At 47.0% G+C, this 57,671-nt stretch carries 21 protein-coding genes and 1 tRNA gene (1 of these 22 running past the window's edge); 18 read left to right on the forward strand and 4 right to left on the reverse strand.

Annotated elements, in window-relative coordinates; genetic code table 11:
• Window positions 1-22: 22 nt before the first annotated feature.
• Entirely contained in the window at window positions 23-79 is a 57-nt protein-coding gene (locus WA407_RS26790) for a hypothetical protein (protein ID WP_442952046.1), read from the forward strand.
• A 136-nt stretch (window positions 80-215) separates the two neighbouring features.
• A complete protein-coding gene (locus WA407_RS21650; RefSeq protein WP_336078342.1) occupies window positions 216-428 on the forward strand; it encodes a hypothetical protein in 213 nt (70 codons plus the stop codon).
• A gap of 72 nt (window positions 429-500) precedes the next feature.
• Here the strand turns inward: WA407_RS21650 and WA407_RS21655 are convergent, their stop codons facing one another.
• Complete coding sequence (locus tag WA407_RS21655) at window positions 501-1,532, reverse strand: glycosyl hydrolase (RefSeq protein WP_235309433.1); 1,032 nt, start codon at window positions 1,530-1,532, stop codon at window positions 501-503.
• 31 nt (window positions 1,533-1,563) lie between these two features.
• Window positions 1,564-1,842 (reverse strand): hypothetical protein, encoded by a 279-nt coding sequence (locus WA407_RS21660; RefSeq protein ID WP_235309435.1) that lies wholly within the window; start codon window positions 1,840-1,842, stop codon window positions 1,564-1,566.
• A 353-nt stretch (window positions 1,843-2,195) separates the two neighbouring features.
• Between WA407_RS21660 and WA407_RS21665 the strand changes: the two genes are divergently transcribed.
• The 3 genes from WA407_RS21665 (at window position 2,196) to WA407_RS21675 (ending at window position 3,006) form a co-directional block, all read left to right on the forward strand.
• Complete coding sequence (locus WA407_RS21665; protein WP_235309438.1) at window positions 2,196-2,378, forward strand: hypothetical protein; 183 nt, start codon at window positions 2,196-2,198, stop codon at window positions 2,376-2,378.
• A gap of 53 nt (window positions 2,379-2,431) precedes the next feature.
• Window positions 2,432-2,758, forward strand: a complete 327-nt coding sequence (locus WA407_RS21670; protein ID WP_023989398.1) for a YnfA family protein — start codon at window positions 2,432-2,434, stop codon at window positions 2,756-2,758.
• Between the two features lie 95 nt (window positions 2,759-2,853).
• Complete coding sequence (locus tag WA407_RS21675) at window positions 2,854-3,006, forward strand: hypothetical protein (protein WP_165149143.1); 153 nt, start codon at window positions 2,854-2,856, stop codon at window positions 3,004-3,006.
• Window positions 3,007-3,083: 77 nt separating this feature from the next.
• On the opposite strand, the gene WA407_RS21680 is transcribed toward WA407_RS21675, so the two are convergent.
• Window positions 3,084-3,272 carry a hypothetical protein gene (locus WA407_RS21680; RefSeq protein ID WP_023989396.1) on the reverse strand — a complete coding sequence of 63 codons (189 nt, stop codon included), beginning with the start codon at window positions 3,270-3,272 and terminating at the stop codon, window positions 3,084-3,086.
• Between the two features lie 130 nt (window positions 3,273-3,402).
• A complete protein-coding gene (locus tag WA407_RS21685) occupies window positions 3,403-3,561 on the reverse strand; it encodes a hypothetical protein (RefSeq protein ID WP_013311032.1) in 159 nt (52 codons plus the stop codon).
• 246 nt (window positions 3,562-3,807) lie between these two features.
• On the opposite strand from WA407_RS21685, the gene WA407_RS21690 reads away from it, so the two are divergent.
• The 13 genes from WA407_RS21690 to WA407_RS21750 all read left to right on the forward strand — a co-directional run.
• A tRNA-Leu gene (locus WA407_RS21690) sits at window positions 3,808-3,893 on the forward strand.
• A 336-nt stretch (window positions 3,894-4,229) separates the two neighbouring features.
• Window positions 4,230-4,907, forward strand: coding sequence for an MBL fold metallo-hydrolase (locus tag WA407_RS21695; RefSeq protein WP_336078343.1), 678 nt, complete (start codon window positions 4,230-4,232; stop codon window positions 4,905-4,907).
• Window positions 4,908-5,402: 495 nt separating this feature from the next.
• Entirely contained in the window at window positions 5,403-5,924 is a 522-nt protein-coding gene (loaP, locus tag WA407_RS21700; protein ID WP_254329810.1) for an antiterminator LoaP, read from the forward strand.
• A 144-nt stretch (window positions 5,925-6,068) separates the two neighbouring features.
• Window positions 6,069-6,818, forward strand: coding sequence for a 4'-phosphopantetheinyl transferase family protein (locus tag WA407_RS21705; protein ID WP_336078344.1), 750 nt, complete (start codon window positions 6,069-6,071; stop codon window positions 6,816-6,818).
• Window positions 6,819-6,866: 48 nt separating this feature from the next.
• On the forward strand, window positions 6,867-7,106 hold the full coding sequence (locus WA407_RS21710; protein WP_165178358.1) for an acyl carrier protein: 240 nt from the start codon (window positions 6,867-6,869) through the stop codon (window positions 7,104-7,106).
• Window positions 7,103-8,341 carry a beta-ketoacyl synthase N-terminal-like domain-containing protein gene (locus WA407_RS21715; RefSeq protein ID WP_336078345.1) on the forward strand — a complete coding sequence of 413 codons (1,239 nt, stop codon included), beginning with the start codon at window positions 7,103-7,105 and terminating at the stop codon, window positions 8,339-8,341. Before WA407_RS21710 ends, WA407_RS21715 begins: the two co-directional genes overlap by 4 nt.
• A gap of 15 nt (window positions 8,342-8,356) precedes the next feature.
• On the forward strand, window positions 8,357-9,619 hold the full coding sequence (locus WA407_RS21720; protein WP_069289930.1) for a hydroxymethylglutaryl-CoA synthase family protein: 1,263 nt from the start codon (window positions 8,357-8,359) through the stop codon (window positions 9,617-9,619).
• Entirely contained in the window at window positions 9,616-10,377 is a 762-nt protein-coding gene (locus WA407_RS21725; RefSeq protein ID WP_061828470.1) for an enoyl-CoA hydratase/isomerase, read from the forward strand. Before WA407_RS21720 ends, WA407_RS21725 begins: the two co-directional genes overlap by 4 nt.
• Before the next feature lie 45 nt (window positions 10,378-10,422).
• Complete coding sequence (locus tag WA407_RS21730) at window positions 10,423-11,172, forward strand: polyketide synthase (protein WP_013310979.1); 750 nt, start codon at window positions 10,423-10,425, stop codon at window positions 11,170-11,172.
• Window positions 11,173-11,393: 221 nt separating this feature from the next.
• Complete coding sequence (locus WA407_RS21735; RefSeq protein WP_336078346.1) at window positions 11,394-22,532, forward strand: amino acid adenylation domain-containing protein; 11,139 nt, start codon at window positions 11,394-11,396, stop codon at window positions 22,530-22,532.
• Complete coding sequence (locus tag WA407_RS21740; RefSeq protein ID WP_336078347.1) at window positions 22,516-42,216, forward strand: SDR family NAD(P)-dependent oxidoreductase; 19,701 nt, start codon at window positions 22,516-22,518, stop codon at window positions 42,214-42,216. The genes WA407_RS21735 and WA407_RS21740 overlap by 17 nt, the downstream gene beginning before the upstream one ends.
• A gap of 50 nt (window positions 42,217-42,266) precedes the next feature.
• Complete coding sequence (locus tag WA407_RS21745; RefSeq protein WP_336078349.1) at window positions 42,267-55,667, forward strand: SDR family NAD(P)-dependent oxidoreductase; 13,401 nt, start codon at window positions 42,267-42,269, stop codon at window positions 55,665-55,667.
• Between the two features lie 31 nt (window positions 55,668-55,698).
• Window positions 55,699-57,671: the start of a type I polyketide synthase gene (locus WA407_RS21750; protein ID WP_336078350.1), read on the forward strand. It continues 6,907 nt past the right edge of the window; 1,973 of the gene's 8,880 nt are visible here — the first part of the coding sequence; it begins with the start codon at window positions 55,699-55,701; the stop codon falls past the right edge of the window.

Genomic DNA, 57,671 nt, shown 5'->3' on the forward strand with positions numbered 1-57,671 from the left:
CACCTACTATAACTCAATTCGGATTCAAACGAAACTAAATAACCAGTCGCCGGTAGATTACAGGCGACTGGCTGCTTAAACTTGAAAGGTGTTTTGATCCCTGTCTCACAAACGGGGGTCAGTCCCAAGGGTACCAGGGACTTATATCCTATCTTGTTCTAACCGATATACATGTAACAGGGAAATTAGGTTGGTTACCAGCAGGAGGAGATTTGATGTTGGTGCATGGTAGAACACGTAGGGGTAACTTGTACATCCATACCAGCGGTTTTCACAAAATTGGAGATTATCGGGAAGAATATTCTGTAGCACCGGGTGATCGGCTGATGTCTAGACTGTCCAAGCGGATCTACACCATTGTATCCGTACATCTTGGTGAAGAGGCGTATGCCGATATTGATCTAGAAGAGGTTATCAGAAATAGTTAGAGAGCTTTATTTGGATTTAGTATAAAAAAAGCTTCCACTTTGCTCTTAGAGCGAAGTGGAAGCTTTTTTCTTTCAGCGGAGGGACTCATGAAGAAGGTCTCGTGTGATGATATTATTTTGGTTCATAAAATGTCTGATTGCTGCTTGTGAATTGGTTGCAGACAGCTCCTTTCCCCATGTCATGGCATAGGCCCAGGCTGGCTGGTTTTGCAGCACCTTCGCACTCGGCAGAATATCACTTTCTCCGATTCCCATAGGCTTGCCCTGCGCAAGCTTTAGCAATTCAGTGTAATAGGAGGATTTATAATCATTATTATAGATATCAGCTGCAAGAATATCTACCCGGTTAATACCTGGGAAGGACAGATTATAGGGAGTGCTATATGCGTTTGGAGCATTGGGACTCCACACCCACAACAGGTTATCCAGATGATGGACATGAGTGAACCGATCATACATTAGATTCCACAACTTAGCGTAATTTTGCTTGTTCCCCCACCAAAACCAGTTGCCGTTCATCTCATGATAGGGTCTCCATAAAACAGGTACATCCGCGTCTCGTAAAGTCTTAAGGGACAGAGCCACCTCATCCAGATCGGCGATCAGTTGTTTATATTGCGGGGTACCCGGTGTGATGTAACGATTAAATTCAGCTTGAGTTATTTTTGCTTGTACATTTTTCCACGTTTTGGGTGTGCCCGGTAGCGCCTGATGGAAGGTAATAGCTACGATTCCGCCGTCCTGACTCCATTGGATAGCACTATCCACAACATGCTGACGTTGCTCTTGTAGGGCCGTACGGGACTGATTAGCTAATCCTCCAAACTCATAGCCGTGAAGTCCTGCGTATTGTCCGCTGATTTGTTGTAGCTTGTTATTTTGTTCATCCGGTGCCTCTAAGTAATCATGCTGCCCGGAAATTAGCATATCATCCGGTACATTAGATAGGTAGGCGAGTAATTGCTTAGCTTTGGTAGAGGCCTGAACATTAATTGGCGGGGCGGCATCGGCAACAATGAATGATTGCTGAGAGCCGCTGAAGAGTAAAACAAGCATTAGTAGTAGCACCCTCTGTAACCAAAAGCGTGTTGAGTGAGATTTCATGGCGCTCCTCCTTTGATGCATGGTAATGGGATTAGTATTTTTCTTTTTGCTTTCTAAGCTGTATATAGGCGCTAATAATAATCACCAGCAGACTAATCGTGGCCCATCCATTGAATTCCTGTGAGTGTATCCAGTTGTCCCATATAAGGAAGCCTAAAATTACAACGAGCAAACCCATTGCAAGATACATTTTGGTTTGTGCTGGACGTTGGGTGCGTTTTGAAATCCAATGTATGATGCCGAAAACGATGGCTGCCTGAAATAAAAATATGCCCATTATCATTAAACTTGCTATAAAGATTGGGGACATAGGTATCCTCCTCCTGGGTTTACAAACAGAATATGCAGGTTGTAACCGGGATGTGGATTATTGGATGTAAATTTAATTGCAATTGGAATAAACAGTTGAGCGCTGGTTACGATCTTGAACATGTTGACTAAATTATACCATAACTACCGTCCTGCAATGAAAGACGTCTAAATACCCACTCTACCTTGATTCGACATCATACTTTATATTCAGCGAAATATTGACATATGGATATGCACTTCACATATATGAAGTTGCAATCAGAAATATGTGGTAAGTATATGCATAAAAGCACCGCGAAATCGACGGAAAAGTTTGGTAAGATTAAAGTGGATTGAAAAGGAGGTACTCTTATGAATGAAGAAAACAGACCATTCTCTAGATCAGCAGATGCTGAAGGAGCCAAAGCGAACTTTGATGCCAATCAGCGGAAGCTTCACTCCGAGGGAGTGCCTAGCTTATGGCGTCAGGTCAGCAACCTGCTGATTCTAGTTGGCGTGATTGCATTGATTATCATTTTAGCTCGAGTGCACTAATTGAGATATCCAAAAAAAACGAAAAGAATTTGAAGAATTAGGGATGTGAAATGGTGTTAAAGGCAGCTTTACTTTTTATATTGGCTGGCATCGCTGAAATTGGAGGAGGATATTTGATTTGGCAGTGGCTGCGTGAAGGTAAGACATGGTATGTCGGACTTTGCGGCGGAGTAATTTTGGCTGTGTATGGAATCATCGCTACCTTTCAGGTTTTTTCCTCCTTTGGGCGTGTATATGCAGCATACGGAGGTGTCTTTATTGTTCTTTCCATCGCATGGGGCTGGTGGATTGATAAAAAGACACCCGACTTGTACGATTTCATTGGTGGATTGATTTGTTTGGTCGGTATAGCTGTAATCCTGTTTCCGCGATCAGGGTGATAGGACGAAAAACCCTTTTTTATTTTCGAAAACATGACTATAGGTCTAAAAAAATAAGCTTCATATTCCGAAATAGAACTTAAGGAGGGGGTTCTATGAACTGGAATCAAATGAAGCTTAGATTGAAATTTGGCAGTACTATGCCGAAGAATGAAGGTAATTTCTCTTTTGGTATCATGTGTGGACTCTTAATCAGCATCGTGCTGTGGATCTCGATCATTGGCTGGATTATGCTGATCTTTAAGTGATTTTACGAAATCACTGTACATATCAAAGCAAATAAAATTAAGGGCTGCTCACAAACCTGTGCCCTATTACCCATGCTTTATTTTGTGAAATCGTTACGTAACTTGTCTATCCCGCGACCTATGGCTTCATCAATCATATCGGTAGCAGCAGGTGTATCTGCATCGGTGTCAGGAATGCGATTAAATCCTGGCTCGCGCTTGTCGAGGGATTGTTTATGTTCGATTTGATCGTCAGTACGATTTTTTTCAGAGTTATTATCTCTCATAGCACATCACAGCTCCTTTTATTAGGTACATTCAGCTTCTATACTTTACATAAACGCTTGTGCTCCAGACTAAACGTTGATAAAAATAAAACCGGGAGGGACTAAATCCCACCCGGCACTTCCCAAACAACTAGCGATGCTCAATCAGATCAATCGCTCCCAGAACAACATGAGCCAGTCCGAAACCGAGAATGCCTGTAGCTGCAAGTTTGTACTTACTGCTCAGCAACACAGCGCCTGAAGCCGATACTACCGTTCCAAGAACAGCTGGAATCATACCTTCACGCATTCGTAACACCCCTTCTGGTAGTTTGGAAAGACGTTTATTAGTGTAATTCAAATGTGCACAAGTTATACAAAAAGAGAAATTTATTATTTTTTAAAAAAACACTTTACAATTCGATAAAATTATCGTATTATATGTTGGTGCCCAATTGAATGACATTTACATAACGAGAACACTTCTTAATCAGATGCATGTTTCTCAGATACTTGTAAGACAAGTAAGTGTAAAGATTAGCGTTCCTAAATTTATGCCGGGGTGGCGGAATTGGCAGACGCACAGGACTTAAAATCCTGCGGTAGGTGACTACCGTACCGGTTCGATCCCGGTCCTCGGCATCCTTGAATTACCACGGACACATCAAAGTTAAATGAACGAAAATAATGAGAGATCTTGTAGCTGCAGTGGAGCATTCAGCAGGTACGCAGGATCAACAAAAAACGTCTCACCGTTAACATACGGAGAGGCGTTTTTTATTTTGGCAAGATTAAGCGATCTTGTAACAGAGAGTCGGAGCCTTTCTATTGCATCAATGGTTATAATCGTAGGTACCACGAAATGGGGGCTTTATAATTGAGTGTAAATTATCTCCAAAAATGAAGAGGTATAAATCCTTCAAACAGAATGTTGTTGTTTTTAATTAATCATTGGGAAGGTGGTTCAGTGAAGCTGATATGAATCTGACTTATCATATGGAACAGTTAAGAGTTTGTTTTATGAATTTCATTAACTATGTATATTTTGTAATGGATGAGAAAACAAGAGACATAGCTATTGTTGACCCATCATGGGATTTATTGAATGTAGAATCCTATCTTCAACAATTGAATGGCGATCTCAAAGCGATACTATTAACTCACTCACATTGGGATCATATTAATTTGGTAAATCCACTCCTGGAAAAATATAACCCGCAAGTATTCATGTCAATAAACGAAATCGATTTTTATAATTTTAGATGTAGAAATTTACATTCAATTAAAGACAAGGATTCAATCCAGGTTGGTGAAACGGAAATCAAAAGTCTTTTGACCCCCGGACATACCGTGGGAAGTGTATGCTACCTGTTGTCAGATCGCTTATTTACTGGGGATACAATTTTCATTGAAGGTTGTGGCTTTTGTGACCCAAATGGAGGAGATCCGGTAGAATTATATAATAGCGTTCAAAAAATAAAGCGAGAAATTGATGACTCTATTCAAATTTATCCTGCTCATTCATTTGGTAAAGCGCCTGGTTTTACACTCAATCACCTCATGGATGAAAATATTTATTTTCAATTTACGAGTAAGGAATCTTTTATTAAATTTAGAATGCGTCCGAACCAAAAGGGACTGTTTGATTTCAAATGAGTCTGTAATGTGGTCCAGTTCTAATGGTGAGAGAAAATCTTGAATATAAAAAATAGTACATAACGATCTATCGCTTGTGTATGCCTCAGATGACTCAAGTTCACTAGTATAAAACACCCAGATCAGTTTTTTTATGAGCCGCTAGAAACATAAAAGCTGTACTCGAAAGATAATAATGACCTCAAATTGAGCCATTTTCAGAAAGGTTTGCGAATCCAATGATGAACCTGACCGTTCCCAATCAACTGTGAATTGACAGGGTTTGAGTAGAGGATTATAATGGAAAAACATTATTCCAATTATATGATTATATGAAAAATAAAGGAACTTGTCTGTGGTTAATCGCTGGCGGGTCACGTTAACCATTAATGAGGGATATATCGTGAGAGATTGTAGCTTATCAAGTAGGATAAGTGAAAGGGCGAAGCTATGTATATGGGTAGTAGACATTATAGAAGATGATTTGGCAGTACGTTTTTATAGGAGATGAGTTAAGTGAGCTGGTACGTGTTTTTTGTGCGAACGGGTAGGGAAGAACAGGTCAAGCAGCTTATTAATGAGTGGATGGATTCTGAAGTCTACAAACCCTTTATACCTCTCCAAGAGAGACTTTTTAAAGTAGCAGGAATAGTAAAGAAAGAATGGGCTCCTTTGTTCCCAAGCTATGTATTTATTGAGTCGAATTTACCTGACTTGCAGTTCGTAACCAGTACAAATTCAATGATTTGCACTTCTAGTGATATCATTCGTTTATTGAGATACTCGAAGTTTGAAGCTTCAATGAGAGATTCGGAGAAACAAATGTTAGAGAGTCTATGCAATGATAGCTATTGTATAGAATCATCAACTGGAATTATTGAAGGAGACAATATACGTATCCTAGATGGCCCACTCAAAGGAAGGGGGAGTATAGTTAAGAAAATAGATAGACATAAACGACAAGCGGTCATTCAGTTGGAATTTATGGGTGATATTAGGTTAGTAAGAGTAGCTTTGGAAATTATAAGTAAGGTTTAAAGTGGAGAACTTATGACGAGTTCATACTCCATGAGGAAGCTTTCAGAACCCATAAGGGATTTGAAGGTCTTTTTTGATTTGGACTGCTAAGTTAGTAGTTTACTAGGGGGGATATGCGTAGCCTCGTATGCAGAACAACTAATATTGAAGCGGGAAGATGCCGTGATGAAGGCGGCCGTTAGTTTTGTCCATGTAGATTATAACGCAGACGCTCCCCTTGATCGGGAAGTTTTTCATTCGGATGAGTGTAATTACTTCGAGAGTTTGGTATTCCATCGGCGGAAAACCAACTTTGTGCTTGGCAGGCTAAGTGCGAAACAAGCGGTTTCGGTGCTGTTAAGCGAGCCAAACCTGCGCAACGTAAGTGTGGAGACAGGTGTCTTTGGCCAGCCCATGCTTCGAATCAATGGTGTCCACAGTTACCAGGTGAGCATTGCCCATTGCAACTATATCGGAGCGGCTGTTGTTTTTCCCGAAGCGCATCCCATGGGCATTGATATTGAGAGGATTGATTCTAAGCGAAATAAGACAATTGAAAGCCAACTGACGACGGAAGAAATGGAAAGAATCTCTGTCGTGCGGGGAGTAGGGGAGTATTCAGCTTTATTGACGGTTTTTTGGACAGTGAAGGAGGCCCTGTCGAAAATATTGCGCACAGGTTTTACAACATCGCTGCATGTACTTGAAATGAATGAGACCAGATTGGTGGATGGATACTTCCAAAGTACATTTTCACATTTTCCACAATATGCTGCCCAGTCTTACCGGTTAGGTGACTATATCTGCACGATTGTAGCACCAAGGAAGACGGAATGGAGTATGAATACTTCTCGGATTTATGAGAAATTCAATGCAAGTTTTCATCGAAATCCGTTTATAGGTCATGCTTATTGAATACCGGGTTGTTGAGTTTTAAATCATTTATCTTTTAGGAGGATACCCATGCATAAGGAAGAAGTATTCGATATTGTTAAACGTTGTATTCGTGAAGTGCTTCCTGAATTACAAGATCACACGTTCGAGTATAGCGATCGGTTGGTGGATTTGGGTGCAGATTCAGTAGACCGGGCCGAAATTGTAAACAAGACAATGGAAACATTATCTCTTAATATTCCGCGTGTCGAATTGTCTGGCGTGAAAAATATAGGGGAATTGACAGATGCACTTTATGCGAAATTATGAAAAATTATGAAAAGTCTGAGTTATTCGTTACGGGGATTGGCGTGACTTCGGCGATTGGGCAGGGGAAGGCTGCTTTTGCCTCGGCGTTGTTCAAAGGGCAGCATGCATTTGGCTTCATGCAGCGCCCTGGCAGAAGAGGCGAAGCTTCATTTATAGGTGCGGAGCTGCCAACCTTGTCTTATCCGAAGGCATTATCCAAACGAATGTTACGTACAGCATCATTTTCGGGGCAGGTAGCCATGGTAACCCTTCAAGAAGCCTGGGATGATGCCCAATTGGATAACGTTGATCCTAGCCGTATTGGACTGGTGGTTGGAGGCTCCAATTTTCAGCAACGGGAGCTATTTCAGACCTATGAGGCCTATCGGGAAAAAATGTGCTTTGTACCGCCGACCTATGGGGTTTCCTTTATGGATACTGATTTGTGCGGACTATGTACCGAACAGTTCGGCATTCAGGGGTTAGCTTATACCGTCGGTGGTGCATCCGCTAGTGGACAAGTCGCAATCATTCAAGCAATTGAGGCAATTCAAGCAGATCGTGTTGATGTTTGTATTGCAATGGGGGCATTGATGGATATTTCGTATATGGAATGCCAGGCATTGCGGTCCTTGGGAGCGATGGGAAGCGACCGATATGCCGATGAACCTGCAATGGCGTGTCGACCATTTGATCAGTCGCGGGACGGGTTCATCTATGGGGAATCTTGCGGGGTTGTAGTCATAGAACGAGCCGATTCTGCCGTGAGGCGTCGGGAGGAACCTTATGCCAAACTTGCAGGATGGGATATGGGAATGGATCGAAACCGGAATCCCAATCCCTCTTACGAAGGCGAAGCCCGAGTGATTAGAAGAGCTTTGGAGAAAGCAAAGCTGCTACCGGAAGAGATTGATTATATTAATCCCCATGGGACAGGCTCGGTCGTTGGAGACGATATAGAAATAAAGGCATTACAGGATTGTAAATTGTCACATGCCTATATCAATGCAACCAAATCCATTATCGGTCATGGCTTGAGCGCGGCAGGAACGGTTGAAATTGTGGCTACTCTTTTACAAATGAAAGAGTCGAGACTTCACCCTACCCGTAATTTGGAGGAGCCTATCCATTTGGACTGCAATTGGGTGAAGAATGAGTCTGTACCAGCAATTATTCACAATACCATGAATCTGAGCATGGGATTTGGTGGAATCAATACTGCCATTTGTATGCAAAAATGTGAGTCGCGTATTTGAGAGAGGGGGACGATTATGGTTGTCGTGGGAATTGAGGCAATGAACGTTTTTGGTGGCTCTGCCTATCTGGATGTTATGCAATTAGCCCAACACAGGCAATTGGATCCTGCAAGGTTCGAAAATTTATTAATGAAAGAAAAGGCGGTTGCCCTGCCTTATGAAGATCCAGTTACCTTTGGAGTAAATGCGGCAAAACCGCTGGTGGACGCTCTTTCAGAAGCGGAAAAAAACCGAATCGAAATGCTTATCACCTGTACAGAATCAGGTATTGATTTTGGGAAATCAATCAGTACATATATTCACCACTATTTGGGGTTGAATCGGAATTGCAGATTATTTGAGCTCAAGCAAGCCTGCTATTCCGGTACTGCAGGACTCCAAATGGCGGTGAATTTTATTCTTTCTCAGGTCTCGCCAGGAGCAAAAGCGCTTGTAATTGCCAGTGATATTTCACGATTTATTGCTGCTGAAGGCGGGGATGTATTGAGTGAGGATTGGTCTTATGCTGAGCCAAGTGGAGGCGCAGGGGCCGTGGCAATGCTCATTAGTGAAAATCCTCATGTTTTTCAAATCGATGCAGGCGCTAATGGATATTACGGCTATGAGGTGATGGATACTTGCCGGCCGATTCCAGATAGCGAGGCTGGGGATGCAGATTTGTCTTTAATGTCCTATCTGGATTGTTGCGAGCAAGCGTTTTTGGAATATCAAAAACGGGTGAAAGGAGTGGATTATAAAGATACCTTTCAGTATCTTGCCTTTCATACTCCTTTTGGCGGAATGGTAAAAGGGGCGCATCGCACGATGATGCGAAGGTTGACTCAATCCAAACCAAATGAGATTGAGGCAGATTATTTACAACGTGTTAAGCCTGGATTAGCGTATTGCCAACGAGTCGGAAATATTATGGGGGCAACTTTGTACCTCTCCTTGGCAGGTACGATTGATCAAGGTACATTCGATGCTCCAAAGCGAATCGGCTGTTTTTCCTACGGGTCAGGCTGCTGCTCTGAATTTTATAGCGGGGTTGTTATGCCGCAAAGCCAGGAACATCTGCGGCGTTTTGAAATCGAGCGTAATTTGAATGATCGCTATCAGTTATCTATGGATGAATATGAATCCCTGCTAAAAGGCAGTGGCGCCGTACGATTTGGAACCCGCAACGCCAAGCTGGATTTTCAATTGATTCCGGGGGTCATAGCTTCCGGGAAAGGGAGACAGCGGTTGTATTTGGAAGAAATCTATGAATTCCACCGTAAATACAGGTGGGAATCATGAGTTATCAAACGATTCAGGTTCGCTTTCAAGAATCGATTTGTTATATTCGGTTTTACCGACCTGAGGCAAACAATACGATTAATAATACCCTCATCGAGGAGTGCTTGCATGTACTTGCACTGTGTGAGGAGTCGGTTACGATCGTAGTTTTGGAGGGTCTGCCAGAGGTGTTCTGTTTTGGGGCGGATTTTGAGGGAATGCGTGAAAAAGTGGAAAGTGGACAAGAACATGCAATGAGTCCAGAACCTATGTATGATCTGTGGTTAAAACTAGCAACTGGGCCTTATATCACGATTTCTCATGTGCGAGGAAAAGCAAACGCTGGTGGCGTCGGATTTATTGCTGCCAGCGATATTGTGATAGCTGACGAGACGGCACAGTTCAGCTTGTCAGAATTGCTATTCGGACTTTTTCCTGCTTGCGTCCTACCTTTTTTAGTCCGCAGGATTGGATTCCAAAAAGCGCATTATTTAACACTAATGACGCAGCCCGTTTCGGTTCAACAGGCCCATGTATGGGGATTGGTTGATGCGTACGATGCTCAGAGCGAGATGGTGCTACGCAAACATTTATTACGCCTCAGACGATTGACCAAGAAGGGGATCTTACGCTACAAGCGCTTTATGGATGAACTCAACGATTTGCGTCAATGTAAACCACTAGCGTTGGCGTCCAATCAAGAGGTGTTTTCAGATTCTCAAAATCTTAAAGGGATTTTCCGGTACGTTGAAACGGGGCAATTTCCTTGGATGGACTGATGACGTACGCCACAAGATGGGGATGTAGGAGGGAAGAAGATCATAATGTCACAATCCGTGGTTGAATTACTTGAAATCGAACGAGGTATTATTCAAGTGAAAATGCAAGATAGAGTTCATAAAAATACATTTACGCTTGAAATGACCCATGGACTAAGACAAGCGTTCAAGACGATCCAAGAAGATTCAACCTGCAAAGTCGTAATTCTAACAGGATACGATAATTACTTTGCCACGGGTGGGACGCAAGAGGGACTGTTGGCTTTACATGAAGGAATCTCGAAGTTTACTGATGAAAATATTTACTCTCTTGCATTGGGCTGTAAAGTTCCAGTGATAGCTGCCATGCAGGGACATGCGGTGGGCGGTGGCTTTGTAATGGGGCTATTTGCTGATTTTGTAGTCCTAAGCAAGGAAAGTGTGTACACAACTAATTTTATGAGATACGGATTCACACCGGGAATGGGTGCCACGTATATTATTCCTAAAAAACTAGGGTTCAGCTTGGGAGAAGAGTTATTGTTAAATGGGGGCAATTATCGAGGTGTTGAACTGGAAAAACGGGGAGTTCCGTTTCCGACCCTACCCCGCAAAGAAGTGATGGGCTATGTAATGGATCTTGCCCGGCAGCTTGCCGAGAAACCCAGATTTTCTTTAATCACGCTAAAGGATCATTTGGTTGCTCCACTCAGGGAACAGCTTCCCAAAATCGTAGAACAAGAGCTTATCATGCATGAGAAGACCTTTCATCAAGCGGAGGTTAAAGAACGAATTATCAACTTGTTTGGAAAATAACCAAATAGAGATTCGTTGAACGCCTTTGCGGTTGTTCATGCGAACCAGCAACGAGTGTGAAAGAAGCATATAGCCTTCCTCATCACTCGTTTTTTCTTTGATATATTTTAGCAGGCAACTCCTGGCAATGCTTCAAACGTGAATAATAGCTCAAAATGGACAGGGTGATAAGCCTTTAGCTCATGTTATATAAACTTTGTGTTTTGAGGAGTTGGTGGAGAATGATGCGAAAACATGACCAAACATGGAACCTTGATATTCCGATCGCTTCTTTTATTGAAACTTGCCGGAAATTTCCTGAAAAAGAGTTATTTACGTTTGAGAAAGAAGGCCAGAGTCCTCAAATTCTTTCCGGAAATACGCTTCTACATCAAATACAGTCTTTGGGCAGTATCCTTTTGAAAGAACTGGCTGAGCAGGAACGGGCATTTCTTGTATTTCCTCAGGGCCTGGAATATATCAGCAGCATGCTGGCATGTTTTTATGCAAATATCGTGGCCATACCTACACCTATTACAGAATCGGAGCCGGATGAAAAAATCTTTGAGAAGATGATGCCTATTTATAAGGATTCCCAAGCCGTATGTATCATAACTAATACGGATTTCAAAGCATTTCTCCAAACACGGGAGGAGTTTAATTCAATCCGTATCCTGAATATTGATGAAATCTTTCAAGAAGACGCCGTTGACGTTGACATAGAAATGAGAATGCCAGCGCCGCAGGATACTGCTCTTTTGATGTATACATCGGGCTCAACATCCTTACCAAAAGGTGTAATCCTTAGTCACAGCTGCTTGATGAATCAGGCCAAGGCTGAGCAATGGAGAATTGACCGGAATAGTCGTGTTGTTTCCTGGACGCCGCAATTTCATGCTTTTGGACTGCATAACAATATTTTAGTCCCGCTTTTAAACGGGGCATCGAGCATTATTCTCCCGCCAGAAAGCTTCGCTAAAAATCCGGAAAATTGGATTCATATGATGGACAAGTATCAGGCTACCCATACGGCAGCGCCAAATTTTGCGTTCGATTATTGCTGCTCCACACTGGACATCGCTTCAATTAAGCAATATTCACTTCGCCATCTCCAAGCGATTATATGTGCAGGTGAGCCCATTCGGAAGGAAACTTACGAGAACTTCATCCATAAATTCCGGGCATTAGGGCTACGAGAGGATATATTTTGTCCCCTCCTTGGCTTATCGGAGCTGTGCCCTGTCGCCAGTATAAAACCAGGTCAGTCGATGAGATTCCTTAATTTAGATATCCCTAGCTTGGAGCAACGAAGAGTCCAATACACGGATGAGAAGAACAAATCGAAGTCCGTAGTGAGCTGTGGGGAGATTGAAGATCCGACGCAAATACGAATTGTTCATCCTGAAAGACATACACAATGCTTTCCGGAGGAAGTCGGCGAGATTTGGATTAAATCCGTACGGATGGCAGAGGGATATTTAAATAGGAAGGAAGAAACGAATAGCACTTTTGAGGTAGCCCTTTCCGATACAAAAGAAGGCGGCTTTTTTCGTTCCGGGGACCTTGGCTTCATTGCGGACAATCATATCTATGTCATCGGCAGAGAGAAGGAAGTCATCATTATTCGCGGCAAAAATCATCATCCCGTCGATATTGAATGGACCATCCAAAAGAATATGCCAGAGTTGACCTTGCCCATTGCTGTATTTTCCTCTGAAATCAATGGTCAGGAAAAAGTAATCGTCGTACAGGAAATTGAAGCGCCCCTTCAAGAGCAGGAATATAAACGGTTGGTCGAAAACATACTGAATGCCGTATCCGATACGCATCAACTTGAAATTTACGATATCTATTTGCTGCTTAAGGGAAGTATACCCAAAACGGGAAGTGGGAAAATCCAAAGAAAGATCTGCCGCAATGCTTATATCAAACAAGAGCTTCAAGCACTTTATCAATATCGGAGTGGATTTTCACCATCACATTCGAATATGGAAGAAACCGCTGCAGAAAACCATCACGCTACCATAAATGCCATTTCGTTGGTTCAGTCGAAGATTCAGGAATATATAGTGCAATTTTTGTGTTGGGAACTGAATCTCAAGCACGAGGAAATGAATTTGAATACAAATCTTCATGGTTATGGTATCGATTCTATTCTTATCATGAAGCTTATACGCGGCCTTGAGAAGTCCTATCCGATCAAGGTTAAAGCAAGAGAAATTTTAGAGAACCCGACGATTCAACTATTATCGGCATATTTAGCCCAAAAGGTTGAAGAAGATAAATCCACTGTACAGGTCAATACTGAGAAAAATTCGCTCAGTTTCCGAAGGAATCCGCTTTCTGAAGTTCAGAAAGGGTTGTGGCTATTACATAAAATGTCCCCTGAGATGAATGCTTACAATATACCAATATGCCTCCGGTTTAATACGAAGATTGAGATTGAAAGCATTAAACGGGCTTTTCACATCGTTTTAGAACAGTATCCTATTTTAAAAAGTGTGATTGAAGAGGAAAATGGGATACCTTATCAAAAGCTGCAACCCGCGCAGCCGCTTCATGTGCAAGTGGAGGATATTTCAGCCTTGGAAGCAGATAAGATTATTCCATTTATTAGGAATGAAGCAAAGCAACCATTCATGCTGGAACAGGATCCTTTGATGCGTATTTATGTTATGGCCAGATCTGAACAGGAACATTTCATACTGGTTGTCATCCACCATATTATTTTTGATGGAAGTTCTTTCGGCTTGTTTATACAAAGCTTTTTAAATGCCTATAAGAACGTGGTACAGGGAAAGACATCGACGGTGTTGCCACCCGCAGCGAGCTACGGCGATTTTGTTAAATGGGAGCAAACGATGTTAGCGAGTGCAGAAGGGGAGAAGTATCGTTCCTACTGGACACAACAGCTGTCAGGTGCTTTACCGACCCTGCAGCTGCCATATGACCGCTCTGGTTTTCCGGCTCAAAGCATGGAAGCACAAACATATTCCAAGCCGCTTCCACTTAAATGGGTCAAACGGGTAAAGTCTTTTGCCCAAGCGCAATATACGAGCTTATCTACAGTCTTGTTAGGTATGTATACGGTATTGCTTAACCAGTATTCGGGACAGGAAGATATCATTGTTGGAATGCCAGTTATGGTGCGCCCGGAGCAGCGTTTTGACAATTTAATCGGCTATTTTGTCAATATGCTTCCAATCCGGAGTCAGATATCGGAAACAGAGACATTCCTGGATTTCATGAAAAAATTGCAGCTGACAGTAGTCGATGGAATGGATCATGCCTCGTATCCTTTTCCGGCTCTGGTCCGAGAATTGAATGTGCCGCGGATACAGACGAACTCACCTGTTTTCCAAGCAGCCTTTTCTTATCAAAACTTCCTTCCAACTTCAAGCTTTCGGCAAATTTGCAAGCCATATAGAGATATCTTTTTCGTCGAATTGGTTGAAGAAATTCACCAGGAAGGCGAATACGAGTTGGTATTGGAAATGCAAGAGCAGGAAGAGGAAATGATATTAAATATCAAATATCGCTCCAATTTGTTCGATCACTCAACCATCATACAGATGGCAGAGCGTTATATAGAATTAGCGGAAACACTTATGGAGAATCCCACTTGGCCCTTGGAGGAGCATTCATTACTTTTACCAGAGGAAAAGGACATCATCCTTAATGACTGGAATGCTACCGGAACAAGTTATCCTGATAAATGCTTTCCTGAATTATTCACAAAACAGGCAAGAAAAACACCTGAAGCTATTGCAGTTGTATATGAAAAGGAATCGCTTACCTATGGGGAACTAAAAGAAAAGAGCACTTTGCTGGCCTTATATTTGCAGAAACATGGGGTAACTCCTGATACTCTTGTGGGGATTTGCATGGAACGTTCTTTAGATATGGTGATTGGGCTGTTGGGAATCCTGATGGCCGGTGGAGCCTACGTGCCGCTCGATCCGGAATATCCGGAGGATCGATTGGAGTATATGCTTCAGGATTCCAATGTTTCACTGGTCATTACGCAATCAGGGTTGTTGGAGAAAGTGTCACGTTTGGAAGGGAACAACGTTAGCTGTATTGTCCTTGATAAAGACTGGGATCATCTGAAAAGTGATGTGAAGGGTAGAAAGACAATCAAACGGGAAGTGCAACCTCACCATTTGGCATATGTGATATATACCTCTGGAAGTACAGGGAAACCCAAGGGGGTCATGATTCCACATAAAGCGTTGACCAACTTTCTTATTTCTATGGGAGAGCAGCCCGGTTTAACAGAGCAGGACAAACTACTTGCAGTGACAACGTATTGCTTTGATATAGCGGGACTGGAATTATATCTGCCTTTGATTAAGGGGGCTCAATGCTATATTTGCAGCTCCAAAAACATAAAGGATACCGAAAGACTTAAGCGGGAAATTCAAAGAATAAAACCCACAATCATGCAAGCCACTCCTGTGACTTGGACCCTGCTCTTTCAAGCCGGCTGGAAGAACGAAGAGAACATGAAAGTTCTCTGCGGAGGGGAAGCCCTTTCGGAAACGTTGAAATCTTATTTTGTTCATAACAGCTGTGACGCATGGAATATGTTCGGTCCGACTGAAACCACAATTTGGTCTACAGTTCAAAAGATCGACGCAGATAAGCCTATTTCGATCGGTAAGCCTATCGCAAACACCCAGATTTACATTTTGGACAAACATCTTAGACCTGTGCCTGTCGGTCTTCCGGGAGAGCTTTTTATTTCGGGCAGCGGATTGGCCAGAGGCTATTGGAACCAGCCAGAGCTTACGGCTGAAAAGTTCATAGACAACCCATTCAATCCGGAAACTAAGCTCTACAGAACTGGAGATTTATGCAGGTGGCTTTCGGACGGCTCTATTGAGTATGTGGGACGGATGGATTATCAAGTGAAAATTCGCGGGTTTCGGATCGAGCTAAGTGAAATTGAAGGTCAGGTCAGAACATATCCAGGAATCGATGATTGTATCGTGATTGCCAAGGAACAGGGGGGGAATAAGCAGCTTGTTGCCTACTGTTTGCTGAACAATTCCGAGTCCGGTAAGCCTCCTCTCGATCCGAAGGAAGTTCGAAACTATTTAAAAACTTTCTTGCCCTATTATATGATACCCGCATTTTTTATAGAGCTAGATAAGCTGCCTTTGACCCCTAATGGGAAAATAGATCGAAAAGAATTAATGAATCGCAGGATCGAGTTAGCACCAACAAGAAAGATTCACTTACCGCAATCGGATGTTGAACATCAAGTTCTAACGGTATGGAAAAAACTTCTGAATGTTGCTGATCTAAGTACAGATGATGCTTTCTTTGACGTAGGTGGGAATTCTTTTTCAGCAGCAGAGATGATCGGAAGGGTCAAGGAATTGTTGGAATGCGATATTTCGGTGACAGCATTGTTCAAGTATCCGACAGTTAAGGAACTCAGTGCCTATATTACAGAAACAAGAAGCGAGAATGTTGATTCTCAAACGGAACAATCACATACACCGGAACAAACAGATACAGCTGAGACATCCCTACCGAAAATGGATTCAGGCGAAGATGATCTCAAGCCACCCTACCCAGATTATTTTGAGGATAGTCTCGCAATTATAGGGATTTCATGTCATTTTCCAGGGGCCAAAAACCATGCCGAGTTTTGGAGCAATTTGAGGGCAGGGGTAGAGAGTGTTCGCTTCTTTTCCGAGGAAGAATTGGTTGGATTAGGGCTGGAAAAAGAAATCGTCGGTAATCGAGGCTATGTTCCCGGACGATGCACGATTGAAGGAAAAGAGTATTTCGACCCTGAGTTTTTCAGTTTATCACAGAAAAATGCAGAGTTTATGGATCCTCAAATGAAATTGCTGTTGCAGCATTCATGGAAAGCCGTTGAGGATGCTGGCTATATTAGCAAAGAAATTCCTGATACCAGTGTGTTTATGTCGGCAAGCAGCAGCTTCTATCAAGCATTTATTCCCAATTTGGCATCGCAATCGCCTAATGTCCTGAAGAACGCGGATGAATATGTAACCTGGATCTTAGCACAGGGTGGGACAATTCCTACTATGATCTCTCATAAATTAGGATTTAAAGGTCCGAGTCTGTTTGTGCACTCGAACTGCTCTTCCTCAATAGTCGGATTGCGTCTGGCTTCGCAAAGCCTGCTATCCGGTGAAGCCAAGTACGCTTTAGTCGGAGCATCCACGATCTTTCCTTTCACCAGTTTAGGCTATGTGCATCAACCCGGCTTGAATTTCTCCAGTGATGGACATATTAAAGCCTTTGACGAGTCGGCAGATGGGATGATTGGCGGAGAAGGGGTCGGGGTTGTTCTACTGAAGAAAGCGACAGATGCCGTTAGAGACGGTGACCATATTTATGCGCTTTTACGGGGAGTAGGTGTGAACAACGATGGAACCGACAAATTAGGGTTTTATGCCCCAAGTGTCAAAGGTCAGGCTGAAGTTATTCAGAAGACGATAGAATCAACCCGAATTCATCCCGAATCTATCAGTTATATCGAGACGCATGGAACCGGAACAAAATTGGGCGATCCTGTTGAATTTGCTGCCTTAAATGAAACGTACAGGCAGTATACGACCAAAAAACAATTTTGCGGTATTGGATCGGTCAAAACCAATATCGGGCATCTGGATACTGCAGCAGGTTTGGCGGGGTGCATTAAAGTTGCTTTAAGCCTATACCATAATGAGATTCCTCCTTCGCTTAATTACGAAAAACCAAACTCTGATATCCATTTGCCCGATTCACCCTTTTATGTTGTTGATCGTCTCCAAAAATGGGAGAAGGCGTCGTCTCCTCACCGGGCGGCGTTAAGCTCCTTTGGAATAGGTGGAACTAACGCTCATGCCATATTTGAACAATTTGTAGCCAATGCTGAATCAGAACGATTTAAAGATCATTCTGTGAAAGAAGATACTATCTATCTAATTCCATTATCTGCAAGGCATCATCATCGGCTTAAAGTGTATGCACAAGAGCTTTCAGATTTTTTGATAGCTTCTGAAGACATTAATTTGTCGGATGTATCCTTTACGCTTCAGACAGGACGAATGGCAATGAAAAACCGGGTAGCTTTTATCGTAAAGAATACGAGCGAGCTGGTACAAAAGCTCCAATCGTTCACGAATGAACAAGCACATATCGAGAACTGCTGGAGGGGAGAAAACAATCAGTCAAAAGATTCAGTGCAATTATTTGAACAGGAAGAAGTTTTCAAGGAATTAATGAGCAAATGGATTGCAAATCGTGAAATGAACAAGCTGGCAGAGTTGTGGGCTAAAGGCTTCTATATAGATTGGCGATTGCTATATTCCAATGTCATACCGAAAAGAATAAGTCTACCTACGTATCCTTTTGCACAGGAGCGTTGTTGGGCTCCAGAGGTTGAGGCCAGAGCAGTAAGAACAGAAACAGCGAAAGCGCCAGCGGTTACGAGTAGCTGTACACTGCTATTTGAGCCTGTCTGGAAGAAGCAGGACATACCGCTGGAAGTCGAAATCCCTGCCTATGATCGGCGAATGGTCTTACTTTGTGAGCCGGAAGAAGTTTTGCACGAGAAACTCGAAGCGAGCTTGAATGGAGCTACGCAGGTGCTTGCCTTTCAATCCGGAAAAGGCCGGGTCGATGAGCGGTTCCAGGGCTATGCTGTTCAGGCCTTTGAGAGCATCCAAAGTATGCTCAAAGACAAGCCGAAGGGAAGAGTACTGGTCCAGATTGTGGTGCGGAACTCTGGGGAAGGGCGGCTCTTTTCGGGGCTTTCGGGACTGCTGAAGACAGCCCGGCTGGAAAATCCAAAATTCATCGGGCAGCTGATTGAAGTGGAACAGGGAGAACAGGCGGAAGGCATCCTGGCGAAGCTGGAGGACAACAGTCGAAGCCCAATGGATGGCTGGATTCGCTATGAGGAAGGTCAACGGAAAACCGCTTGCTGGAGTAGGCTTGTAACATCTGGGCAAAAAGAGGAGCTTCCATGGAGAGATAGTGGGGTCTATCTGATCACCGGCGGCTCCGGCAGTCTGGGGCTGCTGGTTGCAGAAGAGATTACGCGGCAGACGCAAGCAGCGACCTTCATTTTGACGGGGCGGTCGCCGCTGGACCGAGACAAGCAGACGAAGCTGCAGGAGCTGGAAGCTTCAGGGGCCAGCGTGGTGTACAGGCAAGGCGATATCACCGACAGGAAGACGGTTATCGATTTACTGGACAGCATCGAGCAGGAATATGGACGTGTCCATGGGATTATCCACTGTGCAGGGGTGATTCAAGATAACTTCATCATCAAGAAAACAAGGGAAGAATTTATAGAGGTGCTGGGACCGAAGGTAAGCGGACTAGCCCATCTGGATGAGGCGAGCAGCGGTCAGGACCTGGACTTCTTCGTGCTCTTTTCTTCCATATCGGGCAGCCTGGGCAATCCGGGACAGGCTGATTATGCGACCGCCAATGCCTTTATGGACGCATACGCCGAATACCGGAATGCCCTGGTAGGGGCCAAGCAACGGCGGGGGCAGACGTTATCCATCCGCTGGCCGCTATGGAAAGAGGGCGGAATGCGGATCGATGCGGATTCGGAACAGATCATGACGCAAAACATGGGCATTACAGCCATGCAGACTCGGTCGGGAATGAGGGCGTTGTACCAAAGCTTGGCCTCCGGCAAGGAGCAGGTAATGGTCTTGGAGGGGAAATCTGAGAATATTGAGGCCTACCTGGCGAAAGCCGTTTCACAAGCCGGTGTCCGTGCCATTCAGGCAGTGCCTAACCAAGCAAGCGTACCTATGCTGGATGCAGGCTTGCTCTACGACAAAACCTTGCATTGTCTCAAGGTGCTGTTTGGAGAGGTGACCCGGCTGAGCGTCGGCAGCATTGAAACCAATGAACCGCTGGAAACCTATGGAATCGACTCGATCATGATTACCCAGCTCAATTCCAAGCTGGCGGGCTTCTTTGGAGAACTGTCCCAGACGCTGTTTTATGAGTACCAAACCTTGCGTGCTTTGACGGAATATTTTGTGGCGGAATACCCGCAGGAGTGTATGCAGTGGGCCGGGATGAGCCATGACATACAGCCTGCGGAGGAAACAGTTGCGGCAACGCTGTATGTCGAAGAAGAAGCCGTGCCATCTGCGGCAAAGGCGGCAGCGAAGCCCGTCCGAAGCTTGGCGGGGTCTGCTCCTGCGGAAATGCGTGAACCGATAGCGATCATTGGAATGGCTGGAAAGTATCCCTGGTCCAGTGACATGAACGAATATTGGGAAAATCTAAAAGCAGGGAAGGACTGTGTCACCGAAATCCCGCGTGAGCGTTGGACGCTGGAAGGGTTCTTCCATCCTGATCCACAGGAAGCGGTGGTGAATGCAAAAAGCTACAGCAAATGGGGGAGCTTTATCGAAGGATTTGCAGAATTCGATCCGCTGTTTTTCAATATTTCGCCACGGGAAGCACTCGGTATGGACCCGCAGGAAAGGCTGTTCATTGAAGCCTGCTGGGAAGCACTGGAGGACGCGGGCTACACCCGGGAACAGCTTGCGGTGCGGCATAACCGCCGGGTAGGCGTATTTGCCGGAATTACTAAGACGGGCTACGAACTCTATGGGCCGGAATTATGGAAGAAGGGAGCGCAAATATTTCCCCAAATATCCTTTAGTTCGGTAGCGAATAGGATTTCGTACCTCTTTAATTTGCAAGGGCCAAGCATGCCGATCGATACGATGTGTTCGTCCTCGTTGACCGCGATTCATGAAGCCTGTGAGCATCTGTACCGCGGAGAATGCGAAATGGCTATTGCAGGCGGAGTAAATTTGTATCTCCATCCGCTCAGTTATGTTGGGCTTTGCGCCAACCACATGCTGTCAGCAGACGGGCAGTGCAAGAGCTTCGGCAAAGGAGGCAATGGGTTTGTCCCTGGAGAAGGCGCGGGAGTCGTCCTATTAAAGCCGCTGTCCAAGGCGATCGCTGATGGGGACCTTATCCATGCGATGATCCGGGGGACAAGCATTAACCATGGAGGTAAGACCAACGGCTATACGGTGCCGAACCCGACAGCCCAAGGGGAACTGATCCGGGCGGCCCTAGAGCGAGCGGGGGTACATGCGCGGACGGTCAGCTATATTGAAGCCCACGGAACAGGCACGGAGCTGGGGGACCCGATTGAAGTGACGGGTCTAACCCAGGCATTCAGGAAGGATACGCCGGATACGGGATTCTGCGCCATAGGCTCTGTGAAGTCCAACATCGGACATCTGGAGGCGGCAGCGGGTATCGCCGGGGTTGGGAAAATCATCTTGCAGATGAAAAACCAGACGCTGGTTCCCAGCCTGCATGCCCAAGAATTGAATCCGAACATCCATTTCGGTCAGACGCCGTTCGTCGTCCAGCAGGAGCTGGGGGAATGGAAGCGGCCAGTGGTTGAGATCGATGGAGATACGCGGGAATATCCGAGGATTGCCGGGATTTCATCGTTTGGAGCGGGAGGCTCCAATGCACATGTCATCATCGAAGAGTACATTGCAGAAGAGAAGATGCCGATGAGCGTTACGGCTCAAAAGCCTGCGATCATCGTATTGTCGGCCAAAAATGAAGAACGACTGAAAAAACAGGCCGAGAGAATGCTAGCCGTTATGCGGGAAGGACAGCTCAGCGAAAGCAGTCTGGCCGATGTGGCCTACACGCTGCAGGTGGGACGCGAAGCCATGGAAGAGCGCTTGGCAGTGATTGCAGGGTCCATGCAGGAACTGGTGGACAAGCTGGAAGGATTCCTGGAAGGACGAGATGGAATCCCTGAGTTGTACCGGGGCCAGGTCAAACGGAATAAGGAGGCGCTGACGGCGCTGGTAGAAGATGAAGACATGGAGAGAATGATTGCTGCCTGGATAGGGAAAAGGAAATATTCGAAGGTTATTGATCTCTGGGTCAAGGGACTGGCAATGGATTGGAACCTGCTTTATGGGGATGCCAAGCCGCGGCGAATCAGCCTGCCGGCCTATCCTTTTGCGAGAGAGCGGTACTGGATCACGGATATTAAAACTAAATCGGCTTCCATTGAATCTGCAGATGCTGTAAAGCCAACAGATTCGTTCATTGCCCAAAAGGCACTTGCCAAAACGGCAAATGTTTCGGAAATGAATAAGGAAGACATCGATGCTTCAAATCTCGAAGCTATTCCTTCGTATATCCAAAACATCCAGAGTCATATTTCTGCCAGTGTAAAAATAAAGAAGATGCCAGATCTTTCTTATCTAGCGGCTGCATACGAGACAATGTCCTCGACTACAGTCGACAGCAAAGCTTACTCGGAACAGGATGGAGCGACACGAGGGACTGAACGGGAATGGAGGCTTACAGATGAAGGAAATGAATGATATCTTATGCAGGCTGTTATGGAGCCATTTGCGCTTGATGGGATTATGTCCATATGCGCAAATGGAAAAGAAAGCTATGATCGCGGATTTTAAAACAAAAAACGGCTTACTGAATTTATACGATCGTTGGCTTGAAGAAAGCATAGAGATTTTGGTACGGAATCAGTATTTGTACTGCAATGGAGAGTCATATAGCGTAGCGGGTACTGCTTCGGTCGATCTGCAGGCTGTATGGAAGGAGTGGGAATGGAAGAAAGGGGCATGGCTGAAAAATCCGGATCTCTCAGCCTGGGTATTTTTGGTAGGATCGACCTTGCGCAAGCTGCCGGAAATTTTAACCGGGAAGATACCAGCCACCGATATCATTTTTCCTAATTCCTCCATGAAACTGGTAGAAGGTATATATAAGAACAGTCCTGCAGCGGATTACTTTAATGAAGTGCTGGGAGATATCGTAGTTTCCTATCTAAATGAGCGGATCAAGCATAACCCGTCGGTACCGATTCGAATCATTGAAATTGGTGCAGGCACTGGAGGTACTAGCGCTTTGGTCTTCCAGAAGCTCGAACCTTATCGGGAGCATATTCAAGAATATTGCTATACCGACAAATCCAGAGCATTTTTATTACATGCACAAAAAGAGTACGGTCCGAAAAATCCTTACCTGACTTATCAGATTTTTAATGTGGAAGAGTCGGCTCAGGGACAAGATATTGATACAGGTGGATATGATATTGCGATTGCCACCAATGTATTGCACGCCACACGGAACATTCGCCAAACGTTACGCAATGTCAAAGCGGCGCTGCGAGAAAACGGTCTGATTCTTATAAATGAAATCAGCGGTAACTCTCTGTTAAACCATCTATCCTTTGGCCTTTTAGAGGGATGGTGGCTTTATAATGACCCGGAGCTGCGCATTCCAGGCTCTCCCGGGTTATATCCCGAAAGTTGGCAAAAGGTATTGGAAATGGAGGGTTTCCGGTCCGTTTTCTTCCCTGCTCAGGAAGCGCATGATATAGGTCAACAAATTATTGTGGCGGAAAGCGATGGTATGATTCGGAACAAACAGGAGCCTGAACACGACAAATCTCAAATGAAACAGCGTGACGAAGGAATTCGATCAGATATTGATGTAACAAGCGAGATGGCTGAAGAGTATGTCAAGGAGCTTATCGTAGGGAAGCTGGTAGAGGCTTTGAATGTGGACTTTACTATGATTGATATTCATGAGTCATTCGCAGATTATGGGCTGGACTCCATTCTTGGCGTCAACTTTGTGCAGGCTGTCAATCAGGGGCTGGGGATTCATTTGCAAACTACCGACATCTTCGATTACAGTTCGGTAAAACAACTGACGCTATACATTTTAAGCCAATATGGAGATAAAGTTTCACAAGTCTTGGACCAGAGCGCTAATCCAATAGACAACATGGAAGATGCAAGTCGCGACATCCAAAAACCTAAAGACACGGATCATATTCTTCATCCCGTTGAAACGGCAAGTATATCCTTTGAGGAGGACAAACCCAATAAGACGGATAAAGAGAAAGCTTTAACACCAAGGGAGCCCATTGCGATTATTGGAATGAGCGGGCGGTTTGCTGGATCAGATAATGTACATGAGCTTTGGAATCACCTTAAGAACGGTGACGATTTAGTGGAAGAGGTAACCCGGTGGGATCTTTCGAAATACCAGGAAAAACATGCAAGCTACTGCAATCACGGCAGTTTTTTGGGGGATATTGATAAGTTTGATCCGCTTTTTTTCAATATTTCAGGACTGGAAGCGACCTATATGGATCCGCAGCAGCGATTGTTTCTAGAGGAAGCGTGGCATGCTCTGGAGGATGCTGGCTATGCGGGTACAGGGATGGAGGGTCGCCGTTGTGGAGTGTATGTGGGCTGTGCCGAGGGAGATTACCAACAATTGCTGGGTGAAGACCTGCCTCCACAAGCGCTTTGGGGTCATATGGGTTCCGTGATTCCCGCTAGAATCTCCTACTACTTGAATCTTCACGGACCAGCAATAGCTGTAGATACAGCTTGTTCCAGTTCGTTAGTTGCAGTTCATCTGGCCTGCCAAAGCTTATGGACCGGAGAAACGGATATGGCTTTAGCTGGTGGTGTCTATATTCATACGACTCCTCGCTGCTATTTATATGGTGACCGGGCAGGGATGCTGTCTCGATCGGGACGCTGCTATACCTTTGATGATAGGGCAGATGGAATGGTTCCGGGAGAAGCGCTTGGCGCGATTGTGCTCAAGCGACTTCATGAAGCTGTTGCTGATGGAGACCACATCTATGGAGTGATTTCAGGCTCAGCGATCAACCAGGACGGTACCACGAATGGACTTACTGCGCCAAGCCAGAAATCTCAGGAGCGACTCGAGCAAAATGTATACGATACATTTCATATCCACCCAGAGCAAATCCAGATGGTGGAAGCCCATGGAACTGGCACCAAATTGGGAGATCCCATTGAATATCAGGCACTGACTCGAACCTTTAGAAAGTATACCGACAAGAAGGAATATTGCGCCATAGGGTCCATTAAGACGAATATTGGCCATACGCAAATTGCGGCAGGAATTACGGGAATGATCAAACTGTTATTGTCATTAAAGAATAAGCAAATTCCTCCTACACTTCATTTCCGGTCGGGCAATTCAAACATTCAGTTTGCGGATAGTCCTTTTTATGTCAATACGTATCTGCAGGACTGGGAAGTTGAGCCTGGAGTCAGACGCTGTGCAGCGGTCAGCTCCTTTGGTGCCAGCGGTACGAATGCTCATATGGTCATAGAAGAGGCTCCACAGACGGAACGGAGACATTCCGAAAAGCCAGGTTATTTCATTCCGTTGTCGGCACGGACTTCAAAACAATTACGCCAGCAGGTAGAGCAACTGCTCGCTTATTGTGAACAGGAGCCTAAGGCGGATTGCGGTAATATGAGCTATACATTATTGCTTGGGAGAAAGCACTGTAATCATCGGCTTGCATGTGTTGCCCGTAATCAAGGCGAGCTTGTCATGTCCCTTAAAAAGTGGCTGGAAAAAGGCAGTGCTTCTCAAGTTTATCATTCTGAACTGCACGAAAAAGATCAACGCATACAAACATCTTTGAAAAGATACGGGGATGAATGTATTTACAATTGTCAAAACGCAAGCGATACCCGCGAGTATTTGGAGCTTTTGACTACGATTGCAGATCTGTATGTTCAGGGATATTCGTTAGACTTTGAGTGCTTGTTTTCAAATGAACAGTACTCTAGGATTCCGTTGCCAACTTATCCTTTTGCAAAAGAGCAGTATTGGGCGCCTAGGAGTGAGGACGAAATTACAGGCGGCAGAGCGGCAGAGCGTGAACCAAAATTTACGGTGGTCAGAGCTGCGGAAGCGCCTGACGTTACGAGTAGCCGTACACTGCTATTTGAGCCTACATGGAAAAAGCAGGATGTACCGCTGGAAGCCGAAGTCCCTGCCTATGATCGGCGAATGGTCTTGCTTTGTGAGCCAGACGAAGCTTTGCACGAGCGACTCGAAGCGAGTTTGAACGGAGCTGTGCAGGTACTTGCCTTTCGATCCGGGAAGAGCCGGATTGATGAGCGGTTCCAGGCCTATGCTATTCAGGCCTTTGAGAGCATCCAAAGCATACTCAAAGACAAGCCTGAGGGGAGGGTGCTGGTCCAAATTGTGGTGCGGAACTCTGGGGAAGGACGGCTCTTTTCGGGACTTTCGGGACTGTTGAAGACAGCCCGGCTGGAAAACCCGAAATTCATCGGGCAGCTGATCGAAGTGGAACAGGGAGAACAGGCGGAAGGCATCCTGGCGAAGCTGGAGGATAACAGCCGTAGCCCGATGGATGGCTGGATTCGCTATGAGAACGGACAACGGACAATCGCTTGCTGGAGCAGGCTTGAAACATCTGGGCAAGAAGAGGGGCTTCCATGGAGAGACGGTGGGGTCTATCTGATTACCGGCGGCTCCGGCAGTCTGGGACTGCTGGTTGCAGAAGAGATTGCCCGGCAGACGCAAGCAGCGACCTTCATTTTGACGGGGCGGTCGCCGCTGGACCGAGACAAGCAGACGAAGCTGCAGGAGCTGGAGTCTTCAGGCGCCAGCGTGGTGTACAGGCAAGCGGATATCACCCATAGAAACACCGTTATCGGTTTATTGGACAGCATTCAGCAGGAATTTGGACGTGTCCATGGGATCATCCACTGCGCAGGGGTGATTCAAGATAATTTCATCATTAAAAAAACTAGTGAAAAATTTTTGGAGGTGCTGGGACCGAAGGTGAGCGGACTGGTCCATCTGGATGAGGCAAGTAGCGGCCAGAACCTAGACTTCTTTGTGCTCTTTTCTTCCATATCGGGCAGCCTAGGCAATCCTGGACAGGCTGACTATTCGACGGCCAATGCCTTTATGGACGCATACGCCGAATACCGGAATGCCCTGGTAGGGGCCAAGCAACGGCGGGGGCAGACGTTATCCATCCGCTGGCCACTATGGAAAGAGGGCGGAATGCGGATCGATGCGGACACGGAACAGATCATGACGCAAAACATGGGTATTACAACCATGCAGACCCGGTCGGGAATGAGGGCGTTGTATCAAAGCTTGGCCTCCGGCAAGGAGCAGGTGATGGTCATGGAAGGGGAGCCTGAGAAAATCGAGGCCTACTTGGCGAAAGGCGTCTCACAAGCCGGCGTCCGTGCCATCCAAGTAGCTATTTCTAATCAGGCAACCCCTAAGCTGGATGCAGGCCAGCTCTACGATAAAACCTTATATCGACTCAAGGTGCTTTTGGGAGAGGTGACTCGGCTGAGCGTCAGCAGCATCGAAGCCCATGAGCCGCTGGAGAGGTATGGAATCGACTCGATCATGATTACCCAGCTGAATGCCAAGCTGGCGGGCTTCTTTGGAGAGCTGTCCCAGACGTTGTTTTATGAGTACCAGACCTTGCACGCCTTGACGGAATATTTTGTGGCGGAATACCCGCAGGAGTGCATGCAGTGGACCGGAATAAGCCATGACATGCAGCCTGTAGAGGAAATACTTGCGGCACCGTTGTGCGCCGAGGAAGAAGCCGTGCCGGCTGCGGCAAAGGCGGCAGCGAAGCCTGTCCGAAGCTTGGCTGGGTCTGCCCCTGCGGAAATGCGTGAGCCGATAGCGATCATTGGGATGGCTGGAAAGTATCCCTGGTCCAGGGACATGAACGAATATTGGGAAAATCTAAAAGCAGGGAAGGACTGTGTCACCGAAATCCCAAGTGAGCGTTGGACGCTGGAAGGGTTCTTCCATCCTGATTCACAGGAAGCGGTGGCGAATGGAAAAAGCTACAGCAAGTGGGGTGGTTTTATTGAAGGATTTGCGGATTTCGATCCGCGCTTTTTCAATATTGCGCCACGAGAAGCACTCGGTATGGACCCGCAGGAAAGGCTGTTCATGGAAGCCTGCTGGGAAGCACTGGAGGACGCGGGTTACACCCGAGAACAGCTTGCGATGCGGCATAACCGCCGGGTAGGCGTATTTGCTGGGATTACCAAAACGGGTTTCGATCTATACGGACTGGATTTATGGAGAAAAGGAACGCAAATATACCCTCATACATCCTTTAGTTCAGTGGCCAACAGGATTTCGTATCTCTTTAATTTGCAAGGGCCAAGCATGCCGATCGATACGATGTGTTCGTCCTCGTTGACCGCGATTCATGAAGCTTGTGAGCATCTGTACCGCGGAGAATGCGAAATGGCTATTGCAGGCGGAGTAAATCTGTATCTCCATCCGCTCAGCTATGTCGGACTTTGCGCTAACCACATGCTGTCAGCAGACGGGCAGTGCAAGAGCTTCGGCAAAGGAGGCAATGGGTTTGTCCCTGGAGAAGGCGCGGGGGTCGTCCTATTAAAGCCGCTGTCCAAGGCGATCGCTGATGTGGACCTTATCCATGCGGTGATCCGGGGGACAAGCATCAACCATGGAGGCAAGACCAATGGCTATACGGTGCCGAACCCGACAGCCCAAGGGGAGCTGATTCGGGCGGCCCTGGAGCGAGCGGGGGTACATGCGCGGACGGTCAGCTATATTGAAGCCCACGGAACAGGCACGGAGCTGGGAGACCCGATTGAAGTGACGGGTCTGACTCAGGCATTCAGGAAGGATACGCCGGATACGGGATTCTGCGCCATTGGCTCTGTGAAGTCTAACATCGGACATCTGGAGGCAGCAGCGGGCATCGCCGGGGTGGGGAAAATCATCTTGCAGATGAAAAACCGGACGCTGGTTCCCAGCCTGCATGCCCAAGAATTGAATCCGAACATCCATTTCGGTCAGACGCCGTTCGTCGTCCAGCAGGAGCTGGGGGAATGGAGACGGCCGGTGGTTGAGATCGATGGAGAGACGCGGGAATATCCGAGGATTGCCGGGATTTCATCGTTTGGAGCGGGAGGCTCCAATGCACATGTCATCATCGAAGAGTACATTGCGGAAGAGAAGGTGCCAATGAGCGTTACGGCCCAAAAGCCTGCGATCATCGTATTGTCAGCCAAAAATGAAGAACGACTGAAAAAGCAGACCGAGAGAATGCTAGCCGTTATGCGGGAAGGACAGCTCAGCGAAAGCAGTCTGGCCGATGTGGCCTACACGCTGCAGGTGGGACGCGAAGCCATGGAAGAGCGCCTGGCAGTGATAGCAGGGTCCATGCAGGAGCTGGTGGACAAACTGGAAGGATTCCTGGAAGGACGGGACAGTATTCCTGAGTTGTACCGGGGTCAGGTCAAACGGAATAAGGAGGCGCTGACGGCGCTGGTAGAAGATGAAGACATGGACAAAACGATCGCTGCCTGGATAGGGAAAAGGAAATATTCGAAGGTTGTTGATCTCTGGGTTAAGGGATTGTCGATGGATTGGAACATGCTTTATGGGGATGCCAAGCCGCGGCGAATCAGCCTGCCGGCCTATCCTTTTGCGAGGGAGCGGTACTGGATCACGGATATTATGAGTCCCTCTGTAGAAAGAGTCTCTTCTGTAGAAAGAGCCGTTACGGAAGCTCAGGAAAAGGCAATTCCCGTCCAGACTCATGCGATGCAGCCAACAGCCCTAATGCAATCCGTTTTTTTGAATAGTTCTGAAAAACCAAGCGCTATATCCTTACCGAATTTGTTGGACCGTCAGCCGCATCTAAGCAAGTCTGCCAACCAGGAGGGGACAACGATCATGTTAACTTCACTGGAGGAGACATCGCACACATTAGAGGATGAGAAGAAGACGGAAGCGCTGTCGTCTATTCCTTCTGTAATATCGGCGGAAATATTGCAGGAGGAGCTGACAACAAGCCTAGCGCAGGCTTTATATATAGATCGGAGCGATATCGATTCGGATAAGAACTTTGTTGATCTTGGATTGGATTCCATTATAGGCGTAGAGTGGGTTCGTAGCATTAATAAGCATTACAATACATCCATAACAGCGACAAAAGTCTACGATTATCCAACCATCCGGGATTTTAGCAAATTTGTAGAGAAGGAATTGTTAAGCAAATCAATTGCGCCATTCTCTGCCCAGTCTATTTCGGATCATTCTCCAGCAGAGCATTCACCGTCATCCGTTGCATTAGAGCAGGAGAAATCGGCAGAGGCTTCCATTCAGGTGAATTTGATGCCGATTTCGTTTGAAAAGCAGGCGCAGGCCAGCATGGCTGAGTGCAGCGCCTCTGCAGAGCTGTTGCAGGAAGAACTGACGGTAAGCCTGGCAGAGGCTTTGTACATGGAACGGAGCGAGATCGAGGCGGATAAAAACTTTATAGATACCGGACTAGATTCCATTATAGGCGTAGAGTGGGTTCGAAACATAAATAAACGATTTGGCACATCCATAGCAGCGACCAAGGTCTACGACTATCCGACCATTCGCCAATTCGCTACTTTTTTGGCACAAGAAATCAATAAGCATGGAGGAAGCTTCAATCAACAGTTCTTGAGCACAGTCCTGGACACAGACAAGCCTATTGCGGAAGTCCATTCGAAGGGACCTGACATGATGCAATGTTCCCCAAGGCTATCGCCTAAGGAGGAGCCCGAGCCATTCCACCTGGTAAAGGTAGCAGAGGATTCATCGCCTTTGCCTTCGGAAAATAAAGACGTAATTGCAATTGTCGGAATTTCGGGAAGATATCCTGGTGCGGAAGATGTGCAGCAATATTGGGATAATCTCGCTCTAGGCAAAAATTCCATTATTGAAATCCCGAAGGACCGTTGGGATGTAAGCCAATATTATGATCCTCGTCCAGCGCAAGAGGGGAAAATCAATTGCAAGTGGCTGGGTGCTTTAGAGGATATGGAATATTTTGATCCGTTATTTTTCAATATTTCTCCTACCGAGGCGGAAGGGATGGATCCCCAGCAGCGCATCTTTATGCAGGAAGCATATAAGGCAATTGAGGATGCAGGCTATAGTGGCTCACAGTTGGGAAATAAAAAATGCGGGGTTTACCTTGGAATTTTAAATAATGAATATAGTATGCTGCGGTACAAGCATCAAGCGCAGTTCACCAATACTACCGGAAACAGTAACGCTATTGCAGCGGCTCGCATCTCTTATTTCCTCAATCTGAAAGGTCCGGCCATATCCGTAGATACGGCATGCTCCTCATCGCTGGTGGCAACCCATCTGGCATGCCAGGCGTTATCTAACGGAGAGATAGAAATGGCGTTGGTTGGCGGGGTGTCGTTATATCTGACTCCTGAATCGTATGTAGGTATGTCTGCATCCGGAATGTTGTCGCCAGATGGCCGGTGTAAAACGTTTGACAATAGCGCCAACGGCTTTGTTCCAGGGGAAGGAGTAGGGGCGCTGGTTCTGAAGCGGCTGAAGGATGCTGAAGCTGATCGGGATCATATATACGGAGTTATTATCGGGTCCGGAATCAATCAAGATGGAAAAACCAACGGGATTACCGCTCCAAGCACTAACAGCCAAATTGAGCTGGAGCGGGAAATATACAACAAATATCAGATTGAGCCTGAAAGCATTAGCTATGTTGAAATGCATGGGACAGGAACCAAGCTGGGCGACCCTATTGAATTGGAAGCTTTATCAACCGCTTTTAAAGAAAAAACCGATCAGAAGAACTACTGTGCCATAGGTTCGGTAAAAAGCAATATCGGGCATACTTCTGCAGCAGCGGGCATAGCAAGCGTGCAAAAGGTGTTGCTATGCATGAAGCATAGAAAACTAGTACCGACACTGAATTTCAAGAACCCGAATGAGCATTTTGATTTTGATAATTCTCCTTTTTATGTCAATACAGAATTGAACGCCTGGGAACCTTCCCACGGGGACAAAAGGCGCGCCGCTGTGAGCTCTTTCGGATTTAGCGGTACGAACGCCCATCTTATTATTGAAGAATATCGTCCCGGGACGGGAACATCTACAACATTACCAACAGCCGCCGATATCCATAATCCCGTTCTCTTCGTTTTGTCTGCCAAAGGTGAAAAGCAACTAAAAACGTATGCCGAAAGAATGAGAAGCTTTATTGCATCCCAGGAAAATCTTAACCTCTCGGATATGGGATATACGCTGCAAGTGAGCCGCGAGGCGATGGATTACCGGCTGGCTTTTGTGGCAGATTCAAAAGAGGCAATGCTAAAAGCGTTGGAAGGATTTGTGAATCATGATCCGCTTGCTGGCGTCCTAACGGCTCAGGTGAAAAAGAGCAAAGACGGGATTGTGATGTTTGAGGCGGATGAAGATGCCAAATCGTTGCTTGAAACCTGGATCAAGAAGAAAAAACTAAAAAAAATAGCGGAGTTGTGGGTAAAGGGGCTAACTATTGACTGGAACAAGCTGTACGGGGACATCAAACCTTACCGGATCAGTCTACCGACCTATCCTTTTGCAAGAGAACGCTGTTGGGCGCCTGAGCTTGACAGCAAGGCAGGCAAAGGCATGACTTCTGTCACTGCTGCTTGGCTCCATCCTTTACTGCATCTAAACACCTCCGATTTCTCGGAACAGCGGTTCAGTTCGACTTTTACAGGCCAGGAGTTTTTCTTGAAGGATCATGTGGTGAATGGACGTAAAGTTTTATCCGGGGCTGCTTGCCTTGAAATGGTCCGGGCAGCCGTGGATCAGGCAACAGGATCTGATGAGGGCGGGCCAACCGGAATTTGCCTTAAAAACGTGGTTTGGGCACGGCCTATTATCGTAGAGCATGGGCCACTACAGTTACACATCGGACTTTTCCTGGATGATCATCAAGAGATTTCCTATGAAATATATGGGGAGAGCGAAGAAGCTGATGCAGGGATTGTGATATATAGCTACGGCAGTGCTGCACGAAGATCAGCTGCGGAGGTCCCAGCACTGAATATTAAAGACTTGCAGAATGTATGCAGTCGGAACTTCGATCCCACACAATTGTATAGAGTTTTCAGGGATATGGGAATGGATTATGGCCCTGGACATCAAGGGATTGAGATGGTGTATGCGGGAGAGGGTCAAGTGCTGGCTAAGTTATGCTTGCCGTCTTCCGTTTCTGACAACCAAAGCCAATTTGTCCTGCATCCAACTATGATAGATTCGGCCTTGCAGGCAACCATAGGCTTGACGCTGGGGTCTGGCGAGATCAAACCTTCTCTGCCTTACGCCATTCAAGAAGTTGAAATTATAAAAAATTGCAGCTCCATCATGTGGGCGTTGATTCGTTATAATGCAGACGGTATAGCTGAGGAAAAGGCACAGAAGCTGGATATTGACCTGAGCGACGAAACCGGAGCCATCTGTGTCAGGATAAAAGGATATTCATCAAGAATCCTGAATAGGGACTCGATTTCCTCGGATGTTCAGTCTAATTCTAGTAACTTGATGCTTGAACCCGTATGGAAAGAGCAAGGGATTGCTCTAGAGGCCGAAATGCCTGCATATGATCGCCATGTCGTGTTACTCTGCCAGCCGTCCGGGATTTCCCGTGAACAAGTTGAAGCTCGGATGGACGGCGTGCAATGCATTGTACTGCAACCCGACCGAAACGGAATCGCGGAACAGTTCCAGCGTTACGCCGTCCAGGTGGTTGAAGAGATTCAAAGCATTTTCAGGGAAAAACCCAATGGTAAGGTGCTGATCCAGATTGCCATAAGCGGACAGGAGGCGCAGCAGCTTTTCTCGGGACTTTCCGGTCTTTTAAAAACGGCCCGGCTTGAGCATTCAAAACTGGTAGGTCAGTTAATAGAACTGGGACAGGATGAGGACTGGGGAGCAATCATAGACATCTTAAAAGAAAACAGCCGTAGCCTCGAGGATGTCCAGATTCGGTACGAGAAAGGCACACGGTGGGTTTCCTGCTGGAACGAAGTTCACATCTCTCAGGAAGCGGCGGGTAACCCGTGGAAGGATGGCGGAGTGTACCTGATTACCGGCGGTGCCGGTGGATTGGGACTCATTTTTGCCAGAGAGATTACGGATAAAGTCCATAAAGCCGTCTTGATTTTAACGGGGCGTTCCACGCTGGATGAGGGCAAACGGGCTGAGATAAAGAAAATGGAGGCATTAGGGGCACGAATCATATACAGGCAGGTCGATGTGACTCAGGAGCAGGCGGTGACCGATTTAATCCAGGAAATTCAGGAGGAATTCGGAAACATCAATGGCATCATTCACAGTGCAGGTGTCATTCGCGACAACCGCATACTCCAAAAAAATAGCGAGGAGATGCTGGAGGTTCTAGCTCCCAAAGTATTAGGGACAGTGAATCTGGATCAGGCGAGCAAGAACTTGCCGCTTGACTTCTTTATTCTATTTTCGTCTGTAGCCGGAGGATTAGGTAATCAGGGACAGGCAGACTATTCTGCAGCTAATGCGTTTATGGATGCTTATGCCGGATACCGGAACACTCTGATAGCATCTAAGCAGCGACAGGGTCAAACGCTATCCATCAATTGGCCGCTATGGAAAGAGGGTGGGATGCGTATTGATGAGGAGACGGAGAAGCTGGTAAGGCAGCGTACAGGCATGAGCGGCATGTCAACCTCTTCCGGCATTCAGGCCTTGTACCGTGGCATGATCGCAGGCGTTGATCAGGTTATGGTGATGGAAGGCAATCTTGCAAAAATGAAGAAAACCATGGGGTTAATCACGACTCCAGAGACTAGGCAGCCTGAAAAGGTGACAGGAATTTCAGAAGCTTCCTCTGAAAGCAATGTCGTACCAGATCTGCTGGACAAAGTGCAGGCCGCGATGATACAGGCTGTGTCAAAATTGCTGAAAGTCAAACTTGAAGATATTGATGCACATGTAGAAATGAGTGAGTATGGCTTCGATTCCATCCTGCTCACACAATTTACCAACAACATCAATCACTCATACCGGCTTGAGCTGACGCCGGACATATTTTTTGAATACACAACGATTCATGACTTCACCAGATATTTGGTGGACGAATATGATGCCGTGCTTGGCGAGCAGTTTGCCGTGCATGCCCGGACTGAGCCTGCTGTGCAGGCCGTGGAGGATGGTAGGGAAGACAGTACCCGCGGTAGACGGCAGCGTTTCCGGTTTGCAGGCGGGAATGTGTTGTCCAACCCGCAGCTGACTCAGGCTGCTCCTGAACCCATTGCTATCGTGGGAATGAGCGGTGTATTTCCCATGGCCCGGGATGTGGATGAGTTTTGGAAAAATCTTGAGGAAGGCAGGGACTGTATCACTGAAATCCCTGAAGATCGCTGGGATTGGAAGACGTATTACGGTGACCCTGAGCAGGAGGCCAATAAAACAAACATCAAGTGGGGCGGGTTTATTGAGGGGATCTATGAGTTTGACCCGCTATTCTTTGGAATTTCACCGCGAGAAGCCGCACTCATGGACCCGCAGCAACGTCTGTTGATGACCTATATCTGGAAGGCGATTGAAGATGCAGGCATTCAGGCTGGGAGTCTGTCGGGAACCCGCACAGGAATCTTTGTAGGTACCGCGAACAGTGGCTACAGCGGTGTGATTTATCAGGGAAATGTGGGTGTCGAGGCGTATTCCTCCAGCGGTATGGCACCGTCTGTTGGGCCCAATCGAATGAGCTATTTCCTTAATATTCATGGTCCGAGCGAGCCTGTCGAAACGGCTTGCTCCAGTTCACTGGTGGCCATTCACCGAGCCGTTAGGGCCATAGAGGATGGAAGCTGCGAGATGGCGATTGCGGGTGGTGTTAATGTGATTATCACACCTGAACTCCATATCAGCTTCAACAAAGCAGGAATGCTGTGTGAGGACGGTCGATGCAAAACCTTCTCCAATAAGGCCAATGGCTACGTGCGTGGTGAAGGGGCCGGCATGCTTTTCCTGAAAAAGCTGAAGGATGCAGAGAAGGATGGAGACCATATTTATGGTGTAATTCGGGGTACTGCCGTCAATCACGGAGGCCGGGCCAATTCTCTGACAGCTCCTAATCCGAGGGCTCAGGCGGATGTGTTGGTAAATGCATATACAAAGGCCGGAATCGATCCAAGGACTGTCTCTTACATTGAGGCCCACGGGACAGGCACCGAGCTGGGCGATCCGATTGAAATTAATGGACTGAAAGCAGCTTTCAAAGAGCTTTATGAGAATACAGAAGGGCCCGGGATTACAGAATCCCATTGTGGATTGGGTTCGGTGAAGACTAATATCGGACATCTGGAACTGGCTTCTGGAATCGCGGGCGTCATAAAAGTACTGCTTCAGTTAAAGCATAAAAAGCTGGTCAAAAGCCTTCATTGTGATGCAATTAATCCTTATATAAAACTTGAAGGCAGTCCGTTCTATATCGTTCAGGAGGCGCAGGAGTGGAAGCCACAGCGGGATACTCGAAGGGAAAATATTCCTCGGAGAGCAGGTGTTAGCTCCTTTGGATTCGGGGGTGCCAATGCCCATTTGGTAATCGAAGAATATATTCCTGGAAAGCAGGAGCAGAATTCTATTACCCGTACCACCCCAAAATCGGCTATTGTGGTGCTGTCAGCCAAGAGTGAAGGACAACTGAAAGAGCAGGCGCAGCTATTACTAGCTGCAATCGGGGAGCATCCGTTCACAGACAGCGGTCTGGTAGATATAGCGTATACCCTTCAGGTAGGGCGCGAAGCGATGGAAGAACGTTTGGCTTTCGTTGCAGGCTCTCTCCGGGAGCTTGAAGAGAAATTGAAAGGATTTGTGGAAGGCCGGGATGGTATCCACGGCTTACACGTGGGACACGCCAAACGCCATAGAGAAGAAAATAGAGCTCGTGAAGACGGAGAGGGTGCGGGCACGGCGATTGATGTGTTAGTTAGCGAAGGCAACTATGGCAAAATCGCTGACCTTTGGGTAAAAGGAGTCGTTATTGACTGGGCCCTGTTGTACGGAGAGGCTAAACCAAACCGTATCAGTCTGCCAACCTATCCCTTTGCCAAAGAACGATATTGCATAACCGATATCAATAAACGGACGGGAGCAAGCGGTGTAGTGCTGGAAAGGGAGACAGCAGTCGGCATTCATCCCCTACTTCAGCGCAATACGTCCAATATTTATGGACTGCAGTTCAGCTCCATTTTTACGGGGAAGGAATTTTTCCTGTCTGACCATGTGATAAGGGGGCAGAAGCTCTTGCCTGGAGTGGCCTACCTTGAAATGGCGCGGGCGGCAGTAGAGCAGGTTGCAGGATCTCCAGAAGACAAGTGGACGTCCATCCGGTTAAAAGATGTGGATTGGATCCGGCCTGTTGTGGTTGGGGAGGAGTCGGTGGATGTCAGTATTGGGCTCTATCCTCAAGATGGCGGGGAGATCGCCTATGAAATTTACAGCAAGTCTGGAGCAACGGACACGGAGCTGGTGGTGCATAGTGAAGGCAGGGCAGTAATTGTTCCGGTGGCAGAGATCCCCGCTATAGATATTGAAACCTTGCTGGAGCAGTGCAATCTGGGCTCCTTCTCATCCCGTCAGTGCTATGAGGCGTTTGCGACGATGCAGGTATCCTATGGGCCGGGACACCAGGGAATTGAGAAAATATATATCGGGGTGGGTCAAGCGCTTGCCAAGTTGTCCTTGCCTTCTTCCGTCTACCCTACGATGGAACAGTTTGTGATGCACCCTAGCTTGATGGATTCTGCTCTTCAGGCGACGATAGGCTTGATTATGAGTACAGGTGATCGCAAAGCTTCCATTAAGCCAGCTTTACCATTTGCATTGGAAGAGCTTGAGGTGTTTAACGGATGCACATCAGAGATGTGGGCCTGGATTCGTATGAGTGAGGGCAGCAGGCAAGATGGTCCGCTGCAAAAGTTAGATATCGATTTGTGTGACGAGCAGGGGAATGTTTGTGTGAGAATGAAGGGATTCTCATCACGAGTTGCTGAAGGAGGAACAGGGGGCCCAGATGAATGGACTGCACCTGAGACTTTGATGCTTGAGCCTGTGTGGGAAGAACAAGCGATTGCTCTGGAAGGAACAGCACCTGACTATCAACAGCATCTGGTAATTTTATGCGAACCGGGATATATTTCCGGGGAAATTATTGAATCGCAAATGAACGGGGTGCAGTGCCTCATTCTCCAATCCGAAGAGAAGAGCATTGATGCACGGTTTAGGACTTATGCGACACAGGTGTTTGAGGCAATTCAACATATTCTTAAAACGGAATCCAAAGGCAAAACATTGGTTCAGCTTGTCGTTCCGGTGCAGGATCACCAACAGGTATTCTCGGGACTTTCCGGACTCTTAAAAACAGCATGGCTGGAGAATCCAGTACTGGTTGGCCAGTTGATAGAAATGGATGTGGAGCAGGATTCAGCAGCTATGATAAATATCCTGCAAGAAAACAGTCGCGGTTCTATAGAACCACATATCCGCTATCAATTGGGTAGACGGCATGTTGCCGTATGGACGGAAATTAAAGCCTCCGGGGAAGCGATCAGCATTCCGTGGAAAGACAGGGGAGTATATTTGATTACCGGCGGAACCGGAAGTCTCGGTTTGATTTTTGCCGAAGAAATTACACGACAGGCCAGAGATACTGCTTTAATTCTTGTCGGACGCTCCCCGCTTCGTGGTGACACCAAAGCAAGGATTGAGGAGATAGAAGCTTTAGGTGCAAGAGTAGTATTCCGGCAAGCCGATGTCGCCGATAAAAGGGCGGTTGAAGATTTGATTCGGGATATTCAGGAAGAGTTTGGGAAGCTGGATGGAATTGTGCACAGCGCAGGAATGGTTAGCGATAATTTCATTATTAAAAAAACACAGGAGGAATTGCAAAACGTTTTGGCGCCAAAGGTTACGGGAGTGGTGAATCTGGATCAGGCTTGTAAGGAAATTCCGCTGGACTTCTTCATCCTTTTTTCATCCGTTGCAGGGAGCCTTGGGAATATAGGACAGGCTGACTATGCTGCTGCCAATGCCTTTATGGACGCCTATGCCAAGTACCGCAGTACACTGGTAGAGCGAGCACAACGCCAGGGGCGGACGATTTCAGTTAATTGGCCTCTCTGGAAAGAAGGCGGAATGCGTATTGATGGGGAAACAGAAAAGATCATGGAAGGGATGGGGATGTTTGCAATGGAGACTGGTGCAGGAATTCGGGCTTTGTATCAGAGCCTGGCTTCCGAAAAGAATCAAGTCATGGTGTTGGAAGGGCATGCCAGTCAGCTAAGAGAAACGCTCCTGCAGCAACCGTCCCTGAATCAGGCTGGAGATGCCTCCTCTATGATAAGGGAAAGCGAGATGGGTTCGGTCATCGGACAAGACCTGCTTGCCGAAAAAGCGGCAAATTATTTAAAGCAATTGCTCGCTACATCCATCAGGCTACCGGCAAGGCAGATTGAAACCGATGCCCCTATGGAGAAGTATGGCATTGATTCCATTATGATTAAACAGCTAACCCGTGAGTTGGAGAAAACGTTTGGAACACTGCCCAAAACTTTATTTTTTGAATACCAGAATATCCGGGAATTGACCCAATATTTCCTTAAAGTCCACCAGAAGCAGCTGATTAAATTGCTTGGAATCGAGACAGAGGTCAACGCTGCGAAAGAGTTCAAACCTTCTACGAAGGAAAACGACCCGGTAAGGTCACTTTCTGATAGTCGGAAGCAATCGCGTTTCATGCCAGTTCAGGCAAGTTTCCAACCGCAACCGGAAAGAGCAGGCGGATCGGAGGAAATTGCCATTATCGGCTTGTCCGGCATGTATCCCGAGGCAGAAAACATACGGGAATTCTGGAACAATTTGCGTGATGGGAAGGATTGCATTACGGAAATCCCCAAAGATCGCTGGGATCACAGTATGCACTTTGACGAGGACAGGGACCAGTCCGGAAAAACTTACAGCAAGTGGGGAGGCTTTATTAAAGGTGTGGATCAGTTTGACCCCATGTTTTTCAATATCTCTCCTAGAGAAGCACAGATCATCGATCCTCAGGAGCGCCTATTCCTAAAATGTGTCTATGAAACGATAGAGGATGCAGGCTATACCCGGGAAGCGCTTGGACTGGAGCGGGGCCTTGGGCTGGATAGGAATGTGGGTGTTTTTGTCGGGGTCATGTATGAAGAGTACCAGCTTTATGGGGCACAGGAACAAGTTAGGGGCAGAATGATTGCCGTTCCTGGCAATCCGGCTTCCATTGCAAACCGGGTATCTTATTTCTGTAACTTCCACGGTCCGAGCATGGCTGTGGACACCATGTGCTCTTCTTCATTGACGACCATTCATCTGGCCTGCCAAAGCTTGCAACAAGGCGAGTGTGAGCTTGCCATTGCTGGCGGCGTCAATGTATCCATTCATCCGAACAAATACCTGATGCTTGGGCAAGGGAGGTTTGTATCGAGTAAAGGACGGTGCGAAAGCTTTGGACAAGGCGGAGATGGATATGTGCCGGGAGAAGGCGTAGGAGCTGTACTGCTTAAACCGCTGGCCAAAGCTATTGCAGATGGAGATCATATATATGGGGTCGTAAAGGGGACCTCGGTGAATCATGGAGGGAAGACAAACGGATTCTCAGTTCCGAATCCCCATGCGCAGGCCAGTGTCATTGGAAGAGCATTTAAGAAAGCAGGAATTAACCCCAGAACCATCAGTTACATCGAAGCGCATGGCACTGGGACATCCTTAGGTGACCCCATTGAAATCGCCGGATTGCAAAAAGTGTTCCAGGAATATACGGAGGACAAGCAGTTTTGTGCAATCGGATCAGCAAAATCAAATATTGGGCATTGTGAGAGCGCGGCAGGGATTGCCGGAGTTACAAAGGTGCTCCTTCAGCTCAAATACGGACAAATCGTGCCTTCGCTGCATTCAAAAACACTAAACCCGAATATCGATTTTAGCGATAGTCCTTTTATAGTTCAGCAGGAGCTGGGAGAGTGGAAAAGACCCGTCGTCACAATGAATGGGAAAACGGTTGAATACCCAAGAATCGCAGGTATTTCCTCTTTTGGCGCCGGAGGCTCCAACGCACATGTGCTTATTGAGGAATATATCCCTGAGGAGCAGGAGACTAGACAGGCTGCCATTTCACTGCAAAATCCTTTAATGATCGTGCTGTCGGCGAGGAATAAAGAGCGACTGGAAGAACAGGTGCAAAGGTTGCTTGCTGAACTCAAAGAGCCGGAATACTCGCAAATCAGCCTGGAGGATATAGCATTTACTCTGCAGGTGGGACGGGAAGCCATGGAAGAACGGTTAGCAGTTATAGTTAAGTCTACCCGTGAACTTACAGGAAAGCTGGAGAGCTTTTTAGCGGGGGATGAGAATATTGACGGGCTATATTGGGGTCAGGCAAAGAAGAATAAAGACATCCTAGCTGTTCTTGAGGCGGACGAAGACATGGCAAAAATGGTGGATAGTTGGATAAGCAAGGGTAAGTATACAAAGCTGGCGGAGCTTTGGGTTAAGGGGCTGCTCTTCGATTGGACTAGACTTTATGAGAATACCAGCCCTCGTCGGATTAGTCTGCCAACTTATCCATTTGCCAAGGAGAGCTATTGGATCTTCGCGCGTGGGGGCGAATCCCGGGACGTCGAGGCGGAATCTCCTGTAGCCGATGTGTCGGTACAAGAACTCGTTTCCAGCCCTCCTGCAGTTAACCATAGCAACGATAATGTGCAGAGACAGACTTTGGCGAAAGTACCTGAAAAACCGCAGGGCATTTTGCTAAGCTCCGTTTCCAACATCCAGATGGTAGCAGATAAGCCGGAGAAGTCAGCCGCGCTGGCAGAATCCAAGCCTGCCCCGCCGCAACCTGAGGCCAAGCCTTCTTCGTCGCCGCCCGCTGCCAGGGATGAGGCAAAGCGGTCGACATATGCGCCAACGGCTGTACAGATAGAAGCATTGGAGAAGGAACTGGTAGAAAGTCTTGCGAAATCCCTGAGTATGAATGAAAAGGATATTGGCCGGGACGATCAATTTATTGATATGGGGCTGGACTCTATTATAGGTGTAGAGTGGGTGCAGGCTGTGAATAAACGCTTTGGAACAGCTATTCCAGCAACCAGAGTGTACGATTATCCTAACATTAAAGAATTCTCCAAATTTTTGGCAAAGGAATTGAACAAGTCGGCGGGAGATACAAATCAGGCTTCTACAGAGCCGAAGCCTAAGCAGCCCATGCAAGCCTTGATACAGAAAGTACTGCAGGGTGAGTTGGATTTTGAACAGGCAGACCAGTTATTCAACCAATTACACTCGTAGACAGCCAACACGGTATTTGTCCTATTTCATACAGCTAGGAGGACATGTTTATGGATTCAAAAGATATTTTTCGTGCGGTGCAAGCAGGGGAAATAAATTATGAAGATGCTGAAAAACAATTGCTTCAATTTATTGGCGAGCTCCCGGATGAATCATTGGAAGCCAGTCCACAGGAATTATCAGAAGGAGTGGCTTTCACGTTGCAACCATTGGACAGCTTCCACACGCCGGAGGATGGGCAGGAGATAAGCGCCCCCCAAATAAAGGTACAGTCTGTGGTTGAATTGCAGGAATTTGAGCACGGGATTGTCTTGTTGAAAATGAAGGACACGGCGCACAAAAATACATTTTCCGATGAACTGATTATTGGCCTGAATCAGGCGTTTGAGACAGTGCAGGCTAACGAAAATTATAAAGTTGTGATTCTGACGGGATATGACACCTACTTTGCCACAGGAGGCACCCAAGAGGGATTGCTGGCTATCCATGAGGGAAAGGCAAAATATAGCGATACCAATGTTTATAAGATTGCTTTGGATTGCAAGCTGCCCGTCATCGCTGCTATGCAGGGACATGGGATTGGTGCTGGCTGGTGCATGGGGATGTTTTGCGATTTTATCGTGATGAGTCGGGAAAGCATCTATACTACTAACTTTATGAAGTACGGCTTTACCCCCGGAGCGGGTTCAACCCTGATTTTCCCTGAGAAATTCGGGGTTAGTATGGCACAGGAAATTTTATTTACAGGTACTAGATATAGCGGTTCGGAACTGGAAACCAAAGGGGTTCCTTTTCCTGTTGTGCCGAGGAATGAAGTGGTGCCGTACGCCATGCAGCTGGCAAGAAAACTGTCCGAGTCTCCCAGGGAGTCATTAATTGAGCTGAAAAACCATATGGCTCAATCGATAAGAGAAAAGCTGGCGGCTACCATTGAAAAAGAAATAAAAATGCAGGATAAAACGTTTGTGAATCAGCAAGAGGTTAAAGAACGGATTCAATTTGCCTATGGACAGCTGCCGAATAGCAATGATTCCCACAAAACGGTCAAGCATGCTGATTCTAAAAAAGCTATGCCAGATATTCCGCGCGGTCAGGAACATAAGGAGTCTATCGCGATTATTGGTATGGCAGGGCAATTCCCCGAATCCAAGACTTTGGCTGAATTTTGGGACAATCTGGCTCAGGGAAGGGATTGTATATCGGAAATCCCTTCAACGCGATGGTCAATCGATGAATATTACGATACCGATCCCAAGGCTCAGGGAAAAACCTATAGCAAATGGATGGGTGTTTTAGAGGATGTAGATAAATTTGACCCGTTGTTCTTTAATATATCCCCTGCAGAAGCAGAGATGATGGACCCTCAACAGCGTCTGTTTCTTGAAAGCAGCTGGAAATGCATTGAAGATGCCGGATTAAATGCAGCCTCACTGTCGGAGAGCCGATGCGGTGTTTTTGTAGGTTGTGCAGCCAGTGATTATGGGAGGTCCATGAGTGGGCAGGGGTTAAATGCGCAGGTTCTCATGGGAGGGTCTCCTTCAATTCTATCCGCTCGGATTTCGTATCTGCTAAATTTGAAAGGTCCTTCTTTGGCTATTGATACCGCGTGCTCTTCCTCTCTGGTGGCCATTGCTGAAGCTTGCAACAGTCTCCTTTTAGAAACAAGTGACCTTGCTTTGGCAGGCGGAGTCATGATTATGGCTGGTCCGGGAATGCATGTTATGACTAGCAAGGCAGGAATGCTGTCCAAGGATGGACGGTGCTTTACCTTTGATGCCCGTGCAAACGGGTTTGTCCCCGGAGAAGGAGTTGGGGTCATTTTATTAAAACGGCTCTCTGATGCAGTCAGAGACAAGGACTCCATATATGGAGTTATTCGGGGATGGGGAATGAACCAGGATGGAAAAACCAACGGAATAACTGCCCCAAGTGTAAATTCACAAATCTCGCTGGAAAAAGACGTATATCGACGGTTTAACATTCATCCCGAAACCATCTCCATGGTCGAGGCTCACGGGACAGGAACAAAGCTGGGTGATCCTATCGAGGTGGAGGGACTTACGGAATCATTCCGATCCTATACAAGCAAGAAGGGTTATTGCGCCTTGGGGTCACTGAAAAGCAATATGGGTCATATGATGACTGCGGCCGGGGTGGCCAGTGTGATGAAAGTGCTGCTGGCCATGAAGCACCGCCAATTGCCGCCTACCATCCATTTCGAATCCTTAAATGAACATATTTCTCTGGAGGATAGCCCGTTCTACATTAGCACCGGTCTGCAAAGCTGGGAGCCCGAACCGGGAGTACCCCGGCGTGCGGGCGTAAGTTCCTTCGGATTTAGCGGCACTAACGCTCATATGGTTATTGAAGAATATGTTCCTGTAGTCTCTGCGGTGAATCTACCCCCAGTGGGTAAAGACAACCCGGGACTATTTGTGCTGTCCGCTAAAAGTGAACAATCCTTGAAAACCTATGCAGCAGATATGATGAATTTTGTTAAGTTGCACGAAAGCGTTAATCTGACGGACCTGACCTATACCTTGCAAGTGGGAAGAGAGGCTATGGACTGGCGTCTCGCGTTTTTGACGGATTCAAGAGAAAATCTGATAGATGAACTTGAACTTTTTATTAACGGAAGCTCGTCGGAAAAAGTGCTGATCGGCCGTGTGAACTATGCAGGGGACAGAATCGAACTCTTGGATTCGGACGAAGACACCGGAACCCTGGTTCGGGCCTGGACTGAGAAGAAAAGACTTGATAAGGTAGCCAAATTGTGGGCCAATGGCGCAAGCATTGAATGGGACGCACTTTATGGAGATATCAAGCCCAGACGAATCAGTCTGCCGACCTATCCTTTTGAAAGGGCACGCTATTGGTTATCCGAAACGGGCACTGGACAAGGCAGTATAAATCCAGCTATGACTGCCCAAATTCATCCTTTATTGCATCAGAATATTTCCGATCTCTCCGGACAACGTTATAGCTCTACTTTTACAGGTCGGGAATTTTTCCTGTCAGACCACAGAATCAAGGCTCAACAAACATTACCCGGGGTGGCTTATCTCGAAATGGTGCGAGCAGCTGTAGAAGAGGCAGTGGGGGCTGTAGTAGAAGGCGAGACACATATTCGGCTAAAAAATATCGTATGGGCCCGGCCTGTGGTTGTAGCAGACGGACCGGTGAGGGTACTCATCAGTCTATATCCCCAGGACAATGGAGAGATTGCGTTTGAAATATGCAGCGGGATGGAAGGAGCCGACGCTGAGGGCATTATACACAGTCAGGGAGTCGCTGTGTTGGAGAGGGCGGGCGAGCTACAGTATCTGGACCTGAATGTCTTACGGGCAGAATGTACCCGTACACCACTTTCTTCAAGCCAATGCTATGAAGCTTTCAGAGCCATGGGGATAGACTATGGACCGGCACACCGTGGCATTGAGGCAATCTTCCGAGGAAAGGATTACGTGCTGGCCAAGCTGTCCTTACCATCCTCTGTACTCCATACTCAAACTGAATTTGTTCTGCACCCGTCTTTGATGGATTCAACTTTGCAGGCCACAATCGGCTTGGTAATGGGTTCGGAAGAAAATTTGCCTGTAGGCAAGCCTGCGTTACCCTTTGCTTTGGAGGAACTGAAGATATCCGAAAAATGCACTCCAGAGATGTGGGCCCGGATCTCTCACGATGGGAGTGAAGAGACGTCGAATGGATTAAGTAAGGTGGATATTGATCTGTGCGATGAGAACGGAAAGATTTGCGTGCAGTTCAAAGGACTTTTATCCAGAGCGTTGGAAGGAGATGTGGGACAAGCCAGCATCACTGAGGATATGGGTACACTGATGCTTGAACCTGTCTGGCAGGAGATGCCTGTCACCGCAGGGGTGAACGCAAACGAAGATATCCGGTATGTTGTGATCCTGTGTGAAGTGGATGGTACCGCCAGGGAGGATATTGAAGCCCGCATGGATGGTACTCGCTGCCTTGTTTTACAGTCTTCCAGCGCGGATATGGACGGTCGGTTTCAAGATTATACCATTCAGATATTTGAAGAATTGCAAAGCATCCTGCTGGACATACCCAAACAGAAAGTTTTGATACAGCTTGCAACCCACGCTCGGAAGGACCAACAGGTTTATTCCGGGCTCTTTGCAATGCTGAAAACCGCTCAAAAAGAAAATCCGAATGTCATGGGTCAGTTGCTTGAGCTTGATGTGGAGGATGATGTCGAAGGAATCATTGAGAAACTACAAGGGAACCGGAGTGGCCGGTATAACGAACGGATATGGTACCAAGGGGACAAACGACAGGCTTTAATATGGCAAGAAATTGAAGCCTTACGTGAAGATGCAGACCTGCCGTGGAGAGATGGTGGGATCTATCTCATTACTGGTGGCTTAGGCGGTCTGGGGCTTATTTTTGCCAGAGACATTTTGCGCAATGTGAAAAACTCCATCATCATATTGGTGGGTCGGTCATCACTTTCTGCGGACCAAAAGGCTCAGTTAAACGAACTGAGAGCGCTGGGTGGTCATATAGAGTACCAACAGGCGGATGTGGGCCACAACGAATCGGTTACCGGGCTAATTCATGGCATCGTCGAGCAATTTGGCGGCCTTAACGGTATTTTGCACACAGCCGGAGTGATTCGGGACAACTTCATCATCAAGAAGACTAAAGAAGAGGTTAGAGAAGTGCTGACTCCGAAGGTCTCAGGGGTGATGAATCTGGACCAGGCCAGCAGAGACCTGCCCCTGGATTTCTTTATCTTATTTTCTTCGGGCGCAGGAAGCCTTGGCAATGTAGGACAGGTTGACTACTCCGCTGCTAATGGCTTTATGGATGCTTATGCCTCCTATCGAAATGCTTTGGTGACAGCAAAGCAGCGCCAGGGGCAAACGCTGTCGATAAACTGGCCTCTGTGGAAGGATGGAGGCATGCATGTCGACCTGGAAACGGAAAGGGCGATGCAGGGCCTAGGCATGATTGCCATGCAAACGGAGAGTGGAATCAAAGCTTTGTATCAAAGTCTGTCTTCCGGCAGAAGTCAGGTTATGGTGATCGAAGGATATCCCCAAAGGATTAAAGCGGCAATTTTAGGCCAGCTCTCGGAAACTGATGTCTCAGGCCGATCTGTAATGGAAAGCGAGGGAGCACCGCTTATCGGAGAAGAATGGCTAAGGGAAAAAGCGGAGGGTTATTTGAAGACGGTACTTTCAACCGTGATCAAGCTGCCCGCTGAAAGTATAGATGTACATGCACCAATGGACAGGTATGGGATTGACTCCATACTGGTTATGCAGCTTACCAATGAATTGGAAAAGACTTTCGGCTCACTACCGAAAACATTATTTTTTGAATACCAAAATCTCCGGTCATTGACGGGTTATTTCCTTGACTCGTATCGCGGTCGGCTGATTGATGCTGTAGAAGCGACAGAGAAGAATACGGCTCCTGATGCAGGCCCGAAAGCACCTATAAAAGCAACCATAGAGCCTTTGACCTCGATATCGGCTAATCGTAGGCGTCCATGGCTTCTCCCGACAGGTATACAGCCACATCAGGAGAAGAAGGCATTAGACATTGCAATTATCGGCGTGTCAGGAAGATATCCGGGAGCATTAGGTATCCGAGAGTTCTGGGAAAACCTAAGGGATGGAAAAGATTGCATTACAGAGATTCCCAAGAGGCGCTGGGATCACAGTCTGTACTTTAATGAAAACAGAGGCAAGCCTGGGAAAACCTACAGCAAGTGGGGAGGGTTCATCGATGGGGTGGACTGGTTTGACCCGTTGTTTTTCAATATTTCGCCAAGGGAAGCGGAAACGATGGACCCGCAGGAGCGCTTATTCCTGGAATGCGTTTATGAAACGATAGAGGATGCAGGTTATACGAGAGAAAGCCTTTGTGCAGAGCGGGAGCTTGGCGGCATAGAAGGCAATGTCGGGGTTTACGTTGGAGTGATGTATCATGAGTATCAACTTTATGGAGCCCAGGAACAAGCCAAGGGAAGGATGATTGGGTTTTTCGGTAATGCCTCGGCGGTTGCCAACCGGGTATCGTATTTTTGTAATTTTCAAGGGCCAAGTATCGCTGTAGATACTATGTGCTCCTCGTCACTGACATCAATTCATATGGCCTGTCATGGACTACAGCATGGAGAATGCGAACTGGCAGTAGCAGGAGGGGTCAACGTCTCCATCCATCCTAACAAATACCTATTGTTGGGACAGGGAAGTTTTGCATCAAGCAATGGGAGATGTGAAAGCTTCGGACAGGGAGACGGATATGTACCGGGAGAAGGAGTCGGAGCTTTGCTGCTCAAGCCATTAGCCAAAGCCATAGCAGACGGAGACCGCATATATGGAGTTATCAAAGGAACTGCAGTGAACCACGGGGGGAAAACCAACGGCTATACCGTACCTAACCCCAACGCACAGGCCCGTGTGATTGGTCAGGCAATTAAGGAGGCAGGAATCAACCCCAGAACCATCAGCTATATAGAAGCCCATGGTACAGGAACTCCACTGGGAGATCCGATTGAAATTGCAGGCTTACAAAAGGCTTTCCGTAAATATACCGGGGATAAGCAGTTCTGTTCAATCGGGTCGGCGAAGTCTAATATCGGGCATTGTGAGAGCGCTGCTGGTATCGCCGCGGTGACAAAGGTACTTTTGCAGTTGAAATATAAACAAATCGTGCCTTCGCTACATGCAAGTACCTTAAATCCCAATATAGACTTCAGCGATAGTCCCTTTAAAGTTCAGCAGGGGTTAGAAGAGTGGAAAAGACCTGTAGTTGCCATCAACGGTGAAACCAGAGAATACCCAAGGGCAGCAGGAGTGTCGGCCTTTGGTGCTGGGGGCTCTAACGCTCATGTGGTCATCGAAGAATATATTCCAGAAGAAGCTAGTCAGCAGCAAGCTGCTCCTACATCCCTGAATCCTGTCATGGTCGTGTTGTCGGCCAAAAATAAGGAAAGGCTGGACGAGCAGGTGCAAAGATTGCTGTCTGCAATCAGAGAGCTGAATGACCCGCATACAAGTCTCTCAGATATCGCCTACACGCTGCAAATTGGGAGGGAAGCGATGGATGAACGTCTGGCGATCATTGCCAAATCCATCCAAGAGCTTGATTGGAAATTGGAAGGCTTCCTGCAAAAAAAGGAAGGTGTAGAAGAACTGTATAGAGGACAGGTAAAGCGTAATAGAGGAGGGCTTGTCACTCAGGAAGTCGATGAAGATATGGCTAAAATGATTGATGCATGGGTGGACAAAGGGAAGTATGGAAAGCTCGCTGAACTTTGGGTTACGGGACTGATTTTGGATTGGAACAAGCTTTATGAGGATGTGAAGCCTCGCAGGATGAGTCTGCCAACCTATCCTTTTGCCAGAGAAAGTTATTGGATACCCGTACATGAGGAAAAGAGCGCCGCAATAACAGAAGCCGCTTCGTCCCAATCTTCCTTTTTGACACCTTTACTGCATCAGAACACTTCAGACTTTCTGGAGCAGCGGTTCAGTTCAACGTTTACAGGCGATGAATTTTTCCTCAAGGATCATGTTGTGAAAGGCCAAAAGGTTCTGCCTGGCGTAGCCTATCTTGAGATGGTACGGGCGGCTGTAGAATGTTCCACAGGCGATATGGACAACAGCACAACAGGAATCCGTTTGAAAAATGTAAACTGGATTCGGCCCATTGTGGTGGACAACCAGCCAGTTCCTGTACACACCAGGCTATCCCTGGAAGACACCAGAAAAATAAGCTTTGAAGTGTATAGCGGGCAAGTAGGAAGCGAAAGAGGGCATACCGTGCATAGCCAAGGTGATGCGGTGCAGGTTTGCGTAGAGCAAAAACCAACACTAAACCTTAAGGCGTTACAGGCAGATTTTGGTCAACACAGGTTTAACGGATCGCAATGTTACGAAATCTTCGAGGAAATGGGTATGGATTATGGCCCGGCATACAGATGTGTGGAGAAGGTATATACACATCCGGGCAGGGTGCTAGCCGAGCTGGCATTGCCTTCCTTCATTTCTAATATGGCGGACAGCTTGGTCCTTCACCCCAGCTTGCTGGATTCGGCCTTGCATGCATCCATCGGGTTAATCATGGGCCAAGAGAACGGAGGGCTACCGGGTACCGCTGTACCAGCTACGCCTCATATGCCGTTTGCCCTCCAAGAGATTGAGATTTATGGGGCATGCACCCCGACCATGTGGTCGTTGATTCAATACAGCGAGGGCAGCAAGAAAGAAGACAAGGTACAGAAGCTTAATATTGACTTGTGTGATGAGGAAGGAACTATTTGCGTCAGAATAACAGGATTATCCACCCGGGCGCTGGACGGAGAAATCGGCATTGAAAATGCACAAGGCGCAGCGGCAGGAGAAAGTGCCGCCGACCCGCTTGTGGGATCTGTAATGCTCATCCCGAAATGGGACCCGGTTGCTATAAAAAAAGATGTCGTTTCCCCCTCACCGACAGACCGATTGGTCATTGCAGGTGGTGCTGACAAAGACAGACAGGCCATCCGGGAGTATTATCCTAGGGCGCATTTCTTGGAGCTTCAAGCGCACGATTCCATTGAAACAGTAGCCTCAAAGGTAGAAGAATATGGAGCCGTTGACCATATTCTGTGGATTGCACCCTGTGCTTCCGTCGAATCGGTGACTGCTGAATCCATGATCAAGGAACAGGAGCAGGGAGTCCTTCTCTTCTTTAGAATGGTCAAAGCGATGCTTTTATTGGGATACGGGACGAAAAAGCTAGGCTGGACAACGATAACCAATCAAGCTCAGCCGATGGATCAGAACGATACAGTCAACCCGACTCACGCAAGTCTTCATGGGCTGGTAGGCACCATGGCCAAAGAATATCCGAACTGGAAAATCCGTATCCTTGACCTGCAATCCGATGATGACTGGCCGCTATCCGATATATTTACGCTGCCTTCAGACCGGCAAGGACGGATGTGGGTTTTCAGAAATGGGCAGTGGTATCGGCAGCAATTGATTCCATTCAAACAGACTTCAGGTTTAAAAGGACAGACGCTATACAAAGTCAGAGGCGTCTATGTGGTCATCGGGGGCGCCGGCACTATCGGAGAGGCTTGGAGCAAGTATATGGCCTGTACCTACCAGGCTCAGATGGTGTGGCTAGGCAGAAGGCAAAAGGATGCCTCTATCCAGGCCAAACTGGACGGATTTGAAGGCCTGGGACCTGTTCCATGCTATATCACGGCGGATGTAGCAGACGAAAGGGAGCTGCAGCGGGCATATGAGGAAATAAAACAGCGGTACTCCAACATAAACGGTGTGGTCCACTCAGCCATTTCATTTTTGGAGAAGGGCTTGGAAGATTTGACGGAGGAAGAGCTCCGGTCAGGGCTTTCAGCAAAGGTTGATGTCAGTGTACGCATGGCTCAGGTCTTCCAAAATGAGCCGTTGGATTTCGTATTGTTCTTCTCTTCCATGATTACCTATGTAAAGAATCCGGGACAAAGTAGCTATGCTGCCGGAAGTACCTTTAAAGACGCGTTTGCGCATCGTCTTTCGCAGGAATGGCGTTGTCCGGTGAAGGTCATGAACTGGGGATATTGGGGGAGCGGCGAAAACAATGCCTCCGAAAATGGACGGCAGGAGGTAGAAAACTACTCCAGACTGGCGCAAATAGGTGTTGGGCTCATTGACCCGCAGGAGGGGATGGAGGCGCTTGGGACGCTTCTTGCCTCACCGATCGACCAAATGGGGCTTATGAAAACAACAAGACATCTGGAGATGGAAGGGACTAATCCGACAGAAGAGATTGATCTCTACCCGCCTAATTCGGCTCCGAACCTCAGGGATATACAGGAAAATATTGCTACAGCAATACAATCAAGAAGCCATTTTATCGAAAATTATGCCGCAGACGATATGAGCGATCTCCAGGAAAGGGAGATGGAACATCTCCTACACAGGTTGTTGCGGGAGCAGCTCTTGTCCATGGGGTTATCAGGGACAGATCGTCAGTCTGTCGACGAGTTCAAAAATAAACTCGGACTTCCTGAGCTATATGGCAAATGGCTAAAAGAGAGCATGGAGATTTTGGCACAGATGGATAACGACCTATCAGGTAGAAACTCCAGCTTGACGGATCGAGATGATGTCTGGCATGAATGGGAAGAGCGCAAGCGTACTTGGCTGCAATATCCGCAGATGAGAGCAAGGGTCAATTTGGTTGAGACAACGCTACGAGCTTTACCAGAAGTGCTTACCGGAAAATCGCCTGCGACGGAAATCATCTTCCCCAATTCCTCAATGGAACTAGTGGAAGGAATTTATAAGAACAATCTGGTTGTGGACTACTTTAATGAGGTACTTGCCGATACTACTGCTGCTTATATCCAGGAGAGGATTATGGCCGACGCCGCTGCGGAAATCAGAATTCTGGAAATCGGCGCGGGCACCGGAGGGACCAGTGCTGCGCTTTTCCTGAAATTACGCCCATACAGCAAACACATTCAGGAATATTGCTATACCGATATTTCCAAAGCCTTTTTGATGCATGCAGAAAAAGAGTATGGGCCGCATAATCCGTATCTCAGCTATCAGATTTTTAATGTTGAAGAACCTATTGCCGGGCAAGGTATTGAGACGGGTAAATATGATATTGTCATTGCCGCTAATGTACTTCATACCGCAAAAGACATCCGTCAGGCGTTACGTAATGCAAAAGCGGTTTTGAAAAGCAACGGCTTGCTCCTGCTCAATGAAATCACAGGTAGTAGCGTGTTTACCCACCTTACCTTCGGATTGCTAGATGGCTGGTGGGCGTATGAGGATCCGGAATGGCGTATTCCTGGATGCCCAGGGCTCCATCCTCAAATATGGGAAACCGTATTGGACAAAGAAGGTTTCCATGCAGCGTTCTTCCCGGCGCAAGAGGCGCATGATTGGGGCCAGCAGATTGTTGCAGCCCAAAGCGATGGCTTGGTTCGGCAAAAGCGACAGCACAAACGAAGATCAATATTGATAGAGAAAAGAACCGTAGAAACGGTATCAGTGAAACAACGAACTCAACCCAAAATAGAGGTAGCACAAGCAGAGGTAGAACATGTGCTGCGTGAAAAAAGTACGGCGTACTTTAAACATTTGCTTGGTGAGACGCTAAAAATGGAACCGGGAAGTATCGACTCAACGGTTGCCCTGGAAGAGTATGGAATTGACTCGATATTGGTAGTGCAAATCACAAATGTTTTGCGTGAAGTCATCGAGGATTTTGCCAGCACGCTGTTTTTTGAGTACAACACCATAGATGATCTAGTAGCATACCTTCTTCAAACGCAAAAGGACTCGTTGAAGAAGCTGGTAGGAATGAAGGAACAGGAGTTGACCGAAGAGACTTCCAGAGTTGAAGAGGGCCCTGCTTCGCAATTACTCGCTACTGTCCCAATGAGGTTTGACCGGGGAGGGCGTTTCCTTAAGCCTTCTGACAGCACAATGGAAAAGCCAACGACACGATCCTCCAATATCAGGGATGTTGCGATTGTTGGGATGTCAGGACGCTATCCGGGAGCTCGTAATATAGAGGAATATTGGAACAATCTAAGAGAAGGTAAAAATTGCATAACTGAAATTCCGAAAGACCGTTGGGATTGGAAGACCTACTTTGACCAAGAAAAAGGGAAAAGGGGCACAATCTATACGAAATCGGGTGGTTTTATCGAAGGCATTGATTTATTCGATCCGCTATTTTTCAAAATTTCTCCCGCAGAAGCCGAAACAATGGACCCGCAGGAAAGACTGTTCCTGGAAGCAGCATATGCAAGCATAGAGGATGCTGGGTATACCCCTGCCAATCTTTGTGAGAGTAGAAGAGTCGGTGTATTTGCAGGTGTTATGAACGGAAATTACGGTTTGGGACCTCAATATAATTCCATCTCGAACCGGGTTTCCTATCATTTGGATTTCCAAGGTCCGAGTATGTCCTTAGATACCGCTTGCTCTTCCTCATTGACGGCGATCCATTTGGCTTTGGAAAGTCTGTATAGCGGTACAAGCGAGTGTGCCATTGCCGGGGGAGTCAACTTAATTGTAGATCCTATCCACTATATCAAGCTGTCGGCTATGACGATGCTTTCTAAAACGGGTGAATGTAAGTCATTCGGAGACCAGGCAGATGGATTTGTCGACGGAGAGGGTGTCGGTGCGATTGTGTTGAAGCCGCTGGAGAAGGCCATTGCAGATGGCGACCATATTTATGGAGTTATCAAAGGGAGCATGCTAAATGCTTCAGGTAAAACCAGCGGTTATACAGTACCTAGCCCTCAAGCTCAATCCTGGTTGATTGAAGAGGCGCTCCAGCGTGCGGATGTTGATGCAAGGACAGTTAGTTATATTGAAGCCCACGGAACCGGTACAGCTCTGGGAGATCCTATTGAAATTGCAGGATTGACAAGGGCTTTCGAAAAATTCACAACGGATAAGCAGTTCTGCGCCATAGGGGCGGTCAAATCGAATATAGGCCATTGTGAGAGTGCAGCAGGCATTGCAGGAGTGACTAAAATATTGTTGCAGCTTAAGCACAGCCAGCTAGTACCATCCTTACATTCCAGGAAGTTGAACCCTGAAATTAATTTCAACAATACTCCATTTATCGTTCAACAAAGCCTGGAGGAATGGAAGAGACCGGTAATTACAAGCGATGGAATCACAAAAGAATATCCAAGACGGGCTGGAATATCGTCTTTTGGTGCAGGCGGGGCAAACGCCCATATCGTGATTGAAGAGTATATTCCCGAGTATCAGGAACAGTCTGGAACAGAATCTGACTCTCAGGGACCTGCTATGATCGTGTTGTCAGCCAAGAGCGAGGAGCAGCTTAAGGAAAAGGGACGACAGCTGCTGAATGCTCTTCAGGGTCAGCTATCCTCCGCAAGCCTATCGGATATTGCCTACACGCTTCAGGTGGGGCGCGAAGCGATGGAGGAGCGTTTAGCCGTACTTGTGGAATCTACCGCAGAGCTTGAGGGAAAATTAAAGAGTTTTGTGGATGGACGTCATAACATGCTCAACCTATATAGGGGACAGGCTAAACGCAACAGAGAATCGTTGTCTATTTTTTCGGGGGACGAAGATTTGCAACAAATGATCGATCTTTGGATTTCCAAAAAGAAATATACCAAGCTTTTGGAGCTATGGGCCAAAGGAATAAATTTGGATTGGAAAAAACTTTACACAGGGAAGATGCCTCACCGTATCAGCCTGCCTACCTACCCTTTTGCTAAAGAGCATTACTGGACTTCTGAAAGCAAGGATCAAGTAAAAGCCTATGCATTATTTTCGCAAGGTGAGAGCGATGTAGACTTTGATGATATATTGTGCGGCAGACTCTTGGATGAAATGATGAACGATACCCTGTCTGTTGATGAGGCTGCCAGTGAAATCCTCAATATATGTATACGTAAATGAGAAGTTTCTACGTGCTGGGAGGCAATAGAAGATGAAGGACTTTTTTCAATATATTCTAGGCGAGGTAAAAAGCGGACGGATACAGAAAGAGGATGCCATTGTAAAAATACGCCAATTTCAAGCTCAAATGGCTTCGCATGAGACTGCGCAAAGCGGAACAAGGACTGCGGGGTTCTTGGCGGATACGGGAGTCCTTATGCTTGAGCCTTTCTGGAAAGAGCAAGTTGCTCTTCAGAAAGTGGCACGCCCTGAATTTAGCCAGCATCTGGTGGTGCTTTGCGAACTGGATCATTTCGCGGAGCGAAGCATTGAATCGCTCATGAAAGGAACCCGTTGCATCAAGCTGCATGCCAGCCAAAGCAGCATGGATGAACGCTTTCAGGCGTATGCCACCCAGCTGCTCACGGAAGTGCAAATGGTTCTCAAAGAGGAATCCAAGGGTAGCGTACTAATACAGATTGCAGTTTCCGCACACAGCGCGCAGCAACCTTTCGCAGGACTATTGGGATTACTGCAGACAGCTGAGAAAGAAAACCCGAAAATCGTAGGGCAATTCGTAGAATTGGAATCTGTAGGTTTGGAAGAGATGATTGAGAAATTAAAAGAGAACAGTCAATATCCAAAGGATAAAAGGATACGGTATGAGGATGGCAAACGTTTGGTTCTCGGCTGGAACGAGTTGAAACCCACCGAGACAACGGGAAGAGTGCCCTGGAAGGATCGGGGGACTTATTTGATTACAGGCGGTGCAGGAGGTTTAGGACTTATTTTTGCGGAGGATATCGCCCAGCGAGTCAGGGAAGCCACGCTAGTTCTTGTAGGCCGTTCAAATCCGGACGAAGGCAAACAGGCCGTATTGGAGAAGTTGAAGGCGCTGGGGGCCCGCGTTGAGTACAGACAGGTAGATGTAGCACGGAAGGAAGAGGTCTCCAAATTGATCCTTGAGATCAGGGAAGAGTATGGAGGCCTTGATGGTATTCTTCATAGTGCTGGAGTAATACAGGATCGTTTTATCATGAATAAATCACAGGAAGAGTTCGCGGGAGTAATGGCACCAAAGGTTGCCGGACTGGTGAACTTAGATCAGGTGACCAAGGGGCTACATCTTGATTTCTTTATTCTCTTCTCCTCAATAGCTGGGATTATGGGCAACCCCGGTCAAGCCGACTATTCTGCCGCAAATGCCTTTATGGATGCCTATGCCGCGTATCGAAACAGCCTTGTATCCTCAAAGGAGCGCAAAGGGCAGACGCTATCTGTCAATTGGCCTCTCTGGAAGGACGGAGGGATGCATGTGGACAATGACACGGAGAGGGCTTGGCAAAGTATTGGCATGGTAGCTATGCAAGCTTCAAACGGTATCCAGGCTCTATATAACGGTCTGGCCGCTGGTCTAAATCAGTTATTGGTCATAGAAGGTGAGCAATCCAGATTGCAAAAGTATTTCTTGGAGTCCCAACCGCAGGAGAAAGAATATGTTGAAGAGTCAGCTTCTTCAGAGGTGAATCTTGAACTGCTTCTGGAAAAAACCTTACATCAGCTAAAACTGTTGTTTGGAGAAGTTACCAAGCTGAGCATTGACAAGATTGATGTCAGCGAGCCTTTGGAGAGCTATGGCATAGACTCCATCATGATTACAAGGCTTAATCAAAAGCTGCAGGGGATTTTTGGAGAAATATCAATGACCTTGTTTTATGAATATCAGACGTTGGAAGCAGTGGCCGAATATTTTATTGCTGATTATCACAAGGAATGCGTACGGTGGACAGGAATCGGAAGCCCGATAAAGACGGAAGAGAAATCCGTCTCCATTTCCGCAACCTTGCATGCTGCCAGCGAGTTTTCTTTGTCACCCCTGCCAAAGGAAGAAAACAATCGTATCTGCAACACGGCTACTAGCAGAGACCGTGTGAAACACGAGCAAATAGCCATTATTGGTATAAGCGGACGATATCCGCAGGCCAAAAATATGGAAGAGTACTGGAGCAATCTGGAGCAGGGCAA

It is taken from the genome of Paenibacillus sp. 203 (assembly GCF_037027525.1).
Taxonomy (GTDB): Bacteria; Bacillota; Bacilli; order Paenibacillales; family Paenibacillaceae; genus Paenibacillus; species Paenibacillus polymyxa_B.

Bases quoted from the DNA above. Each gene is read 5' to 3' on its own strand.
- WA407_RS21665 (WP_235309438.1), top strand. From the start codon at position 2,196: ATGAATGAAGAAAACAGACCATTCTCTAGATCAGCAGATGCTGAAGGA.
- WA407_RS21680 (WP_023989396.1), bottom strand. From the start codon at position 3,272: ATGAGAGATAATAACTCTGAAAAAAATCGTACTGACGATCAAATCGAA.
- WA407_RS21735 (WP_336078346.1), top strand. From the start codon at position 11,394: ATGATGCGAAAACATGACCAAACATGGAACCTTGATATTCCGATCGCT.
- WA407_RS21730 (WP_013310979.1), top strand. From the start codon at position 10,423: ATGTCACAATCCGTGGTTGAATTACTTGAAATCGAACGAGGTATTATT.
- WA407_RS21685 (WP_013311032.1), bottom strand. From the start codon at position 3,561: ATGCGTGAAGGTATGATTCCAGCTGTTCTTGGAACGGTAGTATCGGCT.
- WA407_RS21650 (WP_336078342.1), top strand. From the start codon at position 216: ATGTTGGTGCATGGTAGAACACGTAGGGGTAACTTGTACATCCATACC.
- WA407_RS21740 (WP_336078347.1), top strand. From the start codon at position 22,516: ATGAAGGAAATGAATGATATCTTATGCAGGCTGTTATGGAGCCATTTG.
- WA407_RS21710 (WP_165178358.1), top strand. From the start codon at position 6,867: ATGCATAAGGAAGAAGTATTCGATATTGTTAAACGTTGTATTCGTGAA.
- WA407_RS21725 (WP_061828470.1), top strand. From the start codon at position 9,616: ATGAGTTATCAAACGATTCAGGTTCGCTTTCAAGAATCGATTTGTTAT.
- WA407_RS21715 (WP_336078345.1), top strand. From the start codon at position 7,103: ATGAAAAATTATGAAAAGTCTGAGTTATTCGTTACGGGGATTGGCGTG.
- WA407_RS21655 (WP_235309433.1), bottom strand. From the start codon at position 1,532: ATGAAATCTCACTCAACACGCTTTTGGTTACAGAGGGTGCTACTACTA.
- WA407_RS21675 (WP_165149143.1), top strand. From the start codon at position 2,854: ATGAACTGGAATCAAATGAAGCTTAGATTGAAATTTGGCAGTACTATG.
- WA407_RS21720 (WP_069289930.1), top strand. From the start codon at position 8,357: ATGGTTGTCGTGGGAATTGAGGCAATGAACGTTTTTGGTGGCTCTGCC.
- WA407_RS21695 (WP_336078343.1), top strand. From the start codon at position 4,230: ATGAATCTGACTTATCATATGGAACAGTTAAGAGTTTGTTTTATGAAT.
- WA407_RS21660 (WP_235309435.1), bottom strand. From the start codon at position 1,842: ATGTCCCCAATCTTTATAGCAAGTTTAATGATAATGGGCATATTTTTA.
- WA407_RS21745 (WP_336078349.1), top strand. From the start codon at position 42,267: ATGGATTCAAAAGATATTTTTCGTGCGGTGCAAGCAGGGGAAATAAAT.